The 57671-nt window shown below is 38.1% G+C and carries 53 protein-coding genes (1 of these 53 cut by a window edge); 32 read left to right on the forward strand and 21 right to left on the reverse strand.

Translation table 11 applies throughout. From position 1 onward, the window contains the following. Positions 1-56: 56 nt before the first annotated feature. From J2X77_RS00705 to J2X77_RS00730, 6 genes are all read right to left on the reverse strand, one after another. Positions 57-1007 (reverse strand): chlorophyllase, encoded by a 951-nt coding sequence (locus J2X77_RS00705; protein WP_209575543.1) that lies wholly within the window; start codon positions 1005-1007, stop codon positions 57-59. A gap of 208 nt (positions 1008-1215) precedes the next feature. Further along, on the reverse strand, positions 1216-2130 hold the full coding sequence (locus J2X77_RS00710) for an AraC family transcriptional regulator (RefSeq protein ID WP_209575541.1): 915 nt from the start codon (positions 2128-2130) through the stop codon (positions 1216-1218). 71 nt (positions 2131-2201) lie between these two features. Beyond that, complete coding sequence (locus J2X77_RS00715) at positions 2202-2618, reverse strand: hypothetical protein (protein ID WP_209575540.1); 417 nt, start codon at positions 2616-2618, stop codon at positions 2202-2204. Between the two features lie 38 nt (positions 2619-2656). Then, complete coding sequence (locus tag J2X77_RS00720; protein WP_209575538.1) at positions 2657-3286, reverse strand: hypothetical protein; 630 nt, start codon at positions 3284-3286, stop codon at positions 2657-2659. A 29-nt stretch (positions 3287-3315) separates the two neighbouring features. Next, a complete protein-coding gene (locus J2X77_RS00725) occupies positions 3316-3576 on the reverse strand; it encodes a hypothetical protein (RefSeq protein ID WP_209575536.1) in 261 nt (86 codons plus the stop codon). 732 nt (positions 3577-4308) lie between these two features. Beyond that, the gene (locus J2X77_RS00730) at positions 4309-4632 is read right to left on the reverse strand and encodes a DUF3592 domain-containing protein (protein ID WP_310078519.1); all 324 of its coding nucleotides are present in this window, start codon (positions 4630-4632) and stop codon (positions 4309-4311) included. Positions 4633-4740: 108 nt separating this feature from the next. Here J2X77_RS00730 and J2X77_RS00735 point away from each other — a divergent pair, with 108 nt between their 5' ends. Beyond that, the gene (locus tag J2X77_RS00735) at positions 4741-4938 is read left to right on the forward strand and encodes a hypothetical protein (protein ID WP_209575532.1); all 198 of its coding nucleotides are present in this window, start codon (positions 4741-4743) and stop codon (positions 4936-4938) included. 195 nt (positions 4939-5133) lie between these two features. On the opposite strand, the gene mnmE is transcribed toward J2X77_RS00735, so the two are convergent. Beyond that, on the reverse strand, positions 5134-6513 hold the full coding sequence (mnmE, locus tag J2X77_RS00740) for a tRNA uridine-5-carboxymethylaminomethyl(34) synthesis GTPase MnmE (RefSeq protein ID WP_209575530.1): 1380 nt from the start codon (positions 6511-6513) through the stop codon (positions 5134-5136). Positions 6514-6690: 177 nt separating this feature from the next. On the opposite strand from mnmE, the gene J2X77_RS00745 reads away from it, so the two are divergent. Then, complete coding sequence (locus J2X77_RS00745) at positions 6691-7176, forward strand: hypothetical protein (protein WP_209575526.1); 486 nt, start codon at positions 6691-6693, stop codon at positions 7174-7176. A 187-nt stretch (positions 7177-7363) separates the two neighbouring features. Here the strand turns inward: J2X77_RS00745 and J2X77_RS00750 are convergent, their stop codons facing one another. Both J2X77_RS00750 and J2X77_RS00755 read right to left on the reverse strand, forming a co-directional pair. Next, positions 7364-9145, reverse strand: a complete 1782-nt coding sequence (locus tag J2X77_RS00750) for a long-chain fatty acid--CoA ligase (protein WP_209575524.1) — start codon at positions 9143-9145, stop codon at positions 7364-7366. Between the two features lie 219 nt (positions 9146-9364). Continuing rightward, on the reverse strand, positions 9365-10558 hold the full coding sequence (locus J2X77_RS00755; protein WP_209575522.1) for a proline dehydrogenase family protein: 1194 nt from the start codon (positions 10556-10558) through the stop codon (positions 9365-9367). A gap of 95 nt (positions 10559-10653) precedes the next feature. On the opposite strand from J2X77_RS00755, the gene J2X77_RS00760 reads away from it, so the two are divergent. The 3 genes from J2X77_RS00760 to J2X77_RS00770 are packed head-to-tail and all read left to right on the forward strand — an operon-like array spanning position 10654 to position 12746. Beyond that, the gene (locus tag J2X77_RS00760) at positions 10654-10860 is read left to right on the forward strand and encodes an RNA-binding S4 domain-containing protein (protein ID WP_209575520.1); all 207 of its coding nucleotides are present in this window, start codon (positions 10654-10656) and stop codon (positions 10858-10860) included. Between the two features lie 50 nt (positions 10861-10910). Continuing rightward, a complete protein-coding gene (gene aroB, locus J2X77_RS00765) occupies positions 10911-11975 on the forward strand; it encodes a 3-dehydroquinate synthase (RefSeq protein WP_209575518.1) in 1065 nt (354 codons plus the stop codon). A gap of 57 nt (positions 11976-12032) precedes the next feature. Continuing rightward, positions 12033-12746, forward strand: a complete 714-nt coding sequence (locus J2X77_RS00770; RefSeq protein WP_209575517.1) for a ThuA domain-containing protein — start codon at positions 12033-12035, stop codon at positions 12744-12746. 163 nt (positions 12747-12909) lie between these two features. Here the strand turns inward: J2X77_RS00770 and J2X77_RS00775 are convergent, their stop codons facing one another. Both J2X77_RS00775 and J2X77_RS00780 read right to left on the reverse strand, forming a co-directional pair. Beyond that, positions 12910-14796 (reverse strand): TonB-dependent receptor domain-containing protein, encoded by a 1887-nt coding sequence (locus J2X77_RS00775; RefSeq protein ID WP_209575514.1) that lies wholly within the window; start codon positions 14794-14796, stop codon positions 12910-12912. A 97-nt stretch (positions 14797-14893) separates the two neighbouring features. Beyond that, positions 14894-15844, reverse strand: a complete 951-nt coding sequence (locus J2X77_RS00780) for a zinc dependent phospholipase C family protein (RefSeq protein WP_209575512.1) — start codon at positions 15842-15844, stop codon at positions 14894-14896. 179 nt (positions 15845-16023) lie between these two features. Between J2X77_RS00780 and J2X77_RS00785 the strand changes: the two genes are divergently transcribed. Genes J2X77_RS00785 through J2X77_RS00795 form a run of 3 tightly spaced genes read left to right on the forward strand, consistent with a single transcriptional unit; the run spans position 16024 to position 18640 of the window. Beyond that, positions 16024-17010, forward strand: a complete 987-nt coding sequence (locus J2X77_RS00785) for a glycosyltransferase family protein (RefSeq protein ID WP_209575510.1) — start codon at positions 16024-16026, stop codon at positions 17008-17010. Positions 17011-17016: 6 nt separating this feature from the next. Next, positions 17017-17748, forward strand: coding sequence for an FKBP-type peptidyl-prolyl cis-trans isomerase (locus J2X77_RS00790; RefSeq protein ID WP_209575508.1), 732 nt, complete (start codon positions 17017-17019; stop codon positions 17746-17748). After that, entirely contained in the window at positions 17735-18640 is a 906-nt protein-coding gene (locus J2X77_RS00795) for an aldo/keto reductase (RefSeq protein WP_209575506.1), read from the forward strand. The genes J2X77_RS00790 and J2X77_RS00795 overlap by 14 nt, the downstream gene beginning before the upstream one ends. Positions 18641-18643: 3 nt before the next feature. Here J2X77_RS00795 and kdsB read toward each other — a convergent pair whose 3' ends face one another. The 4 genes from kdsB to mazG all read right to left on the reverse strand — a co-directional run bounded on the left by kdsB (position 18644) and on the right by mazG (position 21981). Beyond that, the gene (gene kdsB, locus J2X77_RS00800) at positions 18644-19390 is read right to left on the reverse strand and encodes a 3-deoxy-manno-octulosonate cytidylyltransferase (RefSeq protein WP_209575504.1); all 747 of its coding nucleotides are present in this window, start codon (positions 19388-19390) and stop codon (positions 18644-18646) included. A gap of 85 nt (positions 19391-19475) precedes the next feature. Continuing rightward, the gene (locus J2X77_RS00805; RefSeq protein ID WP_209575502.1) at positions 19476-20093 is read right to left on the reverse strand and encodes a deoxynucleoside kinase; all 618 of its coding nucleotides are present in this window, start codon (positions 20091-20093) and stop codon (positions 19476-19478) included. 11 nt (positions 20094-20104) lie between these two features. Further along, positions 20105-21103 carry a tryptophan--tRNA ligase gene (gene trpS, locus J2X77_RS00810; protein WP_209575499.1) on the reverse strand — a complete coding sequence of 333 codons (999 nt, stop codon included), beginning with the start codon at positions 21101-21103 and terminating at the stop codon, positions 20105-20107. 62 nt (positions 21104-21165) lie between these two features. Then, positions 21166-21981, reverse strand: coding sequence for a nucleoside triphosphate pyrophosphohydrolase (gene mazG, locus J2X77_RS00815; RefSeq protein WP_209575497.1), 816 nt, complete (start codon positions 21979-21981; stop codon positions 21166-21168). A gap of 136 nt (positions 21982-22117) precedes the next feature. Here mazG and J2X77_RS00820 point away from each other — a divergent pair, with 136 nt between their 5' ends. From J2X77_RS00820 to J2X77_RS00875, 12 genes are all read left to right on the forward strand, one after another. Beyond that, positions 22118-22417, forward strand: a complete 300-nt coding sequence (locus tag J2X77_RS00820) for a hypothetical protein (RefSeq protein ID WP_209575495.1) — start codon at positions 22118-22120, stop codon at positions 22415-22417. Positions 22418-22622: 205 nt separating this feature from the next. After that, positions 22623-23249: a hypothetical protein gene (locus J2X77_RS00825; RefSeq protein ID WP_310078520.1), complete on the forward strand. Its 627-nt coding sequence runs from the start codon at positions 22623-22625 to the stop codon at positions 23247-23249. Positions 23250-23348: 99 nt separating this feature from the next. Further along, on the forward strand, positions 23349-24098 hold the full coding sequence (locus J2X77_RS00830; protein ID WP_209575491.1) for a glucose 1-dehydrogenase: 750 nt from the start codon (positions 23349-23351) through the stop codon (positions 24096-24098). A gap of 269 nt (positions 24099-24367) precedes the next feature. After that, on the forward strand, positions 24368-25000 hold the full coding sequence (locus tag J2X77_RS00835) for a hypothetical protein (RefSeq protein ID WP_209575489.1): 633 nt from the start codon (positions 24368-24370) through the stop codon (positions 24998-25000). A 202-nt stretch (positions 25001-25202) separates the two neighbouring features. Beyond that, positions 25203-26846 carry a carboxylesterase family protein gene (locus J2X77_RS00840; RefSeq protein ID WP_310078522.1) on the forward strand — a complete coding sequence of 548 codons (1644 nt, stop codon included), beginning with the start codon at positions 25203-25205 and terminating at the stop codon, positions 26844-26846. A 196-nt stretch (positions 26847-27042) separates the two neighbouring features. Then, the gene (locus J2X77_RS00845; protein WP_310078523.1) at positions 27043-28176 is read left to right on the forward strand and encodes an NAD(P)/FAD-dependent oxidoreductase; all 1134 of its coding nucleotides are present in this window, start codon (positions 27043-27045) and stop codon (positions 28174-28176) included. Continuing rightward, positions 28167-28880, forward strand: a complete 714-nt coding sequence (locus J2X77_RS00850; RefSeq protein ID WP_310078524.1) for a methyltransferase domain-containing protein — start codon at positions 28167-28169, stop codon at positions 28878-28880. The genes J2X77_RS00845 and J2X77_RS00850 overlap by 10 nt, the downstream gene beginning before the upstream one ends. Beyond that, positions 28877-29929, forward strand: coding sequence for a 3-oxoacyl-[acyl-carrier-protein] synthase III C-terminal domain-containing protein (locus J2X77_RS00855; RefSeq protein WP_209575481.1), 1053 nt, complete (start codon positions 28877-28879; stop codon positions 29927-29929). Before J2X77_RS00850 ends, J2X77_RS00855 begins: the two co-directional genes overlap by 4 nt. A gap of 10 nt (positions 29930-29939) precedes the next feature. Continuing rightward, positions 29940-30383 carry a 3-hydroxyacyl-ACP dehydratase FabZ family protein gene (locus J2X77_RS00860; RefSeq protein ID WP_209575478.1) on the forward strand — a complete coding sequence of 148 codons (444 nt, stop codon included), beginning with the start codon at positions 29940-29942 and terminating at the stop codon, positions 30381-30383. Beyond that, positions 30380-31651, forward strand: a complete 1272-nt coding sequence (locus J2X77_RS00865; protein ID WP_209575475.1) for a beta-ketoacyl synthase — start codon at positions 30380-30382, stop codon at positions 31649-31651. Before J2X77_RS00860 ends, J2X77_RS00865 begins: the two co-directional genes overlap by 4 nt. A 4-nt stretch (positions 31652-31655) precedes the next feature. Then, complete coding sequence (locus J2X77_RS00870; protein WP_209575473.1) at positions 31656-31910, forward strand: acyl carrier protein; 255 nt, start codon at positions 31656-31658, stop codon at positions 31908-31910. Then, positions 31907-32413 carry a 4'-phosphopantetheinyl transferase superfamily protein gene (locus tag J2X77_RS00875; protein ID WP_209575470.1) on the forward strand — a complete coding sequence of 169 codons (507 nt, stop codon included), beginning with the start codon at positions 31907-31909 and terminating at the stop codon, positions 32411-32413. The genes J2X77_RS00870 and J2X77_RS00875 overlap by 4 nt, the downstream gene beginning before the upstream one ends. A 187-nt stretch (positions 32414-32600) precedes the next feature. Here J2X77_RS00875 and J2X77_RS00880 read toward each other — a convergent pair whose 3' ends face one another. The 3 genes from J2X77_RS00880 to J2X77_RS00890 all read right to left on the reverse strand — a co-directional run bounded on the left by J2X77_RS00880 (position 32601) and on the right by J2X77_RS00890 (position 36261). After that, positions 32601-33659 (reverse strand): alpha/beta hydrolase, encoded by a 1059-nt coding sequence (locus tag J2X77_RS00880; RefSeq protein WP_209575468.1) that lies wholly within the window; start codon positions 33657-33659, stop codon positions 32601-32603. Between the two features lie 382 nt (positions 33660-34041). After that, positions 34042-35349: a serine hydrolase domain-containing protein gene (locus J2X77_RS00885; protein ID WP_310078525.1), complete on the reverse strand. Its 1308-nt coding sequence runs from the start codon at positions 35347-35349 to the stop codon at positions 34042-34044. Between the two features lie 225 nt (positions 35350-35574). Further along, positions 35575-36261 (reverse strand): hypothetical protein, encoded by a 687-nt coding sequence (locus J2X77_RS00890; RefSeq protein WP_310078526.1) that lies wholly within the window; start codon positions 36259-36261, stop codon positions 35575-35577. 203 nt (positions 36262-36464) lie between these two features. Here J2X77_RS00890 and J2X77_RS00895 point away from each other — a divergent pair, with 203 nt between their 5' ends. Beyond that, positions 36465-37277, forward strand: a complete 813-nt coding sequence (locus J2X77_RS00895) for a class I SAM-dependent methyltransferase (protein ID WP_310078527.1) — start codon at positions 36465-36467, stop codon at positions 37275-37277. A gap of 27 nt (positions 37278-37304) precedes the next feature. Here the strand turns inward: J2X77_RS00895 and J2X77_RS00900 are convergent, their stop codons facing one another. Further along, positions 37305-37721 (reverse strand): DUF1801 domain-containing protein, encoded by a 417-nt coding sequence (locus tag J2X77_RS00900; protein ID WP_310078528.1) that lies wholly within the window; start codon positions 37719-37721, stop codon positions 37305-37307. A gap of 294 nt (positions 37722-38015) precedes the next feature. Here J2X77_RS00900 and J2X77_RS00905 point away from each other — a divergent pair, with 294 nt between their 5' ends. The 6 genes from J2X77_RS00905 to J2X77_RS00930 all read left to right on the forward strand — a co-directional run bounded on the left by J2X77_RS00905 (position 38016) and on the right by J2X77_RS00930 (position 47981). Next, a complete protein-coding gene (locus tag J2X77_RS00905; RefSeq protein ID WP_310078529.1) occupies positions 38016-38567 on the forward strand; it encodes a sigma-70 family RNA polymerase sigma factor in 552 nt (183 codons plus the stop codon). Positions 38568-38634: 67 nt separating this feature from the next. Further along, positions 38635-39762: a FecR domain-containing protein gene (locus tag J2X77_RS00910; protein ID WP_310078530.1), complete on the forward strand. Its 1128-nt coding sequence runs from the start codon at positions 38635-38637 to the stop codon at positions 39760-39762. Between the two features lie 77 nt (positions 39763-39839). Further along, positions 39840-43190, forward strand: coding sequence for a SusC/RagA family TonB-linked outer membrane protein (locus J2X77_RS00915; RefSeq protein WP_310078531.1), 3351 nt, complete (start codon positions 39840-39842; stop codon positions 43188-43190). 14 nt (positions 43191-43204) lie between these two features. Continuing rightward, on the forward strand, positions 43205-45082 hold the full coding sequence (locus J2X77_RS00920) for a RagB/SusD family nutrient uptake outer membrane protein (RefSeq protein ID WP_209575459.1): 1878 nt from the start codon (positions 43205-43207) through the stop codon (positions 45080-45082). Between the two features lie 304 nt (positions 45083-45386). Further along, positions 45387-46508 (forward strand): VWA domain-containing protein, encoded by a 1122-nt coding sequence (locus J2X77_RS00925; RefSeq protein ID WP_310078532.1) that lies wholly within the window; start codon positions 45387-45389, stop codon positions 46506-46508. 6 nt (positions 46509-46514) lie between these two features. Next, positions 46515-47981 carry a sigma 54-interacting transcriptional regulator gene (locus J2X77_RS00930; RefSeq protein WP_209575456.1) on the forward strand — a complete coding sequence of 489 codons (1467 nt, stop codon included), beginning with the start codon at positions 46515-46517 and terminating at the stop codon, positions 47979-47981. A 588-nt stretch (positions 47982-48569) separates the two neighbouring features. Here J2X77_RS00930 and J2X77_RS00935 read toward each other — a convergent pair. Beyond that, a complete protein-coding gene (locus J2X77_RS00935) occupies positions 48570-48719 on the reverse strand; it encodes a hypothetical protein (RefSeq protein WP_209575454.1) in 150 nt (49 codons plus the stop codon). A 407-nt stretch (positions 48720-49126) separates the two neighbouring features. Here J2X77_RS00935 and J2X77_RS00940 point away from each other — a divergent pair, with 407 nt between their 5' ends. After that, positions 49127-49699: a glutathione peroxidase gene (locus J2X77_RS00940; protein WP_310078533.1), complete on the forward strand. Its 573-nt coding sequence runs from the start codon at positions 49127-49129 to the stop codon at positions 49697-49699. Positions 49700-50665: 966 nt separating this feature from the next. Beyond that, positions 50666-51883, forward strand: a complete 1218-nt coding sequence (locus tag J2X77_RS00945; protein ID WP_209575452.1) for a hypothetical protein — start codon at positions 50666-50668, stop codon at positions 51881-51883. Positions 51884-51895: 12 nt separating this feature from the next. On the opposite strand, the gene J2X77_RS00950 is transcribed toward J2X77_RS00945, so the two are convergent. Next, positions 51896-53647, reverse strand: coding sequence for an NPCBM/NEW2 domain-containing protein (locus tag J2X77_RS00950; protein ID WP_209575450.1), 1752 nt, complete (start codon positions 53645-53647; stop codon positions 51896-51898). A gap of 1033 nt (positions 53648-54680) precedes the next feature. Between J2X77_RS00950 and J2X77_RS00955 the strand changes: the two genes are divergently transcribed. The 3 genes from J2X77_RS00955 to J2X77_RS00965 all read left to right on the forward strand — a co-directional run. Beyond that, complete coding sequence (locus J2X77_RS00955; protein WP_310078534.1) at positions 54681-55574, forward strand: cation diffusion facilitator family transporter; 894 nt, start codon at positions 54681-54683, stop codon at positions 55572-55574. 799 nt (positions 55575-56373) lie between these two features. Then, complete coding sequence (locus tag J2X77_RS00960) at positions 56374-57150, forward strand: GLPGLI family protein (RefSeq protein WP_307186785.1); 777 nt, start codon at positions 56374-56376, stop codon at positions 57148-57150. Continuing rightward, on the forward strand, positions 57131-57671 hold the beginning of the coding sequence (locus J2X77_RS00965; RefSeq protein ID WP_310078535.1) for a carboxypeptidase-like regulatory domain-containing protein. Its footprint extends 2150 nt past the window's final position; 541 of the gene's 2691 nt are visible here — the first part of the coding sequence; its start codon is at positions 57131-57133; the stop codon falls past the right edge of the window. Before J2X77_RS00960 ends, J2X77_RS00965 begins: the two co-directional genes overlap by 20 nt.

Consider the following 57671-nt stretch of genomic DNA (forward strand, 5'->3'; position numbering starts at 1 on the left):
ACTTCAGAACAGTACCTTGGGTTAGTACATAATTCTACTGAATGTGGTTTACAGTATTATTTATTGTCAATACGTGCTTTTGCATTAGGATCATTTTCAAAATCCTCTTCTAATTGTTTCCAACTCTTGTCATTTGAATCCATTGCAGAACGGATATACGCTAAAATAGATTCGCAGACGAAGGCGACACGTTCTGGGCTTTCATCTGAGGTTTCAGCGACATCCCATCCGGAAATACCGCCATAGATATGTTCGGCACCAAATACAGTAAGTAAGCTTGAAGCCACCGGACTATCATAATACGCATCGGCACGCCAATTTTCAATGCTTGAAAAATTGAGGTTAATGTCTTTATCACCATTCATTACAAGTATTGGGAGTGAGATGGTTTTGTAGTTAATCCCTTTTAGAATAGGGTAATTTGTAACTGCAAAATCTCCGTTAAGTCCTTCCGGAAGTCCTGGAGCTCCGATCATTACTATGGCTTTTAACCTTGGTTCGGCCAAATTTATTGTTTCTCCAGTTACGTTGTTTGTAACTTCCGCACCTGCAAGCATTCCAGCTGTAAGAGCGCCCAATGAGTGTCCAATAATGGATATTTGCGATTTGTGGGCACGATTTTGTAAGCCCGGAACTGTTGCTAATATCTTATCGAGATTATCAAGGATAAAATGAATATCCGTCGCTCTTGATTTCAAAAATAAACGTCCTTCAGGGCTAGTCATGTCAAGACCTAAAAGTTTAGAATCTAAGTGTGTCGGCTGAATTACAATAAATCCCTTTGAAGAGAAGAACTCTGTCACTGGTGCTAATCCTCTTAATGAAGAAAGATAGGTTGAGGGACCATGCCCATGCGAAAGAATTAAAATAGGGAGGTTAGTTCCGCTGACAGGTGCTGATACCTTTATATGCATGTCAACTGGTCTGTCAGAGACCTGCATAACTAAAGGACTGTAAGTCAAAACAGGACTTGTACTCAATCCAATAACTGAATTTTGATTTTTCATCGTTTAAATATTTTAGCTTATCAATACACAAAGGTTGATATATTGCGGTAAGCTCACGTAGCTTAATTGAGGATTTGTGTAGTCAAAATCAGAATGAATTTTGAAATAAATAAGCTGATTTTCTAAAATTTATAATAAACGAGAAACAAAATTCCGAAATGGAATCTGTTTCTCGTTTATCACCTTTTGATGGTAAATGCTATTAGAACTAATTAAATGAATGTCTGAAATCTATTGGAGAAAGTTTAGTTTTTGTTTTAAAGAGTTTGCTAAAGGATTGCGGATGTTCGAAACCTAATCGATACGCAATTTCTGAAATTGTTAAATCGGTTGTAGATAAAAATTCCTTTGCCTTCTCGATCATTTTAATGTGTATATGCTGTTGCGCATTTTGCCCTGTTAGCGAGCGTAACATATCACTCAGATAGCTTGGAGATAGGTTTAAAAGCTCTGAAAGGTATAGAACAGTAGGAATACCATGCGTACTAGTCTTTTCTTTATTGAAATAATCATCTAAAATTACTTCCAATCTTTCTAGCAAACTGTGGTTTACAGCTTTTCTTGTAATGAACTGCCGTTTGTAGAAACGGTTGCAATAATTCAATAATAATTCAATCTGTGAAATAACCACATCCTGGCTGAAATCGTCAATACGGCTGTCAAGTTCATCCAGAATAATATCGAAAATGGACAGGATAACAGTCTTTTCTTTATCAGATAAATGAAGAGCTTCATTAGCTGCATACGAAAAATAGCCGTAATCCTTTATCTTTTTTGCCAAGGGGTATGACAAAAGGTAATCAGGGTGAATTAGCAATACATATCCCGATTTTTTTATTTTATCCGGGCTTTCAAACAATTGGTTTGGTGCAGTAAAAATTAAACCGCCTTCGCTAAAGTCATAATGATTCTGACCATATTTAACTTGTGAAGCGATACTCGTTTTGTAGGCAATTTTATAGTAATTCAGAACCATCATTTCGGGTAGTTCATCCTGAATGACTTTCACATCGTCAAGGTTTATCATGCTGATCATCGGGTGCACCGGCTTTGGAAGCCCCAGAACCCGATGGAAATCATTTAAAGAATCAAATTTTCGATGTGTGGGTTCTTCCTTTTTCATTGTTTAAATATAAATAAAATATTCCCAGCCAAATTATTTCCATGCTCATTAACCACTTTGGTAGTTCTCGGTCAAGCAATCATTCTGTAGGAAAATTCTGTATCCCTGTAATAGAATTCGGTTTTTCCGAATTTCTTCACCAACATATTTTCAAATTCCTCTGCTTTTTTAGTGGTCTTAATTTCCTGCCTGTAGGCATTGACCTTCTTGGTTGTCCTGTTGTCGTAAAAAGACACGGAATTGGTTGATAATATGGAAGCATCCTGTTTGTTCAGCGTTCCAGAAAAGGAATATCCTGAAAACTGAAGCAGTGCTTGATCTGTACTGTTGTAAACAATAATGCCCGAAAGATCACTGTTCGTACGGAGTTCATATTTTTTCGCTAAGGAAGCTATGTCGGCAGGAAATGATAATTTATCCAAATCAAAACTATTGGTATGACAGGCTATCAGCAGTGGTAAAAGAAGTAAGATGATGATGCTTTTCATAAGTTATACTTCGTTTGATTAATTCGATTTTATGGCTTTTAATATAAGGCTTTATCAGAAAATTTCATGTCCTGTATTTTCGGCAATGGCCTGATCAAGACTTTCTTTTCCCGTATTGCCAAAGGTTTTTCTGAACCTAATTTATCATCAGTTTCAGTTCTGATGCCTGTCACCAGGTCAAACTGAGTATCCGTAAATGTCGTATACTCATCAACATAAGCTTTTGTTGAATTATTGGTAAGCTTGCTGACATGAATCAACTCAAAATTTCCGTTTTTATACTTGAAGCCATAGGTTATATTTCCATTTTCTATTTCACTCCGCATCTGTAAAATTCCATGTTCTATAAAAAAACTTGGAATCTGAAAACCATTGAATTTCCCTTTTTTCTCTGCAGGATATTGAGGTTCGATAATCTTAGTAGAAGATACTGCTAAAATTAATTTTCCGTCGGGCCGGGAAAGAAAGATCTGCAATTTCACGGGGCTTGTTTCATCTATGGTATCCATCTTAACTATTATCTTGTCTTCTTTTCCATCATTATTTAAATCGCCATATTCGTCCCTTACCTGATAGGTATAAGTGTCCTTAACCTTGCCTTTTTGAGCTGATAAGTACATTGGAACAGACATTAGAATAAACAAGGAAAACAGCTTTATATTTTTCATTTTATTTGATTTTTATCGTTGAATTCCAATTATTTGAGTAGGGTATGCAGGAATCTTTGCTGTTCTTCATCTTCTTTGAGAAAGCTTTCTTCATAGGTTCGTTTTGTTCCTTTTGGCAATTTTAAATTTCTGGCCATTAGACGTTCTGTGGGTCTAAAATAAGGATAATCACGTGTCCTAGTTACGTCTGAATTTTCCATATTGCTCAATCCATCAAGTATGATGAGAACTCCGATGAATAGGACGGCAACGAATGCTAAAAATCCTTTAATGAAATTTCTATTTCTCATTTGTTTACTTATGCCGCCCAATACTAATTGTTCTTATGCTAATTTACTTCATTTTTGGCAAAGTAAGAATTACTTACGGCTCCTGAATCTGTGTTGCTGGAGCATCTTAATTACTCCGATCTCAGAGACGAAACAAAAAATGGATGAAGTTTTACCGATAGTGAAGGACGGAGTATTTCGCATAAAGCATGAAAATGATGACAATTTTTCGAGAATGGTTTTTTTTCTGAACTCAGAAATTTAAATGCTGAATATTTGGGCCAGATTAAAGAGGGAGTTCTCGAAATTGACAGGAGATTAAGCGTTTTGTTCTACGTTGATGATGATGTGAGATACGGGCGCTATCCTTATCTACTTCCTCTATAAAATGGTTGGCGTGTTCAATTCTGGAGGACCATTTGCATGTATGTATTGCGGCCAAGTTGTGTTTAGTTTTGATACCGATTCTCAATCGTGTCCCAGATGTTATACAAAGCAATGGACCAAAGCTTTCAATTGAAGAAGAGTTTAGAGCTGTCAGTTTCTGTTAACGATTTTCTATCTTTTCATATACAGTGCTATTCTGCGAATACTAATAAAATTTATGCTGATAAACTTCTTTAACTCCTGAGACTGATGTGTTTGATACTGTCTTTGCCATTAACGCTACTATCAAAGTAGAAATCTTGCAGCAATAAAATAACCGCCACCGATTACTATTAGGGGAAGCGCTACTGACAGCAGGACCAATGTTCACATAAATACCCGAAAATAACTATATAAGGAAACCCTATATGGATCAGATGGATCATAGATAACAGTGGTTTGTTCTCCTATTTTCCAAGCGGGAGGATTATTCCCTTCAGCTAGTTCATATGTAATTAATTGGTTATCTTTTGTCCGAAAAGTGAAGATTGGAGCGAATACTTCACCTTCAGATTCGAACTTGTGAAGGTCGATTACTGTCGCTGTAGTTTTATCAGCCTTCTTAAGAAATACCATTGTACTACGGAAACTGTAAATTGCCCATACCAAGAACAATACCCCTAGTCCTAAGATTATATAATATTGCCACATAATTTTATTTTTTACTTTTTCCACAACAACAATTTAAAAGTTGTAACTAACAAATAATTAGCGTGTTACTAATATAGTGGAATTTTGAACACGTTAAACACCAGCTCTATGAAAACAATAAAAGATCACCTTAGTTCTTTTGATCACTTAGTCCATTATTTTTTTATGACTATTTATCATAACCAAACTGAACAGATTATCAGCGCAGCCTTAGAACTCATTCAATACTTTCAAAAGTATTCGGCGAAGGAGGCGTCAGAACATAATATTTTTAGATTGGAGAATACCGCACATAATATACTATAAAGTACATTTAGATAACAATTAAGATACCTTCAGCGAAGTTAATTCTCCGTGTTTGAGCGCGGTTTTGAGGGACATATGGGGGACAAAAAATTAAAAAACAAACCAAAATAACTAAAAGTATTACAATATTAAAATTATTTTAATTTATTGGTAATCAGATATTTGGTTTGTTTTAGTTTGTTTTGTCTATGGTGTTTATTTACCGATACAGAACTTCGAGAATATATTATCCAATAAATCGTCTGTGGACACAGTTCCAGTGATCTCACCAAGGTGATATAAGGCTTGGCGAATATCCATAGCGAGAAAATCGGACGTGACCGGATTGTCTATACCATATATCACCCGTTCTAGTGAATATGCTGTTTTTTGCAGCGCTTCCACGTGGCGTATGTTGGTCACCATAACGTCATCTGTATTGAGATTTCCTAATTGTACTCGATTGATGAGTTCATCCTTTAATTCCTCGACACCGGTCTGCTCCTTTGCTGAGATGTAAAGTGGATTGAGGGTACGATAGGACGCTTTTTGCTCTTCAGAAAGCAAATCGGATTTATTGATAATAGTGACAAACGGGATGTGGAAATTCTCAATTTCAGGTAGCTGAGACTGTACTTCTTCAACTCTGTCTTGCGTTGGATCGAAAAGATAAATGATCAATCGTGCCTGTTTCATTTTTTCACGCGTACGCTCAACACCTTTAGCTTCGATCACATCCGCCGTCTCACGTATACCGGCAGTATCAATAAATCGAAAATTAACACCGTGAATATTAATTTCATCTTCAATAGTATCGCGCGTTGTTCCAGCAATATCAGAAACAATGGCCCGCTCTTCGTTTAAGAATGCATTCAGCAGGGTCGATTTTCCTACATTAGGTTTTCCTGCAATAACCACAGGAACACCATTTTTAAGTACATTTCCCTGTTCAAAAGATTGTATTAGTTTTTGAACAATGACCTGTATTTTATTGATTAGATTTTTTAGCTGATCTCTGTTCGCAAATTCAACATCTTCTTCAGAAAAATCAAGTTCCAATTCTATAAGTGATGCAAAGTGTATAAGATCCTCACGGAGGGATTTAAGCTGATTGGAAAATCCGCCCCGCATCTGCTGCATGGCTATTTGGTGGGAGGCAGCTGAATTGGACGCTATTAAATCAGCTACCGCTTCTGCCTGAGATAGATCCATTCCTCCATTGAGGAAGGCACGCAAGGTAAATTCTCCTGGACGAGCAGCACGTGCCCCTTTTTTAATCAGTAAGCCGACAACTCGCTCGATAATGTATTTGGAGTTATGTGTTGATATTTCCACCGAATTTTCTCTGGTATAGGAGTTGGGGGCTACAAATAAAGAAACAAGGACTTCATCTATAATTTCTTCACCATCGCGTATGGTTCCAAAATGAATCGTATGAGAAGCCTGTTGAAGCAGATTCTTTCCTTTAAATATTTCATTTGTAATTTTTATAGCATGCTGACCCGAAACGCGTATGACGGCAATGGCTCCATTTGTTCCCGAAGATGTTGCTAATGCAACAATGGTATCTTCAGTGATATATCCCGTATTTGACATGATGCAAAGATACATTAAATTGAAGTAATGGATTCTATATTGCGGGACAAATTAAATTCGGTGTGATCGGTTAAACCTTTTTTCAAACATTGAAGTCATACCCATAGAAACGCTTGTGAAAAACGGGTTTAAAACACAAGCCGGAAATAGTTGATTTCTAAATTTAATTTATACTGTATGAGAAAGATGATATACTTCGCGGTTGCAATTGGTGGTTTGGTCTTATTGGCACCCCAACGATCCTCAGCTCAACACCGTGTACATGAAAGAGAATGGAAGCAGGACAAAGAGCGGAGGAAATATGAGGAGAAAAGAGATAAAGAATATAGAAAGTATTTAGAAAAACGCGAGAAAGACGATCGTAAATATCGTAAAGAAGTCGCAAAGTCCTATCGAAAAGGATATGGTCATAGAACGCCAGCTTGGGCTAGGGCGCATCGCTATGATAATAGGCATCATGTATACTTTAGAGACTATAAAACATTTTACGATCCATATAGAGGTGGTTATGTCTATATGCGGAATGGTCTTTGGAATTTTTCAGCAAATGTACCTTCATTTATGTTGAATGTCAATCTGGGAGCAGCTAATATTCGTGTGGTCAAAGAGGTGCCGATCAGTAGGCATCCCGAAGACTTTTATAATGACTATCGTTGGGATTAATAGTAATTTATCTTTTTCAAATAAAAAGCCTCGATCTTTAGGAAGATGAGGCTTTTCTTTTATGCTTCAATTTTTTAAAACTAACCTCAAAAGATTAGGAGCAACAGAATTAGCACGAGTATCCTTCAATAATTTTATGTTTTACTCCTAAAAATACCGCATGCTGGGTTAACGTGTCGTTTGTTTCCTATTCGTCCATTTCCATTTGATAGAGATTGTTGAACGCCTCTTGATGGTGTTGGAGGATTACCTTCCGTTTCATCTTCAATGTCGGCGTTAATTCTCCATTTTCAATCGTGAATTCATTTGTTAAAATAATTGGTCTTTTGATCTGTTCCCAATTGCCAAAATGCTGATTGGCACGGCGGACCTCCTGATTGACTTTTCTAACAATTGCAGGGTCTGTCAGAAAATCATCTTTATCCATGCTCGCGAGTTCAGGAGCATCTGTTTTAGCCCAATCCAGCAAATGTGCATAGTTTGGTACAATAAAGGCGGAAGCAAATTTCATCCCATCACCAATAACCATAGCTTGCTCAATAAATTTAGACTCGACGAGCTTGGTTTCTATAGGTTGTGGGATGACGTACTTCCCGCCAGAAATTTTGAACATTTCCTTTTTCCGGTCAATGATTTTTAAAAACTTGTCTTCTTCCCATTTCCCGATATCTCCTGTATGCAGCCATCCATTAATAATTGTCTTATCTGTTTCGGCCTTATTCTTATAGTATCCCATCATGACATTAGGGCCTTTCACCAATATCTCTCCATCGTCGGCGAGTTTTATTTCAACAAAACGGACAGGAAGACCCACAGTACCGATGCGTATCCCTTTGATATAATGATTGACAGAGATGAGTGGGGAGGCTTCGGTCATACCATAACCCTCATAAAGAGGAATTCCTGCAGCTAAGAAAGCACGTGTTAATTTACTGTGAAGCGAAGCTGATCCAGAAGCTACCGTAAGCAATTGGCCCCCTAGGGCTTCATACCATTTGTTGAGAACAAGCTGTTTGGCCAGCTTAAGTTTGATGTTATAAGCAAGGCTTCTTTTTGCTGAATTGGGATCATAATCTTCGGCTACAGAAACTGCCCAATCGAATATTTTTCTTTTGAAACCCGTAAGATCGTGGCCTGTTTTCATGATTTTCTCGTAAACCTTTTCAAGAATACGTGGGACAACTGTCATGATATGCGGTTTTACTTCTTTCAGGTTATCGCCAATCTTCTCAAAAGATTCTGCGATGTAGATTGTAAAGCCAAGATACATATAGGTATATAAAACCATACGCTCGTAAGCATGGCAGGGGGGGAGAAAGGTAAGTCCGCGATCATAAGCTTTACAGGGGGTGATTTCTGCTGCGCCCAATACATTGGAAAAAATATTCTGATGCGAAAGCATAACTCCCTTTGGTTTGCCTGTAGTTCCCGATGTGTAAATCAAAGTCGCAAGGTCTTCGGGTTTAACCCGAGCGCGCAATGCTATCAAATTGTCGGTCGTGCAACTATCGCCTATGGCATGAAGTTCTTTCCAGCTGCGGGTATCTTCATGCTCGGCGATACAAAATATATACTTTAATGTATAAATTGAATCTGTTAAATTCATCAGCCGATCGTATAAACTTTTATTACTTACGATGCAAACTTTAATTTCTGCATCATTAAAGATATATTGATAATCTGCGTCGGTGATATTAGGATAAATGGCAACAACAACTGCCCCTATCTGTTGGATTGCAAAATCGATAAGGTGCCATTCCATGCTACTGCCGGCTATAAGACCTACTTTTTCATTGGGGAGTACGCCAAGTTCAATTAGCCCTTTGGAAAGCGCGTCTACCTGCCCAAGAAAATCTGCTGTTTTGATATAGTTCCACTTGTCGTCCACTTTGTGGGCAAACATATCGAGATCGGGGTACTTACCCATCTGCTGACGCGCAAGATCAAATAGTCTAAGTTTTTCTTCCATTTAAAATCGTATTCTTTTTAAGCTCAGGTGAGCGCCCTTCCATTATGAACTTTGTTTCAAGGAAAAAGTTTGCAAACTTAAATAATAGTTTCAAGAATTTGGAATCATTTTGTAATTAGCTCATTCCGAAAACGAGAGTGGGAGACTTTCTATATACTATGTTAGAATCGATTTGACAATAATAGAATGGATGTTGTTGATCATAAAAAAAGCTAGTCGTTATAGACTAGCTTTTCTTCTTTGTTTTTCTTTAATCAAAAGACCTAGCTCCCGACCTGTCGCGCCTGCAACAGAAGTATTTTCCTGTGCTCTACGAAAAAGGTATGGCATCACTGCTTTGACTGGTCCATACGGCATGTATTTGGCAACATTGTAACCATGTGCAGCCAGATTGAAGCTTAGATTGTCAGACATCCCCAATAACTGAGCGAAGTAAATGCGGTCTGTAGACCTGTCAATACCACGTTTGTCAATTTCTTTAGCCAAGAGCATGCTACTATCTTCATTGTGGGTACCCGCCATCAATCCAAAGTTGTCTAGATGGTCCAGTATAAATTCAATAGCTGCATTGTAGTCAATATCGGCAGCTTCTTTATTGGGTTGGATTGGATCTACATATCCTTTTTCGGCGGCGCGAGCACGTTCAATTTCCATATATGCACCTCTAACGATTTTGGCACCCATGTGGAAGCCTCTCACTTTTGCATATTCGAAATCCGCTTTTAATGAAGCAAGTTTGTCGCTGCGGTACAATTGGTAGGTGTTATAGACAATAGGTTTTTCCATATTGTATTTTTCCATCATTTCACGAGCAATATCGTCAATTGCATCTTGAATCCAGGAATGTTCAGCATCTACCAGTACCTTTACACCGGCATCATGGCAGGCTTTACAGATACGGTCTGTACGATCAAGCATACGTTGGTATGCTGCTTGTTCACTTTCTGTCAAGGTGTCTTTGGCATTGACTTTTTCAAACAATTCAAATCGGCCTAATCCAGTGGGTTTAAATACTGAAAATGGTATGTATTTGTTTTTACTAGCCGCTACCACTGTTCGCAAAACCTCATTGCAGCAAGCGTCAAATGCACTTTCAGTTTCTTCTCCTTCAACTGAATAGTCCAATATAGTTCCTACACCATTCTCTCCCAATTCGTTAATTGCTGTTTCGCAACCTTCGATGGTCTCCCCGCCACAGAAATGCTTGAAGATTGTTTTACGGATTATCCCTTGGATGGGTAATCCGATGTTCAATGCAAAGTTGGTCATTGAAGGACCGACTTTTGTCAAGAAGTTATTCGCTATTATTTTGAATAACCAATATGCTCTTTCCAAATCCTTATCGCTTTTACTTTTAAAAGCTATCTCTGTATTATCAAAGGATAATGTCTTGGGCTCAGAATTCTCAATCATAATCTTTATTTGCAATTAGGCAAATGTAGCAATTTAGTAAGCATTAAAACGATGATTATTCTTGCATTACTCGGTTAAACCCCTATTTTTGTGGAATGCAAGAATTTAAAATTGAGGGTGAATATATACAGCTTATACAGTTACTTAAAGCTTTAAATTGGGTAGAGCACGGCGCTATGGCTCAGTGGGTTGTGTCTGAGGGGTATGTAAAGTATAATGGGCGAGTTGATTATCGAAAAAGGCTCAAATTGAGACCTGGAGATTTCGTTGAATTTGATGGGATGCAAATAAAATTGGTGTAATATTAAACAATATTGGTAAATAGAAAACTTAAACCTAAAATAATAGTAAAATGGAAGTCATAGAAAGTTTGGGATATCAGGTATATTTTGATGATACATTATCCTCTCTGGAGGGGTTTTTGGCTGAGCGTAATTATTCAAAGATCATCGTTTTGGTAGATACCAATACATTGGATAATTGTTTGCCTTTGTTTCAGCAGTCCCTATCCAATTTAACGAATTATGATGTGATAGAGGTAGATCCGGGAGAAGAAAATAAAAATATTGATTTTTGCATTGGTGTATGGCATAATATGCTCGATTTCGGAGCTGACAGGCATTCACTGATGATCAATCTCGGTGGCGGTGTCGTCACTGATATGGGGGGATTTGCAGCATCAACTTTCAAAAGAGGGATGGATTTTGTTCAAGTCCCGACGACTCTGCTTTCCCAGGTAGATGCCTCTGTAGGAGGCAAAACGGGTATCGATATGGGAAGTGTAAAAAATATTATAGGCACTTTTGCACAGCCCAAAGCTGTATTTATTTCGAACCAGTTCTTGAAAACGCTAGATCAGCGGCAGTTAATATCTGGCTTTGCGGAAGTGATCAAACATGGGCTAATTTTCGATCGAGGCTATTATGATCGTGTTAAGGTGCTTGATATCGATCAAATTGATAATTCAATAATTAAACATTCTGTTTCGATAAAAAATCAAGTGATTCTTGAAGATCCAAAAGAAAAAGGACTGCGTAAAATCTTAAACTTTGGACACACTATTGGTCATGCTATTGAGGGATACTCTTTGTTGAATGACGGTTCGCCTTTGCTTCATGGAGAGGCTATTGCTGCTGGAATGATTTGCGAGGGGTATCTATCACATAAATTGAATGGGCTGCCTTTGGATGAATTAAATGATTTGATTCAAACATTCAGAAGATATTTTAAAGATTACAAATTTGATTCTTCCATTGATACAGAGTTATTGGAACTGATGCGAAATGACAAGAAGAATGTGTCCAATCAGATTGGTTTCGCACTGCTTGATCAAATTGGCAGTTGTCGATACGATATCTATGTTTCCGAGGAACATATTATCGAAAGCCTTAATTTTTACCGCGAACTAATCGCATAATAATCCAATATACAAGTCGTGTTTCGGGAGGATCACGGCTTAATAACCAATTATATTATGAACAAAATCTTCATTTTTCTATTTCTCTTTTTGGGGATATCAGCTGCCGTTCAGGCACAACGACAAGTATTGATCTTTAGCAAGACAAAAGGGTTTAGACATGGAAGCATCGAAAAGGGAGTGCAGGTGCTTAAACAATTGCTGGATAAAGAACAGATCGAATCTGATCATTCAGAGGACGCGGCTCTTTTTACAGATCAGGGATTAAAAAAATATGATGCTATTATCTTTTTGAGTACAACCGGCGATATTCTCGACGATGCACAACAGAAAGCATTTGTGCGCTTTATCCAATCGGGAAAAGGATTCGTGGGGATTCATGCCGCGACGGATACAGAGTTTGATTGGCCGTGGTACAACGGTCTTGTGGGAGGATATTTTGCATCACATCCTGCAGTACAGAAAGCTAAAATCGATGTGTTAGATAGAAACCATCTGGCTACAAAACACCTCGATTCGATTTGGTTGCATAAAGATGAATGGTATAACTTTAAGGATATGAAGGATGGATTGCATGTTTTGATGAATCTCGATGAAAAAAGCTATCAAGGAGGAAAAATGGGGGATCAACATCCGATTTCTTGGACTCAAACCTATGATGGGGGTAGGGTTTTTTATACTGGACTTGGTCATACCGATGAATCCTATGATGAACCTGAATTTCAAAAACATCTAGTCGGTGGAATTCTATCTGTTTTTCCTAAGAGATAGTAAGCTATTATCGCTTATTTTTAAACTCAATAAACGGTAGGCTTCTTTCTGAAAGGACATAATGGTTTGAAACGGCCTAATGAAATGCCCCAAACGGAATGATTCTTTGGGGCACTTTTATCATTCGCGAACAAACCGGAGAAGAACTAATTTGGCTATTTGATTAATAGTTCAGTTTGTATTTTACACCACCACTAAGCCAACGTCCTGGCATTGGAACAGCGGCTGCTTCGATATAACGCTTATCAAATATATTTTGAACATCTGCAAAGATATTTAAGTCATGGAATTGGTAGGCCGCTCTCATATCTGCAATAAAATAAGATTTGTAACTTATACGTTCATTAAAACGGTTGGAAGTGGTTAACATCCAATTTTTGTGGTTTATTGTAAAGTTGACGATAACTTGGTGCCTTAGGCTCTCTATGGCATATTTTGACAGTATTCCATCGGCTAATATCACGCTAGGATGGAGATAATTGTAGCTAAGGTTTGTAAAATAGCGTGTTGTAGCGCCGGGGTCATTGAAATTGTATCGGAATGATGCATTCAATCCATCGATACTGTTTTTTCCAATATTCGTTGGTTTCCAAGGAATAATTGTTCCAGTTCCGGCACTGGCATCGTCTTTTTGCCAGTCGATGAAATCGTCTATTTTACGGTGGAAATAACCTGCTTGGGCCACAATTCGATTGGATAGGTATTTGATCCCCCCTTCAATCTGATAGGCATTTTCGGAGGTAAGGTTTGGATTTCCGATGTTCGCCGTTTGATTATTGTAAAGATCGGTAAAAGAAGGGATACGTTGGCTTGATCCTGCGTTAACGATAATCTTCCAATGTTCGGTAATATCGTAACCTAAATCAAGACCTGGAAAGACCTGCCAGCCAAATCTCGAGTTATAATTGATGTAGGTTCCAGCATTGATGATCAGTTTTTCGATCGCTTCCGTTTTGAATTCTAGATAACCACCGTAATTCTCGCGGTTATGACGGCCAATACTAGTGCTATTGATGTGTTCAAATCTACCTTCCAGCCCTATGCCGAAGGTTCCATAACACTGCTCCAATGTCGCATTTAGTTCTGCACCAAAAACATTACTATAGTGTTTGGCTCTTCCTTTTGTCGTTTCCCTTCCTAGATACCAATATTCATCTTCATTATAGCGATTGCTGAGACGTGGACTGAGAGAAAACGTCGATGTTAATTGATGCTTTGACTGCACGGAGGCGAAAGCGGTCTTAACCTGCTCATAAGCTTCCTTATCACTAGGAGCAGCATAGTAACCATTAGCACCAAATTGATTGTTGATATAGCCAATATTAGCGTTTACCATATTGCCTGTATTAGGTTGATACGTTCCGTCGTAATATAGTTTATTACTGTTCGATGCTGTGTTGTAACGTTGTCCATTGGAGTCTTCGTGTCCAAAATATAATCCGTGGCTTGTTTTTTTAGTTAGAAACTGTGATCCAAGCTGAATACCTTTACCATAATACATACCTGTACTCGTCTGTTCATTATCTTTGAATGAGGATCCGCTATATATCTGGGTACTAATCTGATTCGATTTAATTTTCTTTGTTACGATATTAATGGCTCCCGTTAGCGCGTTAATGCCGAAAATTCGTGATGCTGGTCCTCGTATGATTTCGATGCGCTCTATCGCTTCAAGTGGAACCGGTAGATTCATGTTGTGGTGAGCGCTTTGTGGATCCGTAATTTTAACACCATTGAGTAAAATTGCCGTTTGTTCAAAAGAGCCGCCATCGACGCTAATGTCAGCCTGTGAACCAAATGGTCCACGTTGACGAATATCAACTCCTGGGATATTGCTGAGTAATTCGTTTATAGATCGATTAGGGAGGCGTTGTATATCTTCCTGCGTCAATATTTGTACATTCTTGCTTTGCTTTGAAAAAGGAATTTGTAAACGATTTTGATTAATGATAACTTCCCCTAACGCCGTTGTATCTGGAATCTGCGCAGTTGCAGATACAATACTTAAAGTTAGTGCAAGGTTTGTCAACGTAAATTTTCTATTCAACATGCTCTTATACATTTTACACCGCAAAAGTAGCTTAGTTGACAATAATACAAATAGTCCGGCATGAATAATGTAAGTAGTCCAAGTGTATGGTTCGTTTCTACATCCACTCTTCGCGGCCAATCCGCTTTCTCCCGATGATATCGATTTGATCCTGTTTGCTATTGATTTTTATTTTTTCAATGTTGCTTAAATTTGGTTGGCCAGATTCAAGCCAAGCAGAATACCAATAGGAAGCGACGCGTAAGATCGTTTTCCGCATCCTTCTTTCGACCATTCCTTTCATGGCATCGTGATACGCGTTGGCATAGCGATCCGAGTACGTCCATACCAATTGATTGTTTCGCTCAATAAATGTTTTTTTTTGGGAATCTTTAAATTGACGATTGAGCTTGGCTTCGATATTCAATACAGAATCGACGAGACGATTGCTTTCGCGAACAATAAGCCATGCTTCTGCTAAAGGATCTTTGATATAGTTTGCTTTTCCAACGCGAAGATTATATTTTTCTGAAAACATTTCTGGCAAGCGACTTTCCCAAAATGCGTGTATTCCAATTTGGTTGGTGAATTGTCCATTGTAATTTTTAGTTGTATGTAAAGGGACATGCGCATCGGCAATATAGTGCCCGAGTTCTGCAGAGTGCTTGATGATCCGATTATAATCTTTTGACTGAAAAGCTTTCACTAGCTTTTGATAGGTTAAATTAATTTGCCAGGGAACAATACCATTTTTTAACAACTGTTTTTCTTGATATTTTTCTTTCGCTTTTGACCAATGAATGGGTATGGAATCATTTTCACCCTCTTCTTCATAATCTTCTATATCTATAAAATGCCGTGGACCTTCAGTGCTATCGGTGTAGCAGCGTTTATCTGGGTCAACAGCTTTCTCGGTAATCAGATCGATATTGGCTTTATAGAATTTCGCCATCTTGGCTGGCAAGGCGAACACGGCATAATGATTAATTTTTTTATGTGCAAAAAATCCCCAAGAGATAAAAATAGGTATGCCAATTAGCGAAAGCATAGTAAACAATAGAAATTTCATGGTTTATTGAACTGGCTATTAATTAATTGTTGATATTAAATATACAAAAAAGAAAGTTAAAATGGGATTAATAGGTTTTTTATTGATGTTAATTTATATTTTCTTAACCTAACAAAACAATAAAATAATATTGATAATCGTTAAAATTGATTAATTTGCCGACACAAAATACAGTCATTATGAAGATATTGTATGCCGTACAAGGGACAGGAAATGGACATCTTAGTCGTGCAATGGATATTGTGCCCTGTTTGAGAGAGTTAGGAGAAGTTGATGTTTTGGTTAGTGGAATTCAAGCAGATCTATCATTACCTTTTGAAGTGAAATACCGTTTTCACGGGCTGAGTTTTATCTTTGGTAAGTCTGGTGGGGTCGATTTGTGGAAGACTTTCATGAGTTCGACTATTCGTAAATTTACAAATGAAATTAAGAGCTTGCCCATTGAAAACTATGATTTGGTGATCAACGATTTTGAACCTATCTCGGCTTGGGCCTGTCATTCAAAAGATTTAGAATGCATTGGATTGAGTCATCAGATTGCTGCCTTAGATCCGTCGAGTCCCAAACCGGAAGACAGTGATATGCTGGGTAAGTTCATCATGAAAAACTATGCACCCTCCACATATTCTTACGGTTTCCATTTCAAGCGTTATGGCAAGAATATTTATCCGCCTGTTATCCGTAATGCTGTTCGTGACTTGGGCGTAACAGATCAGGGACATTATACGGTTTATCTACCTGCATACGACGATGCGCATCTTTTGAAGCACTTAATGAAGTTTCCAGATGTCAAGTGGGATGTTTTTAGTAAACATAATTCAAAGGCATTCGAAATGAAAAATGTAACGATTAGGCCCATAAATAACCAATCTTTTATAAATAGTATGGCATCTTCTTCAGGAGTTTTATGTGGAGCAGGTTTTGAAACACCGGCAGAAGCATTATATTTGAAAAAGAAACTGTTAGTTATCCCAATGAAGAACCAATATGAACAGCATTTGAATGCCGCGTCACTGGAAGAAATGGGAGTGCCTGTAATTTCGAGCCTGAAACATAAAAATATGTTGGCGATAGAAGCCTGGCTGAACAGTAAATCTAGGGTTGAAGTTGATTACCCTAATATCACGCAGGAAATTATAAATGAAATCGTGCAGAAGCACCGTTAAACAAACATGAAGTATATTGCATTAGCCTTATTATCCTTGACAACTGTCACAGGATTTGCCCAACAAAAAAAGAAAAACACGACAGTAAAGAAGAAGGTCGTAAACAGTAAATCGAGCGTAACAAATCAATTGAGAACAAAGGCCGATTCTGTGTCGTATGCATTTGGTGCTGATATCGGAAATTCACTAAAGTCTATTGAAATCGATTATTTGAAGTCAGATGTTATTGCAAAAGCAATTGCTGACGTATTGAAAGGTAACACGTCGCTATTAGAGGAAGGTCAAGGAAGAGCTGTCATTCAGCAGGCTATTATGGACGTCCGTGCTAAAAAGGAGGCTGCCAATAGGGCTGAAGAAGATAAATTCTTTGCGGAAAATGCAAAGGTTACCGGGATGAATTCGACAGCAGAGGGTATTCAATATCTTATTTTGACTGAGACTGATGGTGTAAAGCCTAAAAGTGACGATAAAGTCACAGTTCATTATAAAGGAACCCTATTGAGTGGGAAGCAATTTGATAGCTCATATGATCGTAATGAGCCTTTGAAACTATCTTTGGGCCAAGTGATTAAGGGCTGGCAGATTGGTATTCCATTAATGTCTAAGGGGTCGAAATATAAATTTTTTATTCCAAGCAGATTAGCTTATGGTGAACGCGCAACGGGTGAAATTCCCGCCAACAGCACGTTGGTGTTTGAGGTAGAATTAATTGATATCAGTGCAGATGGAACAACATAAATTAGGTCATACAAATTTAATGGTGTCGGAAATCGGTTTAGGCTGCATGTCTCTAAAGAGTAATCAGTCCAAACAATCCAAAGACATTATTCATAAAGCTTATGAAGAAGGAATCACTTTTTTTGATACGGCTGATCTCTACGACAAAGGTTTAAACGAGATGATTGTGGGAGAGAGTGTGCAAAGTTTTCGGAAGCATATTGTCTTAGCATCAAAAGTTGGTAATCTTTGGCGTGCCGATGGCTCTGGCTGGGACTGGAAGGCCTCAAAAGATTATATTATGAAAGCTATAGAAGGGTCGTTGTCGCGGTTGAAAACGGATTATATCGACCTGTATCAGTTACATGGTGGTACCTTGGAAGATCCGATTGAGGAGATTGTTGAAGCCTTTGAGCTGTTGAAAAGCCAAGGTAAAATTCGGGCGTATGGACTTTCATCCATCCGTCCGAACGTTATTAAGACATTTTTGTCCAAATCTGATATCGCTTCCGTGATGATGCAATACAGTTTATTGGATCGAAGACCCGAAGAGGAAATTAGTGGCTTGCTGGAGAGGATGGGGGTAAGTATTGTTGTACGGGGCGCTTTAGCAAAAGGTGTTCTTATTAATAAACCCATAGCACCTTTTCTTCAGTATAGCTCGGGTGAGGTGGCACATATCTTCAGAAATTTGGTAAATCTTTCCAAACGTATCGGAAAAGATAATATGATCGTTGCACTTTCATATGTGCTATCTAATTCCGCAGTTTCTACTGCGGTAGTCGGAGTGAGTACCAAATTACAGTTGGACGAATTGATCAGGGCAAAAGAGAAAACGATACATTTAAGTGACCTGGATAAACAGTTTTTATTGGAAGGTGTCCGGTCGTTGTATTATACCGAACACCGGTAGTTTTTAATCTTTATTAAAAAATAGTTTTAATATTTTCGAAAGGTCTTCTTTAGTGTCTACGGCGACAGTTTCATGTTCTGTAATTGCCGTTTGAATAGCGTAGCCGTTTTCAAGCCAGCGTAGTTGTTCCAATGCTTCTGCTTCTTCCAACAGTGAAATTGGCAATTTCGTCAGCTCTTTTAATGTCTCTATCTGATAGGCATATATTCCGATATGTTTGTAAAATGTTTGGTTCTGTAGCCAGTTTTCTTTTTCCATGCCTCTTAAAAATGGAATGGTTTGTCTACTGAAGTAGATGGCTTCTCCCTTGATGTTTCGAACAACTTTGGGTATATTCACGTTGAATAGTTCGTCCTCCTGTGTGATTTCTTTTACTAAAGTTGCAATCTTTGTGTGTGGATTCTTAAAACAATCTGCCAGGAGATCAATTTGTATTGGATTGATAAAGGGCTCGTCACCTTGTATATTGATGGCAATATCATAGCCATTTACTTGGGCAATGACCTCGGCGCAACGGTCTGTTCCAGATTGGTGATGCTCTGCGGTCATAACGATATTACCACCAAAAGATGATACAGTCTGCGCAATCCGCTGATCGTCGGTTGCAACAACCACATCGTTTAATTTTGTTGATTTTTTGACCTGCTCGTACACGCGTTGAATCATCGTCTTCCCTTCGATGTCGATCAGGGGTTTTCCAGGGAATCTGCTTGATGCATATCGAGCAGGGATAATACCTAAAAATTTCATTCGTTATTTTTTACAGTAGATGGGATTATTGCTGTTCATCAAAAAGCCTGCAAAATCATGGAATTTAACAGGCCTCTGGAGTTAGCTATTCGAACAGTCCAAATAATTCAGCTTCGATCTTTTGGATGATACCGCCAAGATCTTCTGGATTTTTTGTAAAATCCAAATTGTCCTTGTCTAGAACCATTACTTTACCTTCTTTGTAATTATTGATCCATTTATCGTATTTATCATTCAACTTGGATAAATAATCAAGACGAATCGCTGATTCATAATCGCGCCCTCTTTTTTGGATATTGTTAACCAAAGTTGGTACTGAAGCTTTAAGGTAAATCAATAGATCCGGAGGTTTGATGTAGTGAATAATGCTTTGAAAGATATTGCTATAATTTTCGAAATCGCGTGCGCTCATCAAACCCATGTCGTACAAATTTTCGGCAAAAATGTAAGCATCTTCATAAATGGTACGATCCTGTATCATATCAATACCCGTTTCTTGTAATTTTACAATATGCCTAAAGCGGCTGTTGAGGAAGAAAATCTGAAGATTGAACGCCCAGCGTTTCATATCTGAATAAAAGTCTTCGAGATAGGGATTGTTATCTACAGCCTCAAACTGAGGTTCAAACTTAAAGTGACTGGCTAATAATTCTGTTAATGTTGTTTTTCCAGCTCCTATGTTACCTACGATAGCTATGTGCATATTAATCTAGCTTAATAAAATCTTTTAATACCAATAATCTCACGGACTTCTTTTAATGTCTTGCGCGCAGACTCACTTGCTTTTTCAGCGCCCATTTTTGCCACTTTAGCAATGTAGGCATCGTCGTTTGATATCTCCTCAATACGGGAGCGTACATCGCTGGTTGCAAGTACCATATCTTCTGCCAGTTGCTTTTTAAAGTCACCGTAACGAATTTCGCATTTGTTATAGAGTTCATCAAAATGCTGTAGCGTATCTGCGGTAGATACGACCTTCATCAAATCAAAGAGATTTTGGATAGATTCAGGTTTGGGTTGGTTCATTTCAGTCGGACCAGAATCAGACACCGCGCGCATTACTTTTTTACGGATAACCGTTTCGCTATCCGATAAATAAATACAATCGGCCTCCCCATTTGATTTGCCCATTTTTCCTTGCCCTGCGAGTCCAGGTACTTTAACCAACTTGTCGGAGTAAGAGAAAGCAAAGGCTTCTTTGAAATAGTCTACGCTGTATAGACGGTTGAATCGATTGCCAAAAGTTCGTGTCATCTCCAGATGTTGTTCCTGATCTTTTCCTACGGGCACCTTTGTGCCATGGTGGATCAATATATCACAGGCCATCAGGACCGGGTAGGTCAATAAGCCTGCATTCACATTGTCTGGATTGCTTCTCACTTTATCTTTAAACGCAGTGGCACGTTCAAGCTCACCTAGATAAGCATTCATATTCATGTATAGATAGAGCTCCGCAACTTCTGGAACATCTGATTGGACGTAAATTGTCGATTTTTCAGGGTCTATTCCTGCTGCTAAATATTCAACAATAACTTGACGAACCGTACCCTGTAATCCATGTGGAGTGGGATGGGTCGTCAGTGAATGTAAATCTGCAATAAAAAAAAAGCAATTATATTCGTTTTGCATCTTCACAAAGTTGCTCAATGCGCCGTAGTAATTTCCTAAATGTAATTTTCCGGTACTTCTGATACCGCTGACAACTGTTTCCATATTCCTGCGAATTTACGCATAAATTTCACAAAGTCGAATTAAATTCCGTTGTTGATTTCTTTTTAAATTTGCTTTATTTTTTTAGCTTCATTCCAATAAACATCCATTTCTTCTAAAGTCATTTCGTGGAGTTGCCGATTGTTTTCAAGAGCTTTTTGTTCTAAATACGTAAAACGTTCGATGAATTTTTTGTTGGTACGTTCAAGTGCATTTTCAGGGTTTATACCAATATGGCGTGCGTAATTTATCAGGGAGAATAAGAGGTCACCAAATTCGCTTTCTGCTTTTTCGCGATCTATTGGACTTGCCGTTTCAATATTAAACTCCGCTTTAAATTCAGCAAGCTCTTCTTCAACTTTTTCCCATACTTGTTCTTTATCTTCCCAGTCAAAGCCCACCCCTCGAACCTTATCTTGAATACGATAGGCCTTTACCAAAGCTGGCAACCCCTTTGGCACGCCAGCAAGTACAGATTGACTGCCTTCTTTGAGCTTAATTGTTTCCCAATTGGATTTAACTTGATCTTCTGTATCAGCTTCGGTGTCGCTGTAGATGTGGGGATGACGGATAATCAATTTATCACAGATTGCATTAAGTACATCTACGATATTGAACTGCGCTTCTTCTTCTGCAATTCGTGCGTAAAAAACTAAATGCATCAGCACATCACCAAGTTCCTTTTTGATCTCAGGATAATCGTGTTCCAAAATAGCGTCAGTCAATTCATACATTTCTTCTATTGTCAAATGCCGAAGAGTTTCCATCGTTTGTTTTTTATCCCAAGGGCATTCCGTGCGTAATGTATATAACACGTCGAGTAATCGTTGAAATGCTAATTGAGGGGTATGCTGATAAGCCGGTGCTGAAAGATTTGCCATATATCATCGTGTTTTCTAGCACAAAAATAGAAATATGATTTCGAATAAACTATTTCAAATTGCGGAAAACAAAACCCTTTTGTCAGTCGTTTTATAATAAAAATTAACTTTTAGATCGAATTTAGAACACTCAACTATGGAAAGAATGCACGGTTACTCGTCTGCCAGCGTTGCTTTGGAAAAATTAAGCAACATGGGCTATACAATTGACTATAATATTGAATTTGATGATCTATTGGCTCATGCAGATCAGTATAAAATTGACTATTTATTTCGTTATGAGGGTGCATCTGATCCTGATGATGAATCATCTGTGTATGGCATTAGCAACGAAGCGGGGCAGAAGGGCGTTTTTGTTGCTGGCAATCTGTCTTTAATAGAGGGCAAAAAGCGTGATATTCTACTCCAATTGGAACTGAAGGAGCGAGAGCGGTAATCTTATCAGAAAATAGGAGCTTTAAAACAGTTTTTTAGTTAGCAAAATTTCTCTTGTAAAGTTGAATTATAATAGGATATTTTGATAGATATTTACTATTTGATTCTAGTGATAAAGACTAAACCTTTTTAGATTTTATACTATGATATTGTATATCGGCATTTTCGCCATTATCGTTGTGGTCTGCATATTGATTTCTCTCATAATGATGAAAAAGCAAAAAGAGACCGCTAGAAAGTATGAAGGTGAATCTGGAATTCACCTAGCTCCAGATGTAAGAGATGAATTGCTAAAGGATGAATTTGTAAAGTTGAGAAAACAATTGAACGGCGCTCCGATAGACGCTTTTACGCAATGTGCTTATATAGCGACAGTGGGTGATAAGGTCGCTGCAGCAGCGGCCACAGCGGCGAAAACTGTTGCATGGGCAGCTGTTGGTGTGAAGGCACGTTATAATGAACGGGATAATGTTTCTTATCTGGTGCTAAGTAATAACGAATTGCATTACGTATTTTTTGACGACGGGCAGGTGAGAGACCATTTTGTGTTCGATCATCAAACCTTAATTGATGCGCACACCGCCAAGATTAGCAATTCTGAAAAAGTAACACGTATGGGATCTGTTATAGGTTTAAAACCAAAGAAAATGCATCTTGATATTAATGGAACTGGACTAGATATTATATATTATGGTGTAGTACAGCGGATGCCACATGGCATTATCTCTCCAGGTGCGGGCATGTTTGAAACACAAGCAAAACTTCAACTGATGGGGCGGTTGTTTTTAGATAGGTTTTATGAAAAATATCCGCATTTGCAGAGTCAAGATTAGATAAATGTCATATTATTTAGTTTTATAGAAAGTTGACCTACATTTTTGCTTGGTTTCAGGTTACTTTGATTAAATTGTATCGATCAAAATTTATATCATATGAAAGTTTTAGCGGATAAAGTAGCTATAGTAACCGGAGCTGGTTCGGGGATCGGACTCGCTGTTGCATTGGCCTATGGTAAAGAAGGAGCCAAGGTTGTTGTCTCGGATATCAACGAGCAAGCGGGTCAAGAAACCGTAAAACAAATTGAATCGATAGGTGGAGAGGCGGTATTTTTTAAAGCAGACACTTCATCTCCGGCTGATAATGAGTCGTTGGTTAGTTTTGCTGTCGAAAGGTTTGGTAGGCTTGATGTCGCCTGCAATAATGCTGGTATTGGCGGTGAGGCGGCTCTCACTGGGGTTTATAGTTTAGATGGATGGAAAAAAGTGATTGATATTAATTTCAACGGCGTGTTTTATGGATGCAAATATCAAATTGAGGCGATGGAAAAGAACGGTGGTGGTGTGATTGTAAATATGGCGTCTATACACGGTACTGTCGCTGCCCCTATGTCGAGTGCCTACACGGCTGCAAAACACGCAGTAGTGGGGTTGACAAAGAATATTGGCGCTGAATATGGTCAGAAAAACATTCGATGTAATGCCGTGGGACCTGGATATATTGATACACCTTTATTAGCTAAGCTGGATAAAGAACATATCGATACATTGATAAGCAAACACCCTATTGGACGTTTGGGAAAGGCGGAAGAAGTTGCCGAACTTGTTCTGTTTTTAAGTTCGGAGAAATCGTCCTTCATGACTGGTGGATATTATTTAGTCGATGGCGGTTATACTTCGATTTGATAATTTTTTAACAAAAATATATAAAATTATTGTTGCCCTCAAAAGTGAATACTTTCTGGGGGCATTTATTTATGTAGGCCAGCTAAAAATGTTTAAATAGTAAACGCTTTAGTATTCAGACTGATACTTAGTTAATACGCATTTAAATACTAGTGTATAAATCAATAAAAAGTAGAACTTAACGAAGTTAAAGTACGATATACCGAAAGTCGACATGATGATCAATATTAATGAAATAATGCTAGTTTAAAATAGTTAATTTTAATGTTATGAAAGCGAAATTGTCATATTTAACAAAAATGAGTGTGCTAGGGACGAAAAACTTAGTCAAATATTATTTGCTTACTATCGTTTCTACTATGCTTTACATTGTGATCGGCAGTTTTCAATTTATGAACAGCGATAATGCTTTTTTTTCAATTTCCAATCATACGCAGACGATTACAAAATCCCTTTGGTTGATCGGATTAATCTTGCTTCCTATATTACTCTTTGTTTTTAGTAACAAATATGTCTTTTCAAAAATTGCAAGTCTCGTCGTTTTAGAGAGACGGGACGATCTTATTCTCCCCATAGTGGATAAAGTGTTGCTCATTTTTCAATCCAATCAGCCCGATATTATCCAAAATGCGGCTAATTATTCATTCGCAAAACTTAAATTGATCGATGAATTAAAGCGCAACAAAATCGAGAGCCCTTGGGTGAGCCGCATTGTTGTTTTTGGTCTGAGCAAAGTGAAGTTTGATAGCCTGGATTTGGAGAATAATGATAGCTTTTATGAAATCTTAAGGTCTAAGTTTGTGACTGCACTTGAGACGCTGACCGAATCGAACAATAGACCATTTTGGATATCTTTTCTTGCTCAATGGCTTATTTTGTTTTTTGTATGTTTCATCAAATGAATTAGACTGTCCTTATAGAATCCCCTTTTATTAAGCTGAATGAGGACCATCGTCTTTAAGCATGTTGCTAAGATCATTTGATGCTAATTTTTTCTATCCTTTTTTTTATCTATTAATAAATAATAGATATTCACCTTGTTATAGATTTTATTTTGTATTTTGACTAACCAACAACACTATGCCGCTTTAAATGGAGGTCATCATGAAAAATATTTTTTTTACTTTTTTTGCTTTATTAACTGCTTCAATTGTTTATGCTCAGATGCCTCGGGTAAAGGTGGAAGAAGGAATATTGGAGGGAATTGTCCTACCAAGTGGGGTACAATCTTTTCGAGGAATTCCTTTTGCAAAACCGCCAGTGGGTGTCCTTAGATGGAAAGAACCTCAGCCCGCTGAACATTGGTCTGGCATTCGAAAGGCCGATCATTTTGGCTATTCTCCCATGCAGAAGCCGATCTATGGGGATATGCGTTTTCGGTCGCCAGGAATAAGCGAAGACTGTCTTTATTTGAATGTCTGGCGCCCGACTTCCATTGGACCTGGTAAGCTTCCAGTTTTAGTCTATTTTTACGGTGGCGGATTCAATGCTGGCGATGGGTCAGAAAGTCGTTATGATGGTGAAAGTTTTGCAAAAGAAGGGCTTATTGTCGTTACCATCAACTATCGTCTTGGTATTTTTGGTTTTTTTGCGCATCCTGCGTTGACGGAAGAGTCGCCGACACACGCGTCTGGAAACTATGGATTGCTCGATCAGCATGCCGCTTTAGTTTGGGTTAGAAAAAATATAGCTGCATTTGGCGGGAATCCCGATGAAATTACCATTGGCGGTGAGTCTGCTGGGAGCATGTCTGTGTCGGCTCAAATGGCGAGTCCGCTGTCAAAAGGACTGTTTAGGCGCGCGATAGGCCAAAGCGGAAGTATTTTTAATCTGAGGTACGGTACGGCCTCTATTGCCGAGCAAGAGCAACAGGGGGTGGCTTTCGCTACCCGTATTAAAGCTGATGGACTTGATAAGCTTAGGGAAATTCCTGCCGCCGAACTACTTGATAAAGCGAGTGACCCAGGGGCTTTTACAGCCCGTTTGATTGTTGATGGCTATTTTCTGCCTAAATCTCCTCTAGCCATTTTTGAGGATGGGGAGCAGTCAAGAGTTCCACTACTGGCCGGGTGGACATCTACGGAAGTGCCATATACAGCTTATATGGGTAAATTTTATCCATCTCCCGAGAATTATGAGGAATTGGTAAGAGCTCAATATGGCGTAAATGCCGACGAAGCACTCGAGCTTTATCCCGGAAGGACTGATACACAGGTTATTAAGTCCGCAACTGCACTAGCAAGTGATAATTTTATCGTTTATAGCACCTGGAAATGGCTTGACCTGCAAAGAAAGAGTAGCGGACAGCCAACCTTCGTTTATATATTTGGTAAGCCGCGTCCACCTATGCGGCCCATCTACAGCGATGTACAATCTGGGCTCGCTGGGGGAATCACAAAAAAATTGAATCAAGAACAGAAGGAGAAGAATCCTCCGCCTATATCGGGAGCATTTCATGCGAGTGATATCGAATATTTATTAGGAAATCTCCAGAGCAATGATGTGTTTGCCTGGTCGGAGGCTGATTACAGGGTGTCAAGACTTGGTCAGCAGTATTTTATTAATTTTATCAAAACCGGGGATCCAAACGGTAAGGGCCTTGCTATTTGGCCAAAAACAACCGCAAAAGATAAGCGTATGAATATTTTGAATCTAAATATCGATACGAAATCATCTACTGAAGAATTTCGGGATAGATATCTCTTTCTGGATAAATTTTTTGTTGATCATGAACACACATCAAGATAGATTTATAGATCTGTTAATTTTACAGGAACAGATAAATACGTTTTTTTGATGAATAATCAGACTAGGTAAAAAACTATTTATCATTACTAGGTGTTATCATTGAAAATTTTCGTAAAAGACGTTATTGTCCATATAGTGAGGACATAATTTGTAGGAAATTATGACTCTAATTTTCTGCTTGAATAAATTTTGATGTATGAACATAAATCCTGATGTGGTTATTATTGGTGGTGGTCTGGCGGGACTCACAAGTGCATTACATCTCTCTAAGAAAGGATTCAAAGTTACTTTAATTGAAAAACACGATTACCCACGTCATAAAGTCTGCGGAGAATATTTGTCGAATGAGGTCTTACCTTATTTGGAATGGCTGGAAGTCGACGTGGAAACTTTATTACCTACACATATTCGAGAGTTTAAATTCACTACAGCAGATGGAAAGATGAATAAGATTAAATTGCCGCTCGGGGGCATTGGTGTCAGTCGCTATCTGTTGGACGATTTGTTGTATCAACAGACAAAGCGTAATGGTTGTGAGATTATCATTGCGACCGTGACGGGTATATCATTCAATAACGATACATTTGATGTTTCTTGTCAGGATTATACTTTAAATTCGAAAATTGTACTAGGAGCCTTTGGGAAACGCGGTAATATTGATCAGCTTTTATCTCGTGATTTTATGAAGAAAAAATCCCCTTGGATAGCTGTTAAAGCACATTATTACGCGGATTTTCCAAGCGACCTTATTACATTACATCATTTTAAAGGCGGATATTGTGGTATTTCTAAAGTGGAAGATAGCCAGGTAAATATGTGTTATTTGGCCGATTTAGATACCTTTAAACGATACAAAAATATCGAAGATTTTCAAAAGTATGTCTTGTCTAAAAACAGACATCTCAAGTGCTTTTTTGAACATAGTAAACTAATTTTTGATAAACCACTGACCATTAGTCAGTTTTCATTTGATAAGAAATCAGCCGTAGAAGACCATATTCTTATGATTGGTGATACGGCCGGCCTTATTCATCCATTCTGCGGCAATGGGATGGCAATGGCAATACATGGTGCTAAAATAGCTTCCGAGCTCATTATAGATTACTATCATGGACATATACACTCACGTAATCAATTGGAAAAGGCATATGTCAGCCAATGGAATAGGACCTTTAAAAAGCGTTTGTTGTTCGGACGACTTTTATCGCGTATACTACGTCACAAAGTAGGTATCGCAGTATTAATGAAAACGGTCATATTTTTTCCTAAACTCTTAAGCTTGATAATTAAAGAGACCCATGGTAATGCAAGCGAAATAAAATGGCGATAGATTTAACACAGAGAACCTCGGAAAATGAAATCATGGACGATTTTCTACTCGAAGGCGATGAACTTCGTGGCGCACTGGATCAGATCTCCAAAATCAATCGCTTTCTAGGGGGAAACAGTATCACGCTAGATGGTGTAAAAAAAATGCTTTCCAATGATAATTCAAACCATCCAATAAGGATTGTCGATATCGGATGTGGTAATGGAGATATGCTTCGTATGCTAAGTGATTATGCTGATAATAAGGGTATTCAATTTGAATTATTCGGTTTAGATGCAAATCGGTATACCATCAATCATGCTCGGTCCTTATCTAAAAATTATACTAACATAACGTATGTGTGCGCTGATATTTTTGAAGAAGATTTTGAAGACCTTAGTTTTCACATCGTTTTGTGTACGCTAACCATCCACCATTTTAACGATGAAAACATACTGAACCTGATAGCGAGACTGATCAAAATGTCAAAGTTAGGAATTATCATCAACGACCTACATAGGAGTAAAATTGCTTATCGACTTTTTCAAACAATTGCTGTTGTTTTCAGGTTAAACAGAATGACAAGAGAAGATGGACTTATCTCCATACGACGCGGATTTAAAAAGGATGAGCTTGTACAATTCGCAAAGAAATTACATTTAGAAAATTATACTGTCCAATGGAAATGGGCTTTCCGATACCAGTGGATTATTTCCAATATATGAATGTTAAGATAATACATGTTGCAAAACAACTGCCTAATTACTCCTGTGTTACAGCGGAGATACTCCCAATGTTGGATGTTTGGCTGGAAGGACAGGATTCCCGTTTTATTAAGAAGGTTAAGAAGCTGTTCGAAGGCTCGGCAGTGGAAAAGCGATATGCCATTATGAATCCGATCGATGTCTTTACTTCAACATCCTTTGAAGAAAAGAATAACGTATTCTGCCGGCAAGCAACATCTCTCGGCGAAGAGGTACTCCGCAAAGCGCTTGAGGAAGTAGAATGGGACCCACAATCTCTAGACTATATTATTACAGTGAGCTGTACGGGGATTATGATCCCTTCGCTCGATGCTTATCTCGTTAACAAGATGAAACTCCGTCAGGATATTGTGCGTTTACCAGTCACTGAGATGGGATGTGTTGCCGGCGTTTCAGGAATAATCTATGCTAAAAATTTTCTTCAGGCCAACCCGGGTAAACGTGCAGCGGTAATTTCCGTAGAAGCGCCAACAGCGACTTTTCAACTGGAAGATTTTTCGATGTCTAATATCGTCAGTGCCGCAATATTTGGAGATGGTGCGGCTTGCTGCCTGCTTTCCTCGTACGATTCCGACTGTGGGCCTGCAATCCTTGACCAAGAGATGTACCATTTTTATGATGCCGAAGATATTATGGGTTTTAAGCTAACAAACACTGGTATGAAGATGATACTTGATGTAGAAGTTCCCAATGTGATTGCTTCCCATTTCGGAGCAGTAATACATCCATTTCTTAATAAAAATAATTTGGAAATCGACGCCATTGATTACATGATTTTTCATCCCGGCGGAAAAAAGATCGTGGCGACAATTGAACAGATTTTTGCTGAATTTGATAAAGATATTAACGATACTAAAGCAATATTGTCGGAATATGGCAATATGTCCAGTGCTACTGTATTATATGTGCTTGAACGTATCATGAAACGTAACCCTAAGGCCGGTGAATTAGGATTGATGCTGAGTTTTGGGCCAGGGTTTTCGGCACAGCGCGTTTTATTACAATGGTAACCAAAAAATTATGAACGTAGATTTGAAAGATATACTATCAAAATTGCCTTACAGAGACCCCTTTTTATTTGTCAATGAGTTGATTTATGTTGATGCAGAAGGTATTGTGGGTAACTATACTTTTAATGAAGATCTGGAGTTTTATAGAGGCCATTTTTATGAAAAAGCGATTACTCCGGGTGTTATTTTGATCGAAACAATGGCTCAGATAGGTTTAGCTTGTTTGGGGATTTTTCTGTTAAATAAAGAGTTGACGCATGGCTCGGCAATAGCACTGACGTCGACCGAAATACAATTTTTAAAACCGGTGTATCCAAAGGAGAAAGTTACTGTGTTTTCAAAAAAAATATATTTTAGGTTTGGTAAATTAAAATGCGAGGTAATCATGAAAAATGAAGCTGGGCAGGAGGTTTGCAAAGGGATATTGGCAGGCATGATTACGGAAGAGCTATGAAAAGAGTAGTCATTACAGGAATTGGTGTTGTTTCCCCAAATGGAGTGGGAGTACCTGCTTTTACACAGGCTATTAGGGATGGCGTATCCGGAATTAGACATGATGAGAGATTGGAAAAATTGCAGTTTTCTTGCCAGATTGCTGGAATGCCACAGTTGTCGGAAGAGCTAAAAAAGAAATATTTCACCGAACTGGAATTAAGAGGATTTAATAGTACAGGCATATTATACGGTGTGATCGCCGGAATGGAAGCATGGACAAACGCGGGGCTCCCTATTACTTCGAATTCCGTGCCTGATTGGGATAGTGGAACTGTATTTGGTTCAGGGACTTCGGGTATCGATAAATTTCGGGAAAGCATTTATAAAATCGATGATTTGCAAACCCGCAGATTGGGGAGTACGGTTGTAGCCCAGACCATGAACAGTGGGATTAGTGCTTACTTAGGAGGAAAATTGGGTCTCGGTAATCAGGTGACAACGAATTCATCTGCCTGTGCTACGGGAACTGAAGCAATTCTGATGGGTTATGATCGGATTAGATCCGGAAGAGCAAAACGCATGCTCGCAGGGAGTACAGGAGATAGTGGACCTTACATTTGGGGCGGTTTTGATGCACTGCGTGTCTGTAGTTCACAATATAATGCCCATCCTACGCAAGGTTCCAGACCTATGAGTGCAACAGCCGCCGGATTCGTTCCTGGTAGTGGGGCTGGAGCCTTATTGTTGGAAGATTTGGAAAGTGCGCTAGAGCGAAAAGCAACTATATATGCAGAATTATTGGGTGGCCACGTAAATTCTGGCGGACAACGCGGAACGGGAAGTATGACAGCCCCTAATGCGGATGCTGTGCGGAGATGTATTCAGGAGGCGCTAAAAAATGCAAATATCTCGGGCTTAGACATCGATGCTATAAATGGACATTTAACGGCAACTACCAAAGATGCTTTTGAAATAGAAAACTGGACCATAGCTCTGAATCGCAAGGGTAAAGATTTTCCATGGATAAACTCTCTAAAGGGAATGACTGGGCACTGTCTCAGTGCGGCGGGTAGCATAGAGAGCGTGGCGACGGTTTTGCAGTTATACCATGGATTTTTATTTGGAAACAGTAATTGCTCTAATCTACATCCGGAGATTGCTGCATTGATACATTCAACACGTATCCCTTTAAAGACTCTTGATGTCAAGACTAACATCATTGCCAAGGCAAGTTTTGGATTTGGTGATGTTAATGCTTGTCTAATATTTAAGAATTTTAATAACTAAACTGATGAATAGAGAAGAATTGATCCATGCTTTAAAGCTAATCATATCACCATACACTACAAACCAAGAAGCTTTCGGAAAGCTTAATGAAGCGACCGATTTTATGCGTGATCTGCAAATTAACTCGGCCAATTTGGTTGATATTGTCCTAGATATTGAAGAAAAGTTCGATATATTGATTGAAAATCCTGATATGGAACGTATGCTAAATGTTGGTGCTGCGGTCGATATTATCGAAAGCAAATTGAAAGACAAATGATCGGTAATGATGTGATTGACCTAGTTAAGTCCAGAAATGATAGTAATTGGAGACGTCAGGGATTTGTCTCAAAACTATTTAATACGCATGAAAGGATTTTGATTGAGAACAGCCAGAATCCCGAAATCGAAGTTTGGCTCCTATGGAGCATGAAAGAGGCTGCCTATAAGATATGGAATAGACAAACAGGAATCAGAATGTATATGCCTAAAAGACTCCGATGTTCAGTTATTGAATCGTCTCCTTGTTACGCTGTTGGTGAAGTTGCCTGTGAGGGAAATCGGTATTACACTGAGACTTTTATTTGTTCAGATTTTATACATACCATAGCGGTTGAGGAGTTAATTTATTTGGAACATATTTTAGAAATCACAAGAGATGAAATCTCTAAAGATTCATTTGGAATTCCGGGCATTAGCATAAAAGATCAAAATGTTGTCTTACCGGTGTCCGTAAGTAACCACGGACGTTTTGAACGGATAGTTACGATCAAAAAATTATAAGGCGTATTGAAAAAGACACACTCAGTTGACAACGTTGAATAGGTAAAATATTTCAAATAGAGCATATCTTTAATATTGGATTATATTGTTCTAATGCCATTTTTAATTTTCGGGAATTTTGTTTATTCAACTTCTTGATTAATAGTTTCTTTCCGGTGTGTCTACATCTAGACTAAGAACACCTTATTCATTGTACTTGAATGGACTCTTCCCTTAGCATTTGTTTAAACTTGGGATTTCGTATATAGCTACTAAAGGCGTGACTCGACATTCCAGTGAAATCGGTCGTAGAAAAAATGGCGTAATTTTTCTTAAGGGCATTAAAACTGTCTGCTTTATATCCAAGATCAGTTGGGTTAAGTTTATTAGATAAGAATCCGAAAAACTTTTTCAACATCTTGTCAGTACCGTTTATCGTGATATGTATTTTCTTAACCTGTGGGCTCAGTTCCACAAATTTTTTTGTGTCGCTTAGTGTATCTGTATACTGAAACTCGGAGAGTCCTATTGCCGGCGCGAGCATAATGCATGTAATTCTGTTTTTGTTTTCCAGCAAAGGCTTTGCCCGCTCGATATCAACATTGTGAATATCTTTTGCCTGTGCGGAAAATGAACTGTTGAATTCCGGATTTGAAATTGCACTCATCACTACAGATGCACCCCGACTGTGTGAGATAATGTAAACATCTTTATTAGACATATTATTTAGAATTCTCCTTAAACCAAATTCACCAGCCATTTGGCTGAAAGATGCTGCTGAAAACCAGTTTTTCGCTGATCGAAAAGGCGAGGTCGATCGTAAACCATCCCAATAAAATCGAATGATTTCATCGGTTTTAGGATTTGTAACGATATGATCGGAAATATATTTATATTGTTTTAAAACTGATTCTTCATCAGCATTGAAGCCATGGACTAAAATGAATACACGTTTTTTTGGTGCAATACGTTTAGACAAACGCAGCATGTTACCGCGTTCAAAAGCGAGTAATTGTTCGCGGTCACCTCTGTCGGTGGCAATTTTCATAAGCGAATAAGGATCTCGAGCAGCTTTATTGGAAGGAATGCCATAATTCTTCTTCCAATTGTCGGGGTAGAAATTACCATTTTGATCCACAAATGAGTACCATAAGTTAGGATCTACGCCGGTATTGGGGGTAGCCGAATCGGGAAGATTATGGATAAGGCCACACGAAGTGAACAAGCTGATAACGATGATAATATAGAAAAAATACCTTTTGTTCATCTGATTTATTTTCTACTATTCCTGAATTTAATTTTTAACTAGGATCCAATGGCTACTAGATTGGATATATTTTCACAAAAAAGCGATTTGTTGTAATATAGTCATTATTTTGGATAGCCAAAAGTAGGCTTGTATTTTTGAACGGTTAATGTTTGCTGAAATTTAGCGGTACCAAGCTACAAATCATTTCTTTGTGATTAAATAAAGCTTGTTGCGTTAGTTGGCTTTCTTCGGTTCCTAATCTATCTGTTGCAATATCTTATGATTTAGTATACGTTATATCGGATCTAACGCTGGACCCGATATAGGTGTAATTTAACTTTTTTCTTTAAGGTTTCAAATAATAGATTAAAATCGTTATTCTAGCAGCATGCATAGCGTTTCATTCATTTCTATTGGATCGTGGGAAAACTTCCTTAACTCCACCTTTTGTTAAAATAATGGAATTGTAGCCATATGTTTTGTCTTCAACAAACTCGATCGTTCTGTCGTTGTCGTCTGCTCTGAAAAATTTTGTTTTAGACTCGGGAATGAGTTCAATATCCGCATCATTATAATAGAGTTTGCCACCAATTTTTAATATCCGTATTTTTCCATACTCACCTACATAGTTATTGTATATGGTCGTATCTATTTTGGCGCGATGATGTTTGTAGGGCATTTCTACTTCTTTACAAAAGGCAATTGCTGAAAGTCCGTAACCTATGATATGGGAGGCTGAGCCGTTATTAGAAAGGACAGTGACAAAGAGTTTGTCGTCAGTAAATCGATTAAAAGAAGTCATTGTCCCAAAGAATCCTCCGTCATGTGCAATTAAATAATGTCCGTGATTATAAAATGGATTGATGATGAATCCATAGCCCCAATTTTCGGAGTTATATGGTGTAAACATTTTTTCCTTCATCGCGGCTGATAGGATCGTTGTTTCATAAAGTGCTTGGTCCCAAATGGCTAGATCTTCCACGGTTGAATAAATACCGTCGTGACCTAGGTTGATCTCCCAGTTGATATAGGGGTTATGGATAAAGCCTTCGTCATTATGATAATATACTTTTGCTTTTTTCGTCACGATGGATTCATTGTTACTAACTCCGGTGTTATTCATCTCAGCTTTATCAAATATATTTTTCTTTAAAAAAGTAGCGTAATGCTCACCGGAGACTTTTTCAATAATCTTTGCTAACAAATAATAACCGATATTACTATAGGCGCTATTTGTTCCCGGTGAGAATTCGAAAGGAATTTTCTTGATGGCGGCATAAGCAGAATCGCGACTTATGCTGCTCAACGCGATTTCTTTGAAACCCATAGCAAGTCCGGAGCTGTGTGACAGCAACATGTGGATGCTGATACTATCGGCTTTTGGATAATCGGGGAAAAATTTACTGAGTTTATCATTTAGGGATAACCGCCCATTGTCGACGAGCTGTAAAATAGCGGCTGCGGTAAATTGTTTTGTGACGGATGCCAACTGGAATTTAGTGTCTAACGTGTTTTTTATATTCCATTCATAATCTGCCAAACCGTAGGCTTTTTTTAATAAAATAGCGCCATTTTTCATAACAAGAACTGTTCCACTAAAATTATTTACATCAGCTTGTGCCTGCATATAGGCTGCAAGCTTGGCTGATGTTTTTTCTTGGGCTACAAGAAAAACTGGACAAAGCATAAGTAGGATTAAAAGCTTCATAATGTATTGTATAAATAATTATGGAGCAATGTTACTGTTTAATAAAATAGTGTGATTGTATTTTTGTAAACCTGCTAAATAAAAATCCATTTTATCTGGCTCCGTTCAAGATTAGCTATTTTGGAAAAGAAAACTTTTGGCGTAAATCCCGTTAATTTTTTAAAATCTCTAATCATGTGGGACTGATCGAAATAATCCAGGTTATAAGACAAACCTATTTTGCTGCTATCTTCGAGGTGGCTTTGAATCGCAGCTCGAAATCTGATGATTATTTTTGAATTGGGAGGGGGTTTTACAGATATGTTGATCAAATTGCTTATTTATGGTTGTTCTCGATCTTCTTGTTTTTATCGAAAATTCTGACATTGATTGATTGAGGTTGCTTGTATCCAGCATTTTGGTAATTATGTTTTCCAGCAACGCATTTTCAAATGGCCAAAATTTTGATATCCAATAGTGTTCTAATGCCTTGATTCGCTCGTCCTGGTCGTCTATGGAAAGGATGGATCTCATAGCATCTTTATAATCCAGGTGTGGGTTAAAATCGGGAAATGTTCCGCTGTTATAATCGCTTAAATCATTGGGTATAAAAGCATTTATCCCAAGAGGTTTGAAGTAAGTGGTAATTTCATTTATTTTCCCCTCGTAACGCACTAAAACAGGTCCATTAAAATTGCATACAAGGTTTGTTTCTATCGAATTGGATGGAAAATGCTTCGTAATCACCTTATTTGGGCTTACCATCGTTTGGGTCTGCTCACTTATCGTCACAATGGTGTAAATACTCGGAAACGTAAAATATGCCGTTGCTTTTTCTTCGTCAGTTTTCTCAAGTATATAGAAGCATTCAATATATTTTTTTAGGAGTAAGCTCTCTGGTCTATATATTTTTATCGTCATCTCTTTCTTCATGTAAATAGGCGTTGTTTTTGCCTCATCCTTTTAAACTTGGAGGTATTTGATAATCGATTTAAATATAGAGAACCTTTATGATAATTTTCACCAAGCTTTATTTCTTAAAATACTTATTTTTAGATTGAGGAAACGATAAATCCGATAGAAATTGATTTTTATTGTAATTTAGTAGGTAATTAACCGTTTAATTAAAAAACAAAATGAACGATTTGAACCCGGAAGAGAATTACATCGCAATAAACAAACACTCGTGGAATAACAGAACGGATACGCATTTAAAATCAGATTTTTACAATCTAACAGGATTTTTAAAAGGGGAGACTTCACTAAATTCAATTGAATTAGCATTATTGGGTGATATCAGTGGGAAAAAAATATTACACTTACAATGTCATTTCGGACAAGATACAATTTCTTTGAGTAGACTTGGCGCAAAAGTTACTGGTGTTGACCTATCTGACAAGGCTATAGAAAGCGCCCGCGAAATTGCGAAAGATATGCATGCTGATGTGCAGTTTATCTGTTGTGATCTGTATGAGCTTGAAAATCATCTTGATGAAAAATTTGATCTAGTCTTTACAAGTTACGGAACGATTACTTGGTTACCTGATTTAGATAAATGGGCGAAAATAATTTCACGTTTCTTGAAACCGAAAGGGAAGTTTATTTTTGTCGAGTTTCATCCAGTTGTTTGGATGTTCGATGACAATTTTGATAAAATTGGCTATAATTATTTTAATATTGCTCCAATTGTTGAAACAGAGCAGGGAACCTATGCCGATAAAGATGCTGCTATTTCGCAGTCCTATGTCACCTGGAATCATAGTATGAGTGAGGTCGTTGGTGCTTTACTTCATAATGGGCTGAACATACAAGACCTGAACGAATTTGACTATTCACCTTATCCTATTTTTAAAAACATGACAGAGCTAGAACCTAAAAAATTCAGAATAGCCCATTTGGGAAACAAGATTCCGATGGTCTACGCTATTGTTGCGCGTAAAAGTGAATAAATAAAATTCTGGGAACCGACCTGATACTTATTTCTTTCTCAAATAACGATTTATCATGGGGCTAAAATCTATTTTGGATGAAACCTGAATATGTTCTGCCAATACTGAGGCGGGAAATTCATCCAAAGTTTTGAAATTGATACAGCCTTTTTGAAATTTGGCCTTGGGTAATTTTAATTTTAGTTCTTCCATTAATTCGGGGTTAGTGTAGATAACCAAGGAATGGAATGAAATGTAATTCTTTGCGACTGTTAGCCCGTATTTAAATACGCCCTGTTCATTAAAGCTAATCGCATTAGGGTTTGACATGAATTTTCCAAAGCTCTCGGAAACGGTATTGTCATTTTCTGTTATCGCTTTCCGGAATTGACGGATTACCTGTTGCTCAGTGTCGGAAAGTGTATTGATATACTGATCTATTTCCAATAATATTTGATCATCCATATGGGCTTGTCATTGTTAGCTAAAAATATTCAATTTTCTTGATTTAGATGCATCTATTCTTAAAAAAGATTCGAAAGCTTATGGCTAAGGATTGCTTAAAAGAAATTATTCAGGATTTTCTCGCGGTGGTATGATTCTGTGGCTGCCCTAATATCGTGTTGTGAACGTATTTTGTATCGATTCGGACCTATTGTTGTACTATGACATTTATAGGAAGTTCCGTTTAGATTTTATATATTGCATCTATCAATTTTAAACCAACATTTAATTTCTCAACAATATAAATCTTCAGTTATGTGCAATAGTAGTCTTGAGGATCTTTTTCTTTTGGTGAAAGAGTCGAATGAAGATGCATTTGACGAACTTTATCATCGAACTTGGGAAAAATTGTATGAAATTGCTCTCAGACGCCTGCAACATGAAAATACAGCAAAAGAAGTTATTCAGGATCTTTACATTGATTTATGGGAGAAGCGGCATCGCAAAACAATTCAAGATGTCGATCATTACCTTTGCCAAGCCGTCCGTTTTAAAGTGATTGACAGGTTTCGAAAGGAAAAGAGATATTTTGAAGAATTAGAAACAATGGTTGAAGAGCTAAGCGATGGATCAACCGCCGATGGCAACTATATTCAAACTGAATTAGAATCTATACTGCATAACTGGATTGCACGTATGCCACAAAAACGCAGAGAAATATTCTTGCTTCGTTACAATGAGGATAAAACTGTTAAGGAAATTGCGAAATTATTAGGTCTATCGACGAAAACTGTTCAAAATCAATTGCTTAATACAACAAATGCACTTAAGCTTCTAATCCAAAAAATTCTTTTTATGTTTTTTTAATTTTTTTTTGGGAATTATCATTAGTCACAACGACATATAAGAAAGGAACCAATATAAACCATCTTATATGTCTGAAAGGAAACGTCATGTTCGCACAGTCTTAAAAGATCTTCTCGATCGGTATATTTCGGGAGATACCAATCCTGAAGAACGACAATTTGTTGAATACCTGTACGATGCAATGGACAGGGAGGGAGAATTGCAAAATGATATGGACCGCATCGGAGAGGAGATTAAAGAAAAGGTTCATCATCGTATTAAAAAGCGTACTTTAAGTTTTCATATACCCAAAATAGGGTATGCTGCAGCAAGCATTATGATCCTTTTTGGGATATTTATATCCTATAGGCTCATCGATAATTCAAAAACAAGTGAAAAAGTTCTTCATGTCACTAATCATAATCCGTCGTTAATAATCGGGAAAGAGAAACGGTTTGATTTGTTAGATACCTTGCCGCAAGGAGCTCATTACACGACCATCAATGATGAAAAAGTACTAGCATTAAGCACGGTTGCCAATGGGACAGATTTGGGGAAACTGCGCATAGAAAATCCTTCGAGAAATGTATTTTCTGTTTTACTGAACGATAGCACACAAGTGTGGCTTAATTACTTGGCAACGATTGAACTTGAACCTGATTTTAATAAGAATAACCGTTCTGTCCATATTACTGGGGAGGTTTATTTTGATGTTCATAAACAATATTCTGCAGGTAAAAGGATTCCGTTTTCAGTCCACTCTGCCTTGCAGACCATTGAGGTATTGGGAACAAAATTCAATGTAAATACATCGGGCAATTCCGAAGAAAATGTATTGCTTACAGAAGGGAGTATTCGTCTTACGCATAATCGCTATGGAACACAGGTACTTATTAAGCCGGGGCAGCAGGCTTTTTTGGAAAAAGATAAACCTAAAATCTTACTTATTCAATCTGAAAATATCGAAAAAGCAAATGCCTGGCGCAAAGGTTTGTTTTATTTTGATAATGAGAAGCTCGCTGAAGTTGCTCTTGAATTTGAACAATGGTACGGAATTCCAATTGTTATAGATTCAAAAATTGCAGGACTTCCCATTACAGGAATGATCAGCAGATATGAAAATATCAGCGAGGTTTTGGCAATCATTAAGATGACCAATAATATAAACTATATAGAAAGGAAAGGAACAATATATGTAACAGAAGCAAATCCATAAAAAATTAGGAATGCTGCTACATTCCTAATCGCGCCTTAACGGCTTTTGGTAATGATCAATTATTAATCAATTTTCAAATGTATAAATTACTTATGACATCCCGCAAACAAAATAAGTTTGCACGCAATTTTTTGTGCCTTTTTTTTGGCAGCCTTGTCTGGTTATTTAGCTCGGCCAAGCCAATCTTTGATGTACAGAAAAACATAACAATCGATTTTAATAATATTCCGGTTAAGCAGGTCTTTAAAGAGTTAAATAGTAAAACCGGTTTAAAATTTATTTATTCCCCAAATGACATCGACGACTCGAAGCGTATATCCATGACATTTAGAGAGCAGCCGATAAAGACTGTTCTAGATAAGATCTTTTCAAGTTTAAAGATTTCTTACACGTTAAATGACAATACAATTATTGTGAAGCGTGGCCTTCAACAAGCTTCAATACAAGAAGGCCGCGTCATTGCGGGTCGGGTTCTTAATAAGCGACAGACGGCCCTGGCAAATGCTACTGTCGCGACAGGCCTTGGCAAGAATAGCACATCGACAGATGACCAAGGTCAGTTTACACTCAAGCTAGACCCGCAGGACAGTTATTTTGTGGTTAGTCTTGTCGGCTATGTAAGTCAGCGTGTACCACTCAAGACAAACGGAGAATATACGGTGATATTAGCTGATAGTATCAGCGCACTGGACGAGGTCGTTGTTGTCGGTTTTGGTACCCAAAGGCGTGCCTCTGTGGTAGGGGCGATCACGACGATAGAACCCAAACGCTTGCAAATAGGAACATCTCGTTCTATGAGTAACAATCTTGCTGGACAGCTTGCTGGTATCATTGCCGTACAGCGATCCGGAGAACCGGGTTACGATAATTCAAACTTTTGGATACGTGGCATCAGTACTTTCGGTGGAAGCAGAAGCCCATTGATTCTTGTGGACGGTGTGGAGCGGTCTTTGGACAATATGGACCCCGAAGAAATTGAATCGTTTTCGATATTGAAGGACGCGGCAGCGAGTGCAGTTTATGGTGTAAGGGGGGCAAATGGAGTGATTTTGATCAATACAAAGAGAGGAAAAGTAGGTAAACCCAATGTTTCTGCTCGTTTTGAGCAGGGGATCACATCACCAGTACAGCTACCTAAATTTGTTGGTGCGGCTGATTATTTGGAGGTAATGAATAGCATTCGGGAGGAACGTGGGGAGCAAGGTTTATATTCGAAAGAGCGGATCGAAAATATCCGTAATCATACGGATCCAGACCTCTATCCGGATGTCAATTGGTTGGACGCAGTACTTCGGGACAAAGCTGGAAATTCACGGGCGAATGTTAGTGTCAACGGAGGATCTGATATTTTGCGTTATTCCTTAGTAACTTCATATTATCGGGAAGGTGGATTGATCGAACGCGATGAAAAACAGGCTTGGAATTCATCTTCACGGTTAAACCGGTATAATGTGCGTTCCAATGTAGATATCAATGTGAGCCCAACCACTCTCTTCCGGTTGAATATTGGTGGATATCTCCAAGATAGAACAAGAGCTCCCCAAAGTGTTGATGAGCTATTTCAGGAGGCTTTCACGATCCCTCCGTATGTACACCCTACCATCTATTCGTCTGGTGAAATACCTCGGACACCCCAGCGGACAAACCCTTGGGCATTGGCGACTCAACGCGGATATGAACGTATTAGCGCGAGTAAAATCGAATCTTTATTTGCAGTAGAACAGGACTTATCGTTTTGGTTAAAGGGATTAAAGGCTCGGGGGCTTTTTTCCTTTGATAGATACTCTAACACCTCGGTCGTTAGGAGTAAAAGCCCCGATTACTATAATCCAGCTATCGGAAGGGACGAAAATGGAAAATTAAGGTTAGTCATTGATAGTTATGGACAGGAATTTTTAGGCTATGAAAAAAATTCAGACTGGGGCGATAAGAGCATGTATCTTGAGGGAGCTATTAACTATGTTCAATCTTTTGGTGGCCATAACGTAGAGGGAATGTTTTTATACAATCTGCGAAATTACGATAATGGAGATCTTTTGCCTTATCGGAATCAAGGAATCGCAGGTAGATTTTCATACAATTATAGCAACAGATATATTGGGGAATTTAATTTTGGTTATAATGGATCCGAAAACTTTGCTCCAGGAAAACGTTATGGATTCTTTCCTTCCTTTGCTTTAGGCTGGTATATTTCCGAAGAACCTTTTATGGAGCATCTTAAAAATACATTTTCCAAAATCAAACTGCGCGGATCTTATGGATTGGTGGGGAATGATAAGTTAGATGGTCGTCGGTTTGCCTATATCACAACCATTAATGAGACCGGTGGATATTCATGGGGACTAAATAACGATTTTAAACGCAGTGGTCGTATGGAAGGTGATCAAGGTAACAGTGGACTTACTTGGGAAACAGTTGCTAAATCCAATATCGGTTTCGAGCTAGGCTTATGGAAAGCACTGGAATTTCAGCTTGACTTATTTCATGAGGACCGGAAAAATATATTTATGCAACGTCGTTCTATACCCGGTTCGAGTGGTTTTACCAATGCGCCCTGGGCAAATTTTGGACGCGTAAACAATAAAGGTATCGATATGTCGCTTGAATTGAACAAGCAATTAAATCCAAACCTATTCCTTTCTGTTCGGAGCACATTTACTTATGCCTTAAACAAGATTTTAGAACAGGACGAACCTAGCGCAGTGATCGGTACCTCAAGGTCTTCTACGGGAAAGCCAATCGGCCAACTGTTTGGCTTTATTGACGAAGGCCTATTTACTGATGCAGATTTTTCAGATATTGCTAATGGTACTCTTCGATCAGATATACCAAGACATACTTTTGGACCAGTGCGTCCCGGTGATATCAGATATCGGGATTTGAATGGTGATGGTGTGGTAGATGCCCTCGATAGAACTGCTATCGGTGGAACGGAGGATCCACAGATTGTATTTGGCTTCGGATCCAACCTAAGGTACAAAGCTGTTGATTTTGGGTTCTTTTTTCAGGGAGTCTCTCGAACTTACAGGATCATTGGTGGTTCAAATTTTATTCCCGGAAGTGCCAACGGAGCAATGGGTAATATTTTCGACAATGTTTCCGATAGATGGACCTTGGATAATCCTAGACAGGACGTTTTCTATCCACGGCTTTCTGACTATCAAAGTGCGAATAATAATTTGGCCTCCACTTGGTGGCTTAGAGATATGAGTTTTGTAAGACTACGTAATATTGAAGTGGGATATAGCTTACCATCAAAAATTCTTGATCATCTCGCTATCCGTAATTTTAGAATATTTCTGCGCGGCAATAATCTGTTGACAGTGAGTGGTTTTAAGCTTTGGGATCCAGAGCTTGGGGTTAATAATGGTATGCGCTATCCGATCATGAAATCTGTTTCCATGGGATTGGAATTGAATTTTAAATAGAAATAACCTATACAATGAAGACTATAAAATATAATGTTACCCGTATATTACTGCTTGTTGCGCTGGGTTTTACAGCGACCTCTTGTTCGAAATATTTGGACAAGAGCCCTGATGATCAACTTACTTTAGATATGATTTTTAAAGACAAAACCAGAACAGAGGACTGGCTGGCAGGAATATATAGCAATGTACCAGATCCATATTGGGGAAATACGCGAACACTTGGCTGGGATCCACTTTCGGATGATATGGCACCGTCTACGGGCTGGGAGCAATTTGGCTGGTCAGTTATAGGGATGCAGACCGGCAATTGGAATCCCAGTACTTCATGGGATCCTAATTATTGGGTTGAACTTCCCAAACGTATTCGTTCAGCTTATATTTTTCTGGACAATGTAAAACCAAACCCTGCGCAGTTGGTGACCGAGGAGGAAGTAAATCTTATGAAAGCTGAGGCTCGCTTTATGATCGCTTATTATTATACACTTCTGCTAGAAACCTATGGTGCTATACCGTTCCATCTTGGATTGACCGATCCGAATGCGTCGGCCGAAGAATTGATGATTGGACAGACACCATTTGATCAGGTCGTGCAATGGGCAGAAAAGGAGCTATTGGATTTGTCTGCTATTTTACCCGCTAAATATAGTGCCGCTCAGAAATATGGTCGCGCGACGTCTATTATGTGCTTGGCAGTCAGAGCTCGTCTTCTACTATTTGCTGCAAGCTCATTAGTCAATGGTAACACCGCATACACCGGTTTTGTAAATAATAAAGGAGAAACCATATTCAATGGAAACTATAGTGTAGATAAATGGAAAACTGCAGCAGCGGCTTCAAAATTACTATTGGAAAAAGCAGAATCAGCTGGTCATAAATTATATATTGAGTATAATGCTGATGGGTCTATAGATCCGTTTCTCTCTTATCAAAATATGTTGTTTAGAAGACCTCAAGATGGGAATGAGGAGATTCTTTTTGCTCGTCCTGATTGCAATATCTGGGAATATGATAGGCACGCACAACCAAGAGGTACTGGGGGAAACGGGGGACTGGGAATTACACAATCCTTAGTGGATGCCTTTTTCATGGAGAATGGTCGGAAGATTGATGACCCATTATCGGGATATCAGGAAAAAGGATTCTCAAAGACCGCAGAAGTGCGAAATACACGCTGGGCTGAATCTCAGGGAAACGGAAAGGTGACTTTGGAAGGCACTTATAATATGTATACCCATCGTGAACCACGATTTTATATTTCGGTTCTGTATAATGGTGCTTGGTATAGAAGAGAAAATCGGACAACCGAATTCTATAGTGGTAACTGGGATGGGGGACCTACGCATGACGCCCCACAAAATGGGTACCTTGTGCGTAAGAAAGTCCATCCAGATCACGACCCCCGCAATGGAACAAATCCCTATAGACCAGGAATACTTTATCGACTTGGCGAAGTGTATCTGAACTATGCCGAAGCATTAAATGAGTCCGAGGCTAATCATCCTGATATATTAAAGTATGTCAATTTGATAAGGGTGCGCGCAGGCGTACCACAATATGGTGTAGGAAAGGATGCTTTACCAGTACCATCTTCGCAGGAGGCAATGCGTAAAGCAATCCGAGATGAGCGACGGGTAGAACTAAATAATGAAGGTATCCGGTATCGTGATGTGCGACGCTGGAAAATTGGTGAAGCTGTGTTAAATGGAAATTTCTATGGAATGAATTTTTCTGGTACAGAAAAGGATGACAATGAATCTAACCCAAAAGCATTTTTCAAACGCTCAGTTTATCAAAAGCGCATGTTTACAGCAAAGAATTATTGGTTCCCAATTCCACAAACGGAGATAGATAAGAATCCAAATTTGGTCCAGAACCCGGGTTGGAAGTAGTAATTAGGACTATTTAATTTGTGATTAGGAATCCATATGCTGCTTAGCTTATTTGCTAAGCAGCATCTTTTATTTTGGAGATGCCCCTACAACCACATGTGACAAAATTAGGTATCAGTGTGCTGGATATAGGGATAGACCTTCATTTCTTTTCTATAATAGCTATTATAAAGTCATACTATAGCCAGTTTTTAAAGTTAAATCTACATTTAGCACGCATAAGGATTATTATTTTGTAAATTCATCCTACAAAGCGTTCGATAGCAATTTTTAATCGCTTTTTTATATTAAATAAAAGGAATGGATGAAAAGCAAGAAACGAAATAAAGGTTTTCTCTTTAGGCAATTTGAAGAGCCGTTTCAGACGCCTTTTGATAAATTATTTGACATTTTTAAAGAACTGATTACCCATACTTCCGGTGATTTTGATGAAGCTATTGATTGGCTTAGGCAGTTGGATAAAGAGTTTAAGCTTACGACCCCTGCATACACGATAGACGATTTCATTGCGGATCTGAAAGATAAAGGATACATCAGAGAAAAAGTTGAATTTGATGGCGAAGGCGGTGTAGATATTACCTCAAAACTTGAGAAGGCCTTGCGGCAGCACGCCTTGGACCAAATTTTCGGAAAGATGCGGAGAGGAAGGTCTGGCAATCATAAAACAAATCGCCAAGGGCGGAGCGACGAAAATATGGGTGATTTCCGCAACTATCAGTATGGCGATGGTCTAGAGAAGATAATTTTGACGGAGAGTTTGAAAAATGCACAAATCAATCATGGAATAGGAGAGTTTGCTTTATCTGAAAATGATCTTGTTGTTGAGGATACGCAGTTCAAATCACAAATGAGTACAGTGCTGATGATTGATATTAGCCACAGTATGATTTTGTATGGAGAAGATAGGATAACACCTGCAAAAAAAGTGGCGATGGCTTTGTCGGAACTTATTTTGACCCGTTATCCGAAAGACTCACTTGACGTCATTGTTTTCGGAAACGATGCATGGCCTATTGCGATAAAAGATCTGCCTTATCTGCAAGTTGGACCATTTCATACCAATACGGTCGCAGGCTTAAAGCTAGCGATGGACTTACTACGGCGAAAGCGGCATGCGAATAAGCAAATATTTATGATAACCGACGGCAAACCGAGCTGTTTAAATATGCCGGACGGCACTTACTATAAAAATCCTATGGGTTTGGATCCTTTTATCACCAGCAAATGCTATAGTATGGCTGCGCAAGCCCGAAAGTTGGGGATACCAATTACAACCTTTATGATTGCTACAGATCCTTATCTACAGCAATTTGTCGACGAGTTTACAGCTTCAAATCAAGGGAAGGCTTTTTACACGGGACTTGGGGATTTAGGTGAAATGATCTTTGAGGATTACGAAGAAAATCGAAAAAAAAGAATACGATAAGAATATATGGATTACACGAAGATTACAACATTTGGTGCATTAAAAACTTCGGGTTATAAACCTAAAACAATAAAAGAAGAATTGCGTCAGAATCTGATTACAAAAATAAAGGCGGGCGAAACCGTATTTAATGGAGTACATGGCTATGAAGATACCGTTATTCCAGAACTTGAAAGAGCAATACTTTCCAAACACAACATTAATTTCTTGGGCCTTCGCGGTCAGGCGAAAACACGTCTCGCTAGGCTTATGGTCAACTTATTGGATGAATATGTGCCTGTGGTTCAAGGTTCAGAGATTAATGATGATCCGTACAATCCTATATCACGTTATGCCCTGGAACTGCTGAGGGAGAAAGGCGATGAAACACCGATAAGCTGGCTTCATAGGAGTGATCGTTTTGCTGAAAAACTCGCCACTCCAGATGTAACTGTAGCCGACTTAATCGGTGATGTAGATCCGATCAAAGCCGCAAATTTAAAACTGAGCTATGCAGACGATCGCGTGATTCACTTTGGTATGATTCCTCGGGCAAACCGTTCTATTTTTGTCATTAATGAGCTGCCTGATCTTCAAGCTAGAATCCAGGTAGCTCTCTTCAATATATTGCAGGAGGGAGATATTCAGATCCGTGGTTTTAAGTTACGCTTACCTTTAGATGTGCAATTTATATTTACAGCGAATCCCGAAGATTATACCAATAGGGGAAGCATTGTGACGCCGTTGAAAGATCGCATAGGATCGCAGATACTTACCCATTATCCGACCTCTGTTGAGATAGCAAAAGCAATCACCGCCCAGGAATCTAACTTGGAAATGGCGCAGAAAGAGCAAATATATATCCCTGAATTAGCGCGAGAATTAATAGAGCAAATAAGCTTTGAAGCTCGAAATAGCGAATATGTTGATGATAAAAGTGGTGTTAGTGCACGTATGAGTATTACGGCATTTCAAAACTTAATAAGCACCGCTGAATTGCGCATGCTTAAAAACGGATCACAAGCAACCGCAGTGAGATTGGGTGATTTTATGGGTATTATACCTGCAATAACTGGCAAAGTTGAGCTTGTTTATGAGGGTGAGCAGGAAGGAGCCGATACTGTCGCATTGCAACTGATTGAAAATGCTGTCAAAAACCTTTTTCCAGTCTTATTTCCTAAAATTGAGAAGCTGGAAAGAGAAAACGAACGTTACCCTTACGATGATATTGTTCGTTGGTTTTCGGAATCCGAGGGTATTGAATTATCTGATGAGCTTAGTGATTTGGAGTATGTTAGGGTTCTGAATGAAGTGGTACCTATTAAGGCTTTGATACAGCAATATCAGCCAGAGACGAAATCTGAGGATATCCACTTTTTAACCGAATTTGTTTTATGGGGGCTCACTTTAAACAAAAAATTAAGTAAATATAGGGTTGGAACCGGACTGCAGTTTCAGGATAATTTTCAGGGATATTTAAGAAACAATTTGTAAGTTTTTATCATAATGCTATTTTGTTTCCCAAAGTGGGGTACGAATTTAGGCATAGTAAGTATCAGCTGTTGAGTATATTTGATCAATAGAAAATAGTTGGGTTAATTAGAAATGTGGAACGACATTGTCGTTCCACATCATGTTTTTCATTGTAGTATTGTAGGGTCTTTACAGTATTTTTTATTGAATCAATTAGGAATTAGTTTAGCACTTACCTCAATCGAATCAATTCTACTTGTTTGACAAATGTAACTTAGATTGGACGCAGAAAAAATATGAAAATCATCCTTTTTTATGTGAAAATGGGAATATTTAATTTGTATGTAAAATCAGAGGTTTTAAATGTTCTCGTATTCGCTATAATAGACATCAAATGGGGAGATAATTTCACAAAACACATCAACCATAACAAAAAAGGCAATTCTTTGCTTTCTATGTTAGTTAATTTTAATGTTATTATTCTTGAATATCGTCAAGGTGGCAAGCTTGAACGCTGTTACTTCTGACGGTAGCAACATAAAGCAAACTTGAGGATTTTCCATAGCCGATGTCGGCTGCATTGATCTTTTTGTAAAATAACACTGCATTTTAACTGTTAGGATTAACATGATAAACCAGTCCCTGCCATCCAGAAGTTAGAAATTCGTTTGGTTTAATTTGCACAATGCCATCCAATCCCTCTTCCAATACTATCTTAGCCTTTTTATCCGGATTTCTTTTAAAAAAATTACCATCCATATCTAGTTTACTAATTGATGCAGCTGTATTGGGTTCAAAAGCGACCGTATTGGCAACATAGAGTAATTTGTTTTTAGAATCTCCATAAATGGATTAGGGAGATTTTAGTGTTTCAGATTGCCAGTGAGGCATTCGAGACCGCTGGGCGAACAGAATTTGGGCGAATACAATGAGGATGAATGTTAGGACAATTTTTATCGAAGATCTGGTTGAGTTTATATTAGTCAATTATTCATATTAATGAAGGTGATCTTGAGAAATTCTTGTATTCTGCCCGACTCATTCTCAAGGTTTTGCTACTATAAAATAGAGTTGATTTCTTCTTTAAACTTTAGTACCTTTAACTTGGCCTAGTCGGATCTCAAAGTGGTTCATAATTATTGGCATGTCTGAAAAAAATGAGAAAAATGGTCTTTATAGTTTTATTTATTGTGGCGGCAGTGGGAGCCGGTGTAGCCTATTATTTATTCACCAATGGTAACGTTAAAGTAGATATGGGATTGAAATCAGCTACTATCCATGAATTTAAAGTCAACGGCCTGGACGGCTCGACCATAAACTTTGCGAAATTTAAAGGTAAAAAGATTCTGGTTGTAAACACCGCTTCCAAATGTGGATTTACGCCACAGTACGAGAGTCTGGAACGTCTATATAATAAATTCAATGATAAGCTAGTTATTATAGGCTTTCCGTCAAATGATTTTTTAGATCAAGAACCAGGTAAGGACGCCGAAATAGCAGCATTTTGTCAACGAAATTACGGAGTAACTTTTCCGATGGCGGCAAAGATTGATGTGAAAGGAAAGCGACAGGCGCCTATCTATCAGTGGTTGACCAATAAAAGCCTGAACGGTGTAGAAAGTTCAGCGGTCTTATGGAACTTTCAGAAGTATTTAATTGATGAAAATGGCAAGCTTATAAAGCATTTTTCACCAAAAACTGACCCTGAAGATAATGAAATTGTATCTCTACTTGATTAGAAGGCGACTCTTATTCAACTTAGGAATTCAGTGAAAAGATCCAGTGAATTAAAATTTATACCATCTTGTAGCAAGTAACATAGCAGTTTTAATTGTCTATACGATTTTCTGCTATAACCCTGGATATATGCAACTCTAATCAGGTGATGAACCCATTTTTTGTGGTATTAGCTACTATTTTGCTTTTTAAAAAACAAAGCAATCATTATTCGCCGAAACAAACTTTATATTCGTGCATCCCTCTCGGAAAATAACTTAATATTTTTGTAAGAGAACAAGAAGGAATAATCGACGATTAAACGAGCGTTCTTTGCTACTGATCATAGGAAGTGTCATCCCGTTTAGCGGGATAGTTTAGATGCTATCGGTTTTAATGCTTATGTGAGAGGAGGAGGACAGTGCGAGAGCTGAACAGATAAGTGCGTAAAGAGAAAGAAGAATTAGATCAGACGAAAGCTTTACAGAATTAAATTATAACAACAGGTAAAAATGGGGAAAATCATAGTAAAATTTTGGTTGTTTAATGTGCTGATAAGCATTGTGCTATTTATCTTATATCGACTTGTTATTGCGGAAAAAAATACTGTTGATACAGGATTTCTGAATACTATTATTGTTATAATGGACATTATTGTCAATCTTATTTTTTCAGCGGTTTACCTTTTCTCCATAGCATTGTGTTCTCTACTGTTTTTTCTAAATCATATAGAAAAAGTCAGAAATAGTAAAACATTATGCTTTTTGGTTTTCTCAGGAATACCTGCTGTATGCTTAGTTATATTAATTGTTTATATATTGGTGGGAGTGTGCTACTATAATATGGCAATTGAACCGTTAAAAACACTCCTTTTGTTTACGTTTATTTACCTAGGCTGTACCATTTTAGAATTTATCGCCTTTAGAAAGGCAATCAAAAAAAGCAATAACTTACTATTTAAATAACTGTCGCAAACAATCCTTATGCTCATGAAATATATTGGAATAATACTGTTGCATGCTTTAATTTTTTTATCGGGTTGCCGTGCGCATGATCATGGTTCCTATTGGATGGCGATATCATCCAATAAGATTAATTGGGAACCTATGCGTGGCATCACGCTAAGTTATATGGAGATGTTGATAAAGGCGCAACCTTATATTGCTTTAAATGGTGATGATATCTCTGTTCCATATCCGGAGGATAAGACAATAAAAAGGAAGGATTTCAAATCCTTTACCAATGTTAGAATCAAAGATTATGACAATCTACTATTGGACAGTATTTATGAAATGGTGGAGAGTAAAGATACACTTCGCATTAACTTTTATTATCATGGTACAGGTGAGGTGGGTAAACGTTTTGTACTTAACTATGTCCCAGTATCGAAGGCGAAATATGAACAAGCTGTCGGCGAATTAAAGAGCAGACGCCATGAACTCTTAAAAAGTATGGTTTCTTGGGACGCTTCAGCTCTAGATCTAAATACAACCAGACCACCTTATTTAGCGGACAGAACCGTCATGGATTTGATCAATCCGATGCAGCTTGCCTTAGAACTCACTCAAACGTTCGATAAAACGAAAGTTGTATATGAATCTACTATCGTCAGTAAAAATGATTCATTGCAGCATTTCAGAACGCTCGGTATTCAATATCCGTCTTTCTCAAACAAGATAGCTGCGCAAATAGGGATGACTTCTTTTAATCATCTCGAATTCTATATCGATGCTGGTAGCCTTAACCAGGGTATGGCGATGAGTCAGGAAAAAATGTCTAAAGGCGCTATGCAAGAACTATTCGTAAAAATAACGAGTCAATTCCCTTCCGCGAAAATGAAAGCATTTGGTTTACCGAAAAGATATAATTATCGTGAATTTTCAGGTATCCATTCCAATATTGCCATTACTTGGTATGATAGAAATAAGGTGATTACATTGGTCGTTGAGGGAATTCCAGATGCCCTTTTTGATCGCGAAGTTGATAACAATATTGCCTTGAGTGATCAGGAGACACCAGTAGAAATAAGTAAGGTTTTTTCACATCATCTTGCACTCATTGATCAAGCTAAAGTTCGGCTCTTTGTAATGCATAAAGATTTCGATGAGCTTATGAATCGCAAAGAAAATAGAGATGAGACCAAGTTGCCGGGCCAGCTTTGGGAGTATGTAACTTCCTGGAAATACCTGTACGAGTTTGATGACTAATAGCTGCTATTTTTATTTAGTTAGCAATGGGTTGCACCAAATTGACCAGGCATTAAAGTTGTTTCCGGCTGGATCTTGTGTGAGAAGCTCAAGATCGTCAATATTTGTGATATCTATCTCAAAAAGATGCTGTTGATTAGGTTTGACGGTACAAGAAGAAAGGGTTTTCCCATTACCCTGGATAATAAATTTAATACCCTCTGGTTTTTGCGCACCATCACGCAATGCTGCTATGATTTTTAAATTCCGCCACTTTTTTGAAAGCTTATATGCATATAGGGATGGAGTATGGGCGTACAAACCTTTTCGATATAGGTTGCCCATACTTTCTAAAAAAAATAAGCTGTTGGATTCCGCCGTGTAATAATTCCGAGCAGGATTTTCCCAACCAACTGAAGCTTCTTTCCATGCTGCATCAGAAAGAAATACACTATCCTTTTGAGTGGTTTTAAGGTTGATTGGCTTGCTGTCTTGTAAAAATTGATTTAAGATGCCTAACTTAACCTGTCTTTGACTATCTTTGCTGTCATTTTCAACTGCCCTGATCAAGTCATTGATACTTGTCTGACCGAAGTTATTAACTGTGAAAAAATGCCCCCCTTCACCTTGAGTAACCATTTTTCGGTATTCTTTAACTGATCCATTTGCGAATATAAACAACATTCTTATTTCATGTGGTGCATTGCTCTCAAATGGAGCTATTTCAATCTCTGTATCATCGCTTTGATTGCCTACCGACGTAAAGCTGTTGCTTAAATACTCCGACATATCGTAAGGACGGATTAAGGCAACTACAGCATATAGTTTTGTTCCTGAATGGTAATGTAGCTTTATTTTTGTTGTCTTTTCATTTTGGTATAATTTAAAAGATTGCAATAGAAACTCGTTTCTATTGAGCAGCGGTTTTGCTCTTTGAGTAAATAGGGGATGCCGACTTAATTGTAATAGGGAAGCATGTGAAAATTTAGCTGATTTTTCACCGCCCCATTTTCCCACTTTATAGTGTCGACTACCGTATTCTCCCATTATAGATATTGTTTTTAAACTGAATTCATTTTTAAAACCATTATCATGTGGTAATCCGAATAGATGTCCCATTTCATAGGCTATACCTCCGAGGTACCAACTATTGAACTCTCCAACAGAACATGCTCTGTTTGTAGCGAACATCTCTGTGAAAGTTATTTTAGTAGTTGCGTCAGCGAGTAGCAGCGGGTCTAGGAGATCACAGTCTGCAACCATGCACAAGCCGGAGGTGGCCGATCCCCTGCCATAGTAAGGCGAATGGAAGATGTAGGTATCATTTTCATCTTTCTCGCTTAAAGCTGTAATAACAAGTATATGTTCTTTACTTGGTGTGATAGTAGGCGGCAATTTTTCAAAAATCTCATTTTCTATTTCATTACCTGAATATATGGTATAATCATTTGAGGGTTTCGATCCCTGGACCACGTAGTACTTGTAGCCCAAATTGTCCTTCTCAAATGGAATACCATCATTATCATAACCAGCATTTTCAAGCTCAGTTTTATAGAAGGCTGAGATATCTTTTAAGGTTCGGTCGATACGATTTTTCCAACTAGAAGACAGCCTTGAATCGGCACCAAAAAAATAAACTATCTTAACAGTATGGTGTATTTTATTGGTAACTTTTAAATTAGCGCCATGAGCGACTCCGGTAAATGTAAAGAGTGTGATGACAAATATCATCCAGCAGACATCTAGCTGAAGTTTTTTTCTGATTTTTGTAGTAGTGATTTCCATTTAGCAAACTTTAAGTAGTCTTATTTTCTTAGGTTTAATAAGATTTTTTAAATATCAATTCTTTGTAAATTGAATCATTGTAAATGCGTCGCAATTGATCCTATTTTAGGCTAAAACTTGATGTGTCTTATTCTAATACTAAAGTTAAATAAAATCATTATGGTTATCTAAAATAAAATGCATAAGCTTACTCTGGGATATCGCAGCTTCTTGCTTAATTGTTAAAATAGTTTGAATTATTATTTATTGCTCTTTTAAGGTTAAAAATGCAAAGAGTGTTAGTTTCCAGAGTTATAACGATTAGTTATATGTGATCAGATATAAATATCGTTGGCAGTACAATTTAAGTGATAGTGATAATGATTCGATATGAAGCTTGAAAGTTAATGCGTTGTCTCGAAATGCTTTATATAGGGAAATTGAATAGCAATTAGATAGATTGACTGTTAGGTCGGCAAAAGTAAGTAAAGCCCAGATTTAAGTTGCTAATGTCAAAAGTATTCTTTTTATGATTTTAGATTTCTGGGCAAATAGTAGTCAAAAGCAAATTCGTTCACAAAAATGATGAATACTAATATTTTGTAGGTTCTTGAAAGCCAAGTAGCTCGCTTCAAGAGATCATATTATATGAAACCTTTACGCTTTTAACTGTGTCTTCTATGGAGATTTGCTTAATTAATGACATCGGCCTGGAATGATTGGTCTTGGATGTGGCGTTTTTTTTAAAAAGTTTATTGATTGTCAAGTTCCATGGCCGATCAAAAAAATACGACACGAATGTTTATCAACGAATTAATAAAACATGATAAATCGCTAGATTCCGAAACCAACCCATGTACATTGCTGTTTAATCCTTATAGCTGATCAGTTTTTAATGATGGAAATTAATGCCGAAAGGTCACTATAGTAATTCCAAGAAAACATATGGTCTTCGCGCTCGAAAAACATAAGAATGCAAATACTAAATATGACTATAGCAAAAAGGAGCATATCGTCACAGAATGAGATAAGATTGTTTAAAAAGCTATGAAAAATGAACAATAATAAAAAGTCGATTTATAGTGCTCTTGTTGCAAATCTTCTAATAGCACTCACCAAATTTCTAGCAGGATCTTTTACAAACAGTTCTTCCATGATCTCGGAAGGTATTCATTCAACAGTCGATACTGTGAATCAGATACTGATATTATATGGACTAAAACGTAGTAAAAAGGCACCGGATCAGTCCCATCCCTTTGGCTATGGAAAGGAGCTTTACTTTTGGTCTTTTGTCGTTTCTATTCTGATATTCGGTTTGGGGGGAGCGTTGTCTATTTATCAGGGTGTTATTCATATACGGAATCCGGAACTGATGAAGAATCCTTTTTGGAATTACGTCGTTTTAATCCTTTCACTTATTTTTGAGGGGACTTCCTTTATCATTGCGATGAAAGAATTTAATAAGACCCGGAATGGCATGGGCTGGTGGAAAGCTATGATCAAAAGTAAAGACCCTTCAAGCTTTCTTGTCGTTTTTGAGGATGGAGCAGCGGTGGCGGGTCTTATTACCGTCATGATTCTGATGGCCTTAAGTCATGCACTGCAGATTCCGGAATTGGACGGATTGGCATCCATAATTGTCGGTTTACTATTGGTTTTCGTTTCCTTTATCCTTGCTAGGGAAAGCAGAAGTTTACTCATGGGCGAAGGCATTGCTTCTGAAACAAGAACTGAAATTGCCAGACTGGTGGAACAAGATGTTTGTGTGATAAAAACAAAAAACATTTTATCCACTTACCAGTCACCCGAGGACGTTGTATTGATGCTTATTATCGATTTTAAGGATCACTTGGATACTGAAGATATTACTGAGGCGATAAATCGGATTCGTACAACCATAAAAACCAAATTTAAATTTATACATTATGTAATTATACAGCCCGAATAAATAGGATTGGATGTACCCTTTATATCTTATGTAAAGTATATTGCAAACTGGTTTTACTTTGCCTAGGCATATTGGCGCAGTAGAATCACTAGAACGAGCTTTATACGCCTGATTGCTCCTAGGCACGGACTGCATAATTTTGCCTTGACCAATTAAACGATCCCTCTGTTTTTTCGAGTTTATATTTTTGCGATTTCTCCATTAACTCATACTCTCTTTTTGCATTTATAAGAGTCGTTTCACCTGCTTGTTGAGATGACAAAAGAATCCGCCTAAATAGCTTTTACGCTTACAATCTGGAAGGTTATATTGCTTAGATCGAATAGTAACTGATCAGCTACGAATTCTAAGTGATTGGCGACAGATATTTAATCATCATTTCAGTCATTGAATGTGTCTCTATTTTTATAGTCGTATTCAAGATTATGCCAAGAAAGCATATTATGGTTTAACAAATAAAGTTAAAAACAATGAAAAAATTAATGATGAGTAAGCAGGGTTTGGTCACGCTAAAATTTGCTAGATCGGCTAGGACATTTGCAATAGCAGTCGAAAGAAATTCAAAATTGCAAATATCTAGTTATCATATCGCCAAAAATATGGTTGATGTTACATAGTAAACCACGGAAGCAAATACGGTATCGTCACTTTAGACTTCGTAAATAACTTTTCTTCAACTAGGGGTTGTGCGATCTTTTTTAGTAATGCACGATTTGTTTGAAATCAAATAACATTTTATTCAATCTTTTACGACAAATAAAAGCGGTGCTTAGGCCCGTTATTTAAAATACAAATTATCATGTATAAATATTATATATTTTTTTTAGTTCTATTCCTTTCTAGGTTATCGTTTGCGCAGCGGATTCACGCCGTTTACGAATACATACCATCTGCAATGGCTACTTTTAAGGAAAATGTTTATTATGATGGAATGGTGAAGATCGCTGTTCGGGATTCGACTCCGCAGCAGATTCAAGTACTTGATAAGGATGTGGACGATGAAGTAGCGCCTTCATATTCTATCACAATTGGTTCCGGCAAGAAGTTTAATAGGGTCGTAATGCATCAAAATAATGCCAACCAACAGTTGGAAACCCGTTCCATTCAAGGGGTCAATTATCTAGTGACTGACAAATTTCCGTTATTAGAATGGAACACAGCGTATGGTGATGTTGATACTTTGGGTAAATATGTATGCCACAAGGCGACAGCATCTTATCGGGGAACGACCCTGGTGGCTTATTATACAAATGCCATTCCTGTACCTGTAGGGCCATCGAAGTTTGGCGGTCTACCAGGAATAATTGTTATGCTCTATAATGAAAGCGCTAATCCAAACTACTGGTATCTCAAGGAGGTCAACTACCCATATAATGGACGTATCCCAATTGATGATAAGTATATACATTCCTTGAGCAAATTGAGTCTTGAAGAGTTTGTCAAGAAAGAAGACCAATTTAACGAAGAGCATATGCGTATGCTATATAGTAAAATGCCAATGATGGAGGGGGTTAGTGTAGAGAAGCAAAAAGTTAGAGGCGGTGTAGAACAAGTTTATGAATGGGAACATCAATAAGCAGATAGCGACCTTATTTAGTATTCTATTATTCGCTATAGCAACTCGTGGTCAGGTCGCTATCCATGGAAGGATTTGGGCTGCAGGAAAAGCTGTGGGAGGAGTCCGTATTGAACTACGGGACGAAGGCGATAACAAAATGTTGGCATATACGTTCAGCGACGGGCAGGGAAAATATAATTTGCAAACTGTGCGGAGTGGACCATTCTCTTTACTGTTCACTGCACTCAGCTTTAAGCCCGTCTCGCTACCTATCATGGCATTGCGGGCAGATACGTTGATCGATGTTCAGTTATCGGCTGGAGGTGTGGAGCGATTGCAAGAAGTAATAGTCCATTCCAAACGTCCTTACCGTCTAGGGAAAGATACCATTGAGCTTGCAGTCAAATCGTTTCTGCAGGGGGACGAACGTACCGTAGAGGATTTACTTAAGAAGATTCCGGGTATTCAGGTCGGGACCGACGGCAGCATCAAAATAGGAGATAAGGAGGTGCAAAAAGTAATGGTTGAGGGGGACGATT

This window comes from Sphingobacterium sp. 2149, from assembly GCF_031455655.1.
In the GTDB taxonomy this organism is placed as follows: domain Bacteria; phylum Bacteroidota; class Bacteroidia; order Sphingobacteriales; family Sphingobacteriaceae; genus Sphingobacterium.

Bases quoted from the DNA above. Each gene is read 5' to 3' on its own strand.
- J2X77_RS00755 (WP_209575522.1), bottom strand. From the start codon at position 10,558: ATGATTGAGAATTCTGAGCCCAAGACATTATCCTTTGATAATACAGAG.
- J2X77_RS00910 (WP_310078530.1), top strand. From the start codon at position 38,635: ATGTCTGAAAGGAAACGTCATGTTCGCACAGTCTTAAAAGATCTTCTC.
- J2X77_RS00715 (WP_209575540.1), bottom strand. From the start codon at position 2,618: ATGAAAAGCATCATCATCTTACTTCTTTTACCACTGCTGATAGCCTGT.
- J2X77_RS00865 (WP_209575475.1), top strand. From the start codon at position 30,380: ATGAAAAGAGTAGTCATTACAGGAATTGGTGTTGTTTCCCCAAATGGA.
- J2X77_RS00885 (WP_310078525.1), bottom strand. From the start codon at position 35,349: ATGAAGCTTTTAATCCTACTTATGCTTTGTCCAGTTTTTCTTGTAGCC.
- J2X77_RS00870 (WP_209575473.1), top strand. From the start codon at position 31,656: ATGAATAGAGAAGAATTGATCCATGCTTTAAAGCTAATCATATCACCA.
- J2X77_RS00895 (WP_310078527.1), top strand. From the start codon at position 36,465: ATGAACGATTTGAACCCGGAAGAGAATTACATCGCAATAAACAAACAC.
- J2X77_RS00770 (WP_209575517.1), top strand. From the start codon at position 12,033: ATGAACAAAATCTTCATTTTTCTATTTCTCTTTTTGGGGATATCAGCT.
- J2X77_RS00735 (WP_209575532.1), top strand. From the start codon at position 4,741: ATGAAAACAATAAAAGATCACCTTAGTTCTTTTGATCACTTAGTCCAT.
- J2X77_RS00725 (WP_209575536.1), bottom strand. From the start codon at position 3,576: ATGAGAAATAGAAATTTCATTAAAGGATTTTTAGCATTCGTTGCCGTC.
- J2X77_RS00900 (WP_310078528.1), bottom strand. From the start codon at position 37,721: ATGGATGATCAAATATTATTGGAAATAGATCAGTATATCAATACACTT.
- J2X77_RS00950 (WP_209575450.1), bottom strand. From the start codon at position 53,647: ATGGAAATCACTACTACAAAAATCAGAAAAAAACTTCAGCTAGATGTC.
- J2X77_RS00720 (WP_209575538.1), bottom strand. From the start codon at position 3,286: ATGAAAAATATAAAGCTGTTTTCCTTGTTTATTCTAATGTCTGTTCCA.
- J2X77_RS00855 (WP_209575481.1), top strand. From the start codon at position 28,877: ATGAATGTTAAGATAATACATGTTGCAAAACAACTGCCTAATTACTCC.
- J2X77_RS00710 (WP_209575541.1), bottom strand. From the start codon at position 2,130: ATGAAAAAGGAAGAACCCACACATCGAAAATTTGATTCTTTAAATGAT.
- J2X77_RS00835 (WP_209575489.1), top strand. From the start codon at position 24,368: ATGAAAGCGAAATTGTCATATTTAACAAAAATGAGTGTGCTAGGGACG.
- J2X77_RS00875 (WP_209575470.1), top strand. From the start codon at position 31,907: ATGATCGGTAATGATGTGATTGACCTAGTTAAGTCCAGAAATGATAGT.
- J2X77_RS00915 (WP_310078531.1), top strand. From the start codon at position 39,840: ATGTATAAATTACTTATGACATCCCGCAAACAAAATAAGTTTGCACGC.
- mazG (WP_209575497.1), bottom strand. From the start codon at position 21,981: ATGGCAAATCTTTCAGCACCGGCTTATCAGCATACCCCTCAATTAGCA.
- J2X77_RS00890 (WP_310078526.1), bottom strand. From the start codon at position 36,261: ATGAAGAAAGAGATGACGATAAAAATATATAGACCAGAGAGCTTACTC.
- J2X77_RS00930 (WP_209575456.1), top strand. From the start codon at position 46,515: ATGGATTACACGAAGATTACAACATTTGGTGCATTAAAAACTTCGGGT.
- J2X77_RS00825 (WP_310078520.1), top strand. From the start codon at position 22,623: ATGATGAAAAAGCAAAAAGAGACCGCTAGAAAGTATGAAGGTGAATCT.
- J2X77_RS00845 (WP_310078523.1), top strand. From the start codon at position 27,043: ATGAACATAAATCCTGATGTGGTTATTATTGGTGGTGGTCTGGCGGGA.
- J2X77_RS00925 (WP_310078532.1), top strand. From the start codon at position 45,387: ATGAAAAGCAAGAAACGAAATAAAGGTTTTCTCTTTAGGCAATTTGAA.
- J2X77_RS00960 (WP_307186785.1), top strand. From the start codon at position 56,374: ATGTATAAATATTATATATTTTTTTTAGTTCTATTCCTTTCTAGGTTA.
- J2X77_RS00860 (WP_209575478.1), top strand. From the start codon at position 29,940: ATGAACGTAGATTTGAAAGATATACTATCAAAATTGCCTTACAGAGAC.
- J2X77_RS00935 (WP_209575454.1), bottom strand. From the start codon at position 48,719: ATGGATGGTAATTTTTTTAAAAGAAATCCGGATAAAAAGGCTAAGATA.
- J2X77_RS00745 (WP_209575526.1), top strand. From the start codon at position 6,691: ATGAGAAAGATGATATACTTCGCGGTTGCAATTGGTGGTTTGGTCTTA.
- J2X77_RS00795 (WP_209575506.1), top strand. From the start codon at position 17,735: ATGGAACAACATAAATTAGGTCATACAAATTTAATGGTGTCGGAAATC.
- J2X77_RS00830 (WP_209575491.1), top strand. From the start codon at position 23,349: ATGAAAGTTTTAGCGGATAAAGTAGCTATAGTAACCGGAGCTGGTTCG.
- J2X77_RS00805 (WP_209575502.1), bottom strand. From the start codon at position 20,093: ATGCACATAGCTATCGTAGGTAACATAGGAGCTGGAAAAACAACATTA.
- J2X77_RS00940 (WP_310078533.1), top strand. From the start codon at position 49,127: ATGGTCTTTATAGTTTTATTTATTGTGGCGGCAGTGGGAGCCGGTGTA.
- J2X77_RS00820 (WP_209575495.1), top strand. From the start codon at position 22,118: ATGGAAAGAATGCACGGTTACTCGTCTGCCAGCGTTGCTTTGGAAAAA.
- J2X77_RS00785 (WP_209575510.1), top strand. From the start codon at position 16,024: ATGAAGATATTGTATGCCGTACAAGGGACAGGAAATGGACATCTTAGT.
- J2X77_RS00840 (WP_310078522.1), top strand. From the start codon at position 25,203: ATGAAAAATATTTTTTTTACTTTTTTTGCTTTATTAACTGCTTCAATT.
- J2X77_RS00775 (WP_209575514.1), bottom strand. From the start codon at position 14,796: ATGTTGAATAGAAAATTTACGTTGACAAACCTTGCACTAACTTTAAGT.
- J2X77_RS00750 (WP_209575524.1), bottom strand. From the start codon at position 9,145: ATGGAAGAAAAACTTAGACTATTTGATCTTGCGCGTCAGCAGATGGGT.
- aroB (WP_209575518.1), top strand. From the start codon at position 10,911: ATGGAAGTCATAGAAAGTTTGGGATATCAGGTATATTTTGATGATACA.
- mnmE (WP_209575530.1), bottom strand. From the start codon at position 6,513: ATGTCAAATACGGGATATATCACTGAAGATACCATTGTTGCATTAGCA.
- J2X77_RS00905 (WP_310078529.1), top strand. From the start codon at position 38,016: ATGTGCAATAGTAGTCTTGAGGATCTTTTTCTTTTGGTGAAAGAGTCG.
- J2X77_RS00780 (WP_209575512.1), bottom strand. From the start codon at position 15,844: ATGAAATTTCTATTGTTTACTATGCTTTCGCTAATTGGCATACCTATT.
- J2X77_RS00955 (WP_310078534.1), top strand. From the start codon at position 54,681: ATGAACAATAATAAAAAGTCGATTTATAGTGCTCTTGTTGCAAATCTT.
- J2X77_RS00705 (WP_209575543.1), bottom strand. From the start codon at position 1,007: ATGAAAAATCAAAATTCAGTTATTGGATTGAGTACAAGTCCTGTTTTG.
- trpS (WP_209575499.1), bottom strand. From the start codon at position 21,103: ATGGAAACAGTTGTCAGCGGTATCAGAAGTACCGGAAAATTACATTTA.
- J2X77_RS00945 (WP_209575452.1), top strand. From the start codon at position 50,666: ATGAAATATATTGGAATAATACTGTTGCATGCTTTAATTTTTTTATCG.
- J2X77_RS00790 (WP_209575508.1), top strand. From the start codon at position 17,017: ATGAAGTATATTGCATTAGCCTTATTATCCTTGACAACTGTCACAGGA.
- J2X77_RS00850 (WP_310078524.1), top strand. From the start codon at position 28,167: ATGGCGATAGATTTAACACAGAGAACCTCGGAAAATGAAATCATGGAC.
- J2X77_RS00730 (WP_310078519.1), bottom strand. From the start codon at position 4,632: ATGTGGCAATATTATATAATCTTAGGACTAGGGGTATTGTTCTTGGTA.
- J2X77_RS00760 (WP_209575520.1), top strand. From the start codon at position 10,654: ATGCAAGAATTTAAAATTGAGGGTGAATATATACAGCTTATACAGTTA.
- J2X77_RS00880 (WP_209575468.1), bottom strand. From the start codon at position 33,659: ATGAACAAAAGGTATTTTTTCTATATTATCATCGTTATCAGCTTGTTC.
- J2X77_RS00920 (WP_209575459.1), top strand. From the start codon at position 43,205: ATGAAGACTATAAAATATAATGTTACCCGTATATTACTGCTTGTTGCG.
- kdsB (WP_209575504.1), bottom strand. From the start codon at position 19,390: ATGAAATTTTTAGGTATTATCCCTGCTCGATATGCATCAAGCAGATTC.